The organism is Promicromonospora xylanilytica, assembly GCF_054782895.1.
In genome coordinates, this window is record NZ_BAAGRP010000072.1 from 1 (window position 1) to 57,671 (window position 57,671).

Here is a 57,671-nt window from a genome sequence, read left to right on the forward strand (position 1 = left end):
CGCGCCCGACGAGCCCACTACCAACGACGCGAAGGCAGCATCAGCGCAGCCCACAGACCCGATCTACGGCTGTAGTACTAGCCGTCTTTCCTGTTCCGGCCTACTCGGGCGCTACCGCGTCATTGCTCCAGGAAATTCAGCAGCTCAGCGGTGACGAACTCGGGATTCTCCTCGACGAGCCAGTGGCCGGCGCCCGGTACGTCCGCTGCCCGCACGACATTGGTCAGCCGCCCGGTCGTGCTGGCCCGGACAGGGTCCAGCTGCCCCTGTGCGGTCAGCAGCAGCGTAGGCGTGTCCACGGGGTCGGCCGCCGTGGTGTCCTGCACGTCCTGGTCGAGCGAGCGGTAGAGCTCGAAGCCGGCCGTGAGGGCCTCGGGCCGGCCGTAGGTTCGTGCGTACTCGTCGATCTCGGCCTCGCTGAACGGCGAGCGGTCCGAGGTGCCGCCGAACGCCGCGCCCTCGAACGCGACCTGCGGGTAGAACATCGCGAGGTACTCGCGGACGTCGTCGTCGACCAGCTTCTCCGGAACCTCCGGCTGCGAGTGGAACGCGATGTGCCAGCTCATCGTGCGGTAGGTGGGCGCGTCCAGGGCGGGGCCGGGCAGCGGCAGGTCCAGGTATCCGAGGCCTGCGGTGTCCGCGGGGAACTGGGCGGCGTACTGGTACGCCACCGCAGCGCCCAGGTCGTGCCCGACGACGTGGGCGTCCCGCAGCCCGAGCTGGTCCGCGACGAGGGTGTGCACGTACCGCGCGAGGGTGGCCTTGTCGTACCCGGTGGGGGTGCCGGTGCTGTCACCCAGCCCGGGCAGGTCGACGGCGTAGACGGTGTGCCGTTCGGCGAGCTCCGGCATGATCGACCACCAGCCGAACCATGTCTGGGGCCAGCCGTGGAGCAGGACCACGGGGGAGCCGCTCCCGCCGGTCACGTAGTGCATCCGCACGCCGTCCACCGATGCGAACTCGTGCCGGAACGTCTCCTCGAACTCGGGGTCGTCCCGCGTGGCGGCGGCGTGGGTGGTCCCGGCCGCCGGCGGGGCGTCGGCCTGTCTGCTTTCGGTCGGGCCGCAGGCGGCGAGCCCGGTCACGAGCAGGGTGAGCGCGGTCACCCGGCCTATGCCGGCGGTGGTGCCGGTGACCAGGGTTGTCATGCCGGAAAGAGCAGTGTGCACAGGGGGTCCTCCGAGAGTCGTCGCCCGCAGTGACTTGCGGGCGACGCCCAGCCTGTGACTTCATGTCAACATGAAGTCAATCCCCGCTTCCGGAGAACGGCAGATCTGGACCGTCGGCGACCTCGCCGCGCGGTTCGGCCTGGAGACCCACGTGCTGCGGCACTGGGAGGACATGGGTCTGCTGAGCCCTGCCCGCGACGGAGCGGGCCGCCGCCGGTACGACGCCGACGACGCCTTCCGCGTCGCGACGATCATGCGCAGCAAGGCGGCCGGCATGAGCCTGGAGCAGATCCGGGTGCTGCTCGACGGCGGCGCCTACGACCGGCACGTGATCCTCGAGGCGCACATCGCGGACCTGGAGCGCCGCCTGGCCGAGATGGAGCTGTCCCGCGAGATGACGCGCCATGCTCTCGAGTGCCGCGCCCACGACATCAGTGCGTGCCCGAACTTCCGTTCGCACGTCCAGGACATCGTCGACGGCAAGATCGGTCAGGGTCCGGCCCTGGCGGACGCGCTGCGGCGCGGCCCTCGGCAGCCGTTCTGAGCGCGGGACCCACCGGGTGCGACCCGGCGGGCTCCCCGGCGCTCACCCGGAGATTCGCTCCAGCTCCGTGACGAGGAGGTCGCTCTCCGCGTCCCGTCGCACTGCCGCGCCCAGCACCTCTGCCGCCCGCGCGTAGGCCGGATCCTCCACGACCTTTCGGACGGCGCGCGCGACCGTCGAGGACGGCGCCGTGCGGGGCACGGCGAGGCCCGCGCCCCGCACGGTCACGCGGACGGCGTTGTCAGCCTGGTCACGGCCGTGGTGCAGCACGACGGCAGGGAGACCGGCAGCGAACGCCTTGACCAGGGTGCCGTGCCCGCCGTGGGTGACGACGAGAGCGGCCTGGCGCATCACGTCTCGGTGCGGCGCGGAGGCGACGACGGTCACGTTCGACGGTGCGCGCAGGTCGGCCGGTGAGAGTGCCGGTCCGGTCGTGATCAGCCCGCGGACCGGCAGCGTGCCGAGGGCGTCGGCGATGCGCTGCAGGCACGCGGCCTGGTCCTGGAACGTCGACGAGAGCGCGACGAGGGCCAGGGGGGCGTCGCCGGGCGGCGCGGACCACACGGTGTCGACGGCCCAGGCGGGGTCGTCGAGCACGGGGCCGACGTACCGCGCGTTCGAGGGGAGCTCGGCCGGGAAGTCGAACTCGGGGCTGGTCAGGAGCAGGAGACGCCGTGCCCGGCGCACCTGGTCCCAGGTGTGCTCGACCGGCGCCAGCCCGTGCTCACCGCGCACGGCGTTGAGCCGGGGCAGCACGTACTTGTCGATGAGGCGCGTGCTGGCGCGGTTCATCAGTCCGTCCCGGAGCCTGCCCAGGTGTCCCGCGGCCGGTCGCAGCCCCATGCCCATGGGCGGCATCCCCGGGGCGGGCATGGTGTAGATGTTGGGCAGCAGCACGTCGAACGGGATGCCCTTCGCCTCGGCGGCGACCATCGCGCCCAGTGCGACGAACGACGTGACGACCAGATCGGGCCGCACCCGCTCGACGGTGGCGGCGACGTCGAGCGCCTGGCCCGCCGCGGGGCCGACCAGCATGTGATCGGCCATCCCGCGGGCCTGAGCGAGCGGACCCTTGATCTCCCAGTCCCGGTAGTCCGTGCCTTCCGGGCCTCGGTCGGACCGGTTGGGGGCGGCCCGCCAGGGTGCGAACGTGGCGCCGGTGGCGGCGACCTCCGGGGCCATGGAGTCCTCGCCCAGGACCGTCACGTCGTGTCCCCGCTCGACGAGCCGTCGCGCCGCGCCCAGCTCTGGTGGGACCGTGCCGCCCCCGTCGGTCAGGGCGAAGAGATAGGAGTGTGCCATCGGCCCAGGCTATGGGCATGAGCAGGAGCTGAACGAGCTCTTTCCCAGGAGCGGTCGGGTGTGGCTACGGACCCCCGGGCCGGGCCGGTCAGCGACAACCCCGAGGTCTCCGGCGAGCCCGCTCAGGGGAACCCCTGGCTTGCTCCCTGGAACCGGCCGAGGCCCCTTGGATCGCTGTGCCGGCCGTGAGATAAACCAGGCATGAAGATGCCCAAGCACGTGGTCCCGTCAGCCCTCGTCGCCGTGGCCCTCGTGGCAGGCCCCGTGGCGGCAGCGCCCGGTGCGATGGCCGCAGCCTCCGCCGGCTCGCCGGCCGCCGCGCCGTCGGCCCAGGACACCACTCTCGCCCTGCCCGAGCCGACCGGCCCGTACCCCGTCGGCCTGACACCGCTCCACCTCGTCGACGACGAGCGCGCGGACCCGTGGCGGCCCGAGGAGCAACGCCAGCTCATGGTCTCCGTCTGGTACCCGGCGGTGCCGGGCGGCGAACCCGCGCCGTACACGACGGAGGCCGTCTCCGCCGCGGTCGTCGAGGCCTCGGGAATCCCCGCGGAGCCCGGTCTGCTGGCCACCGTGGAGACGAACTCCTCCGACCGGGCACGCGCACTGCCCGGCAAGCGGCCGCTCGTGGTCCTGTCGCCCGGCGCGAGCATGAGCCGCGAGTCGCTGACGGCGCTCGCCGAGGAGCTCGCGTCGCGTGGCTACGTGGTGGCAGGCGTCGACCACACCTACGAGGCCCGAGGCGTCGAGTTCCCCGACGGCAGGGTCGCCGGGTGCCTGCTCTGCGAGCTGGAGTCGAGCCGGGAGCTCGGCGAGCGGGTCACGCGGGGCCGCGTCCTCGACATCAGCTTCGTGCTCGACGAGCTCACGGACGGCCGGCTCTGGCGGCACGGGCCGAAGATCGACGCGCGCCACATCGCCGTCGCCGGCCACTCGCTCGGCGGCTCGACGGCGGCAGCCGTCATGGTCGACGACCCCCGGGTGGACGCGGGGGTCAACATGGACGGCACGTTCCAGGTGGACTTCCCGGAGTCGGGCGAGGACGACCCGTTCCTCATGCTCGGCAAGGGCAACCACCACCTCGGCGGAGACGAGGGCGACGCCCCGAACTGGGCCGACAACCTCGCCCGGCTCGACGGCCCCAAACTGTGGCTCCAGATGCGCTACGGCAACCACCTGTCGTTCACCGACCAGATGCTGTTCCTGGAGCAGCTCGGCCTGCCGGTCAGCGGCACGGTCGGCGGTGCTCGCGGCGTCGAGATCACGACGGCCTACGTGAGCGCGTTCGTCGACCGCCACCTGCGCGGCCAGGACGCCCCGCTCCTGGACGGCCCGACGGCGGCCTACCCGGAGATGCTGTTCTGGGGCTGAGGCGGCATCCGGCGCCCGTGCCCACCTACGGTCGACACGGCGCTCGCCGCCCCGATGAGGCGAGGTCCGCTTCGAGAATGCGATCTGGCATGGTCCAGAGGCCTGAACCATGCCAGATCGCATTCTCGAAGCGGACCTGCGGCAGCGAACGTCTAGCGGACGCCCGTCGCGGTCGAGCGGACCGACAGCAGCAGGTTCGTCGCCGTCACGTACAGCACGTTCCGCTTGGGCCCGCCGAACGCGAGGTTCGAGCACACCTCGGGCAGCAGCAGCTTGCCGAGCAGGGTGCCGTCCGGGTCGATGCAGTGCAGCCCGTCGCCGGCGGCCGCCCAGATCCGGCCGGCGACGTCGACCCGGACGCCGTCGAACCCGCCGGCGTCGCACGTGGTGAGCACCTCGCCGCCGGACAGGGTCCGGTCGGGTCCCACGGCGAACCGCCGCAGGTGCTTGCGCTCGGTGTCCGTGACGTAGAGGGTCCGCTCGTCCGCGGAGAACGCCAGGCCGTTGGGGCGGCCGAAGTCGTCGGCCACCCGGGTGACCGAACCGTCCGGGTCCCAGCGGTACACGTGGCAGCCGTCGATCTCGGGAACCGCGTGGTGGCCCTCGTAGTCGCTGTCGATGCCGTAGGCCGGGTCCGTGAACCACACGCTGCCGTCGCTGTGCTCGACCAGGTCGTTGGGGCTGTTGAACCGCCGGCCCTGCCAGCGGTCGGCCAGCACGGCGACCGTGCCGTCGGGCTCGGTGCGCGTCACCGACCGGCTGCCGTGCTCGCACTGCAGCATCCGTCCCGCGCGGTCGACGGTGCGGCCGTTGGCGTACCCGCCCGGACTGCGCCAGACGCCGACACCGCCGGTGGCCTCGTCCCAGGCGAGGACCCGGTCGTTCGGGATGTCGCTGAACAGCACGGTGCGCCAGGCGGGGGAGTACGCCGGACCTTCGAGCCAGCTGCCCTCGTCGTAGAGCACCTCGGCGAACGTGTCCCCGCGCACGGGGCCGAACCGCTCGTCCAGCCGCTCCCACTCGGCGCGGATCCTGGTCACTGTCACGTCTGACTCCTTTGTCCGGTTGTGCTCCCGCGGCGCCGGGGCGAGAACATCATCGCCCTCGACGTCCGTCCTGCGTTATCTGCGCAACTAGATGCTTGATTTGCGCAGCAAGGTGGAGCAGACTCGCGTTGTTCGATCACCCACGGCGTCAAGGACGACGCCGTCCCCGGTCCAAGGAAGGACTGTCGTGGATCTCCAACTGTTGCTCGCGCTCCTGCTCGGCATCACCACCATCATCGTCGTGGTGCTGCGCACCCGCCTGGACGCGTTCGTCGCGCTCATCCTCGCCTCCGTCGTCACGGGGGCCGTCGCCGGGCAGCCGCTGCTCGACACCATCACCTCGATCACCACCGGATTCGGCAACACTCTCGCCTCGATCGGCCTGGTCATCGGCCTCGGGGTCGGGATCGGCAAGATCCTCGAGGTCTCCGGCGCCGCCGACAGCCTCGCCCGCGCGTTCCTCCGGGCCTTCGGCAAGGGCCGCGAGGAATGGGCGATGGGCAGCGTCGGTGCGCTCGTGTCCATCCCCGTGTTCTGCGACTCGGGCTACGTCATCATGAACCCGCTCGCCCGTTCCATCGCCCGGGTGAAGCGGGGCGGCTACGTCGCCCTCGCGCTCGCGCTCGGCTGCGGCATGACGCTCACCCACCACATGGTTCCGCCGACGCCGGGGCCGCTCGCCGTCTCGGGCCTGCTCGGCGCCGACCTCGGGCTGGTCATCGTCACCGGTCTGGTGTTCACCGTGATCCTGCTGCCGGTCGTCATCCTGTACGCCCGGTGGGTCGGGCCGCAGCTCGAGGACAAGCTCGTGCCCGCCGTCCGCGAGGCCGTCTACGGCCGCACGGCGGCGCTCGCCGGTGGCCCCGGCGGCGCCGCGGGCTCCGCGGGCGCCGGCGGTTCCGTGCGCCCCGGCGGGGAAGCACCCGATCAGCAGACCGACGACGACCGACCCGAGGGCGACGTCGCCACCTCGTCCGGCGTCGGCGAACCGCCGGCCGGGCAGCCCGCCCACCACGTCGGCGCGTTCCTCGGCTCGCTGCCGCTCCTGGTCCCGCTGCTGCTCATCGTCGCGAACACCGTCACGGCGGCCGTCGACCGCAACCAGCAGGGTGTGCTGAGCGGCGACTACGAGGTGTCGTCGTGGACCGTCCCGTTCGCGTTCATCGGCAACCCCGTGATCGCCCTCGTCATCGGCATCCTGCTCGCGGTCTACGTGCTGCTGCCGCGCTGGACGCCCCGCAACAAGGTGCACACGTGGCTCTCCGAGGCGGCCGCCTCGGCGGGGCTCATCCTGCTCATCACCGGAGCGGGCGGCGGGTTCGGCCTGGTGCTGCGCGACTCGGGCGTCGGCGACGCGCTGGCCGAGGCCATCGCGTCCCTGAGCCTGCCCGCCTTCCTCGTGCCGTTCCTCATCGCCTCGCTGGTGCGCTTCGCCCAGGGGTCGGGCACGGTCGCGATGATCACGGCGGCCTCGGTCACGGCGCCCCTGCTGGAACCGCTCGGCATCGACCCGCTGCTCGCCGCGATGGCCTGCACCGCGGGATCCATGGTGTTCAGCTACTTCAACGACTCCTACTTCTGGGTGGTCACGCGGTTCACGGGCCTCGAGGGCACCGCCGCCCTCAAGGGCTGGTCGGGCATCACCACCGCCGTGTGGCTGGGCTCGATCCCGCTGCTGTTCATCCTGAGCCTGGTCGTGGGCTGACGGATGGCCGACATCCTCGTCGTCGCCGACGACCTGACCGGAGCCAACGCCGCAGCGGCAGGGTTCGCCCGCGCCGGGCGGCGGGCCGTGACGGTCAGCCGGTCCGAGCACTGGGAGGCCGTCGCCGAGTTCCACAGCCGGTTCGACGTGCTCGTCGCGACCACGGACACCCGGCACGCACCCCCGGGCGAGGCGGCCGACGTCGCCGCCCGGGTGGTGCGGGCCGGCTGGCCGGTGCGACTGGTCAGCTCGCGGATCGACACCACCCTGCGCGGCAACGTCGGCCCCGCCACCGAGGCCGTGCTCGCCACGACGCGCGAGCTGTCCGGGCGGCGGGTCGTCGGCCTCTGCCTGCCCGCGCACCCCGCGGCCGGGCGGCACACCGTCGAGGGCAACCAGCTCCTCGACGGCGTGCGGCTGGAGGAGACGGAGCTCGCACGCGACGTCCGCTCACCGGTCCGCTCGTCGTCCGTCGCCGACGCCCTGCGGCGCGGCACCGGCCTGACCACGGCGCTGGTTCCGCTCTCCGTCGTCACCGGCAGCGAGGAGCGGCTCGAGACGGCGGTGCGCGACGCCGCCCGAGCCGACGTCGTCATCGGCGACGCCCTCACCACCGACCACCTGGACCGCGTGGCGCGAGCCGCCGCAGCGGTGGCGGCCACCGACCCCGACCTCCTGTGGGTCGGCGTCGACCCCGGCCCCGGCTCGCTCGCCCTCGCCGGGGCGCTGCTACCCGCCGGCCCGGCCGCCGGGGCTCCGCTGCTCGCCGTCTCCGGCTCCGCCACGGAGCTCACGCGAGCGCAGCTGCAACGCCTGACCGCCGAGCGGAACGTCATCGTCGTACGCCCTGCGGGCGGTCCGGTGCCCGACGTCGACGCCACGGCCCGCCTCCTCGTCGACGCGCTGGAGGGCGCTGGCACCGGGACGACCGTGCTGCTCGCCACGGCGCTCGCCGACCACGACGTCGTGGCGCTCACCCCCGCCGAGTCGGCCGCCCTGGCCGCCGCGCTCGGGCGGATCGCCCGGCGCGCGCTCGAGTCGCGCGCCGTCAACGGGCTGTACACGACCGGTGGAGACATCACCGCGGCGGTGCTCGCTGCCCTCGGCGGCCGCGGGATCGCGGTCGAGGACGAGGTGGTACCGCTGGCCGTGGCCGGCGAGGTGGTCGGCGGCCCGTGGGACGGCCTGCCGATCGCGACCAAGGGTGGGCTCGTCGGCGGCCCCGACGCCGCCGTGCGATGTCTCGACCACCTCGCCCGGGCCGCGGCCCAGCGAGCCCGCTGGGTACGGACCGCAGTCCCGCAGAGCACGATCTGATGAACACGCTAGGAGAGAACGCCATGACACGACCCGTCCTCGCCCTCACCGTCGGTGACCCCGTCGGCATCGGCCCGGAGATCACGCTCGCCACGCTGGCGCAGCACGCCGGTGACCCCGAGCACCACGGCATCGCCGTCGGCGACCTCGGCGCGCTCGAACGGGCGCGGACCGCGCTCGCGCTCGACGTCGAGCTGCGGGCCGTGAGCTCGTGGGACACCGAGCCGGCGGGAGCCGGCGTCGTCGACGTGTTCGACGTCGGCGTGCTCGGCGGCGACCTGCCCGCCTGGGGCGAGGTCGACGCGCGGGCCGGCCGGGCCGCCGTCGTCGCCATCGAGACCGCCACCCAGGCGGCGCTCGACGGCGCGGTCGCCGGCGTGGTCACCGGACCCATCAACAAGGAGGCCATCTGGGCGGCCGGCAGCGAGCACCTCGGGCACACCGAGATGCTGGGCGCGCTCACCGGCGTCACCGAGCAGGACACCATGTTCGTGGTCCGCAACACCCACCAGCCCGGGCACCACCTGCGGATCTTCTTCGCCACGCGGCACCTGTCGCTCCGCAAGGCGCTCGACAAGATCACGCGCGAGACCCAGCTCGGCTCCATCCGGCGGGCCGCGCAGGCACTGGAGATCTTCGGCGTCCCCTCGCCGCGGCTCGCCGTGGCGGCGATCAACCCGCACGGCGGGGAGAACGGCGCCTTCGGCGACGAGGAGATCGTCCACCTCGCGCCCGCCGTGGCGGACGCGCGGGGACTGGGGCTGGACGTGGCCGGACCCATCCCCGCCGACTCCGTGTTCCACCACGGGCTCACCGGCCGGTACGACGGCGTGCTGTCGCAGTACCACGACCAGGGCCACATCGCGGCCAAGACGTTCGACTTCGACGGGACCATCTCCGTCACGGTCGGGCTGCCGATCCTGCGCACCTCCGTGGACCACGGCACCGCCTTCGACATCGCGGGCAAGGGCGTCGCCGACGCCGGGACCATGCGGTCCGCCTACCTCGCGGCGGTCGAGTACGCGCCGTTCGTCGACGGCATCCGAGCCGCCTACCGGCCGGGCACCGCGTGAGCGCAACCGCGGGCGGCGGTCCGACGCCGGGACCGGGGTCCGGCTCGGGGCCGGGCTCGGGCTCGGGGGCGGGGTCGGAGTCGCTGCGGCGCAGCACCAGGGCGCGCCACGACGAGCTGTTGTCGCTCATCCGCGGCGGCACCACCCGGGTCGAGGACCTGGCGGAGGCACTCGCGATCTCCGGGTCGACGGTGCGCCGCGACCTCGCCCGGCTGGGCGCCGAGGGGCTCGTCACGCGGACCTACGGCGGAGCCACCCCCGAGACGAGCTTCCACGAGCGGGCCCTCGCCGAGCGGATGCGGGTGCAGATGCCGGCCAAGGTCGCGATCGGTCGCCGCGCCGCGGAGCTCGTGCCCGACGAGGGGACGATCTTCGTGGACGCCGGGTCCACGACGGGGCAGCTCGCCGAGCACCTCCGCGGCCGGTCCGGGCTGACCGTGCTGACGCGCGGGCTCGAGGTCGCCCTGCTCCTGGCGGGCTCGCCGGGCCTCGACGTGGTCGTGATCGGCGGCAGCGTGACGACCAAGAGCCACGGCCTGGTGGGTCCGTTGACCACGGCAGCCCTCGAACGGTTCATGGTCGACGTCGCCTTTCTCGGCGTCGACGCGCTGGACCCCGCGGACGGCGTCGGGGAGGCCACCGCCCTGGAGGCCCAGGTCAAGGAGGTCGCCGCCCGGCGTGCCCGCCGCACCGTCGTGCTGGCGGACTCCACCAAGCTCGACCGGGGTGCCGTGCCCGCGTGGGCGCCGCTTCCCGCGGGCTGGACCCTGGTCACGGACGAGCAGGACGACGAGGTGCTGGAGCGCTACCGGGACGCGGCGGTGGTGGTGGAGACGGTCGAGGCGCCGCAGGGCCAGCGCGTCGACGGCTCGGTGGATGCGGTGCCGCCGCGAGGGATCGGCGGGTGAAAAGTGGTTGTCACTCTTGTGATGTCATAAAGACGTATTTATCGTGATGATGTCTGGACCATCCTGTGAGACGCGGGACCGGCGCACCGTCGCGCCGGGAACGAACTGCCTGCACCACCGATCTCGGGAGACGCACATGTCGACACGTCGCACCGTCCTGTCATCCATCGCTGTGACCGCACTCGTCGCCGGCCTCGGGCTCACGGCCCTGTCCGCGCCCGCCCAGGCGGTGAACGGGAACGCCCAGTGCCAGAACCTCGAGGACCCGGCTACCTCCGGGTGGACGAGCTACGCAGAGCTCGGCCGGCGCCTCGGCCAGATCGAGGCCACGAGCCAGGGGCGCGTGGACGTCGACGTCTTCGGCCAGAGCCGCTCCGGACGCGACCTCTACGCGGCACGGGTCGGCACCGGCGAGCAGGTCCTGCTCGTCACCAGCCAGATCCACGGCAACGAGAAGGTCGGCACGGAGTCGTTGCTGTCCCTGCTGAAGACGCTCGGCACCAGCGGTTCCCCCGAGGCCCAGGCGATCCTCGAGGGGGTCACACTGGTCGCCGTCCCGATGTTCAACCCGGACGGCGGTGAGCTCAACCAGCGCCAGAACACGTTCACCTGGGACGACGTGCAGGACACCTACCCAGCGCTCGAGGGCACCGAGGCGCCCTACTACTACAGCGAGAACGCCGGTGGTTTCGACATCAACCGGGACTTCAGCGCCGACCTCGACGCCGAGCCCAGCCCGGGTACGTTCCCGACGGACGAGACCGAGCCGGGAATGTTCCTCACGAACGAGTCCCGCGCCCTGCGTGACCTGTACACCGACCTGCGCGACGAGTTCGGCCAGGTGGACGGCTTCGTCGACCTGCACCACATGGGCCCGTGCAACCAGGAGAACGAGACCGGCCAGTACGTCACGGTCTCGCTCGACTACCCGCCGCTCGGCTCCGAGGTCGACGGCAACCCGCGCTACGACGACTGGCCTCTGCTCGACCAGGACGGCTCCCGCAGTCTGGCCCTGGCCGCGGCGAACGCGATGCGTGAGCACGCGGGCGGCGGCAACGCGGAGACCTCGCCGTTCTTCGGCGGCGTGGTGCGGTACACCCACCCGCTCGTGGCCGACGGGTACACCTGGGACAGGGACTACGCGGGGCAGGCGCGCTCGGCGTTCGCACTGAACGGGTCGAAGTCGGTGCTGTTCGAGGTCCGCGGCCAGTCCGACGACTGGGGCCAGAAGCAGCAGGGCATGCTCACCGCGGTGGTCCTGTCCGGGATCACGGGTATCGCCGAGAGCCTGGCCGACGGCTCGGTCGAGGACCTGGACGGGGACGACTTCTTCGACCTGCCCAAGTACTGGTGACCTCGGGTCGTCGCGCGAGCCGTTGAGCGGCGACCTCCTGACCACCATGCGGCTGCCGCCGGACCGACGACGTTCTGGTGGCAGCCGCATGGTTCCTCGCCGGCTGCTGGCCGCCGCCGGGCTCGACCGGGTCGTCGTCAGTCGGCGGCGAGGACCTCGGCGACCGTCGTCACCTCGACCAGCGGCGCGTACAGCCGCATGACGGCCAGCGCCCGCTCGTGGTCCTCCGGCGTCGACCCGGCGCAGGCGTCCGCGACGACGAGGACCCGGCGGCCCGCGTCGGCAGCGGCCAGCGCCGTCGAGATGACGCAGCAGTCGGTCGCCACGCCCGTCAGCACCAGCTCGCCGGCCCCGCGGGTGGCGGCGTCCAGCTCCGGTCCCCACTTGCCGAACGTGGTGCGGGTGACCACGGGCGCGCCGGAGGCGGCGACGTCGCCGAGGTCGGTGATCTCGTAGAGCGGGTCGGTCTCGGGCACGAGCGCGAAGGGCCACCGGTCGAAGTAGGCGCGCCAGGCGCCGTCGGGCACCGCGGGGGCGACGTACCGCGTGAGGACGGTGCGGCCGGCGAAGGCGGGCAGCAGACGCCGCGTCCCGGCGAGAGCCACCGGGTAGCCGGGGGAGGCCCAGGGGCTGGGCGGGCGGGCGAAGACGTCCTGCATGTCGATCACGACCAGGGCGGCGTCCGGCCCGGGCGGCACCACCGCGGAGGCCGGCCCGGTCACCGCTCCTCCTGGCGGCGCACGGCGCGGGAGCTCAGCAGGAGCGTGCCGGCGAAGCCGATGGCCAGGGCGACGAGCACGCCGAGGTTGGCGAAGCCCCAGCTGCCTTCGATCCCGCCGAGCGGACCCAGCAGGTAGCCCTGCCAGGCCAGCCACGGCGCGTAGGTGTTGGTCACCAGACCCCAGCCGACGGCGGTGCCCGCCAGCACCAGGAGCACGGCGGGCCAGTGCACGGACCCGTAGCGGCCGGAGACGGTGTACAGGTCGGTGTCGGTGTAGTCGCGGCGGCGCAGCAGGATGTCGGCGAGCAGCACTCCGCACCAGGCCGCCACGGGTACGCCGAGGGTGATCAGGAAGCCCTGGAAGGGGCCGATGAACGAGTCGGCGACGAACACGACGTAGACCGCGCCGACGATCATGAGCGCGCCGTCGATGGCGGCGGCCACCCAGCGCGGCGCGGGCAGCCCGAGGGACAGCAGGGCGAGGCCGGAGGAGTAGATGTCGAGCGCCGCACCGCCGACCAGCCCGGCGAGGGCCACCACGACGAACGGGATGAGGAACCACGTGGGCAGCAGCGTGGACAGGGCGCCGATGGGGTCCGCGCCGATCGCCTCGTTCAGATCGGGGTCGGAGCCGGCGAGCAGCAGGCCGAAGACGAGCAGGACCACGGGTGCCAGGGACGCACCGAGGGTGGTCCAGCCGACGATGCGGGGTCCGGAGGCGGAGCGGGGCAGGTAGCGCGAGTAGTCGGCGGCCATGTTGACCCAGCCCAGGCCGAACCCGGTCATCATGAAGACGAGCCCGCCGATCACCTGCGGCGCGCCGCCGGCGGGGATCGCGGCGACCGCCGCCCAGTCCACGTGGTCGGCGACGAGCACGATGTACACGACGGTGAGCACCGCCGTGAGCACCGTGATGATCACCTGCAGCCGCATCACCAGGTCGAACCCGAAGACGCCCGCCGCCACCACGACCGCCGCCACCACCACGAGGGCCACGACCTTGGTGACGGTTCCGCCGCCCCAGCCGAGCGTGCCGAGCACCGTCGACGTCGCGAGCGTGGCCAGCGCTACCAGCACGGTCTCCCAGCCGACGGTGAGGATCCACGACAGGAGGGAGGGCAGCGTGTTGCCACGCACCCCGAACGCCGCGCGCGACAGCACCATGGTGGGGGCCGACCCGCGCTTGCCGGCCAGCGAGATGAACCCGCAGAACAGGAACGACACCACGATGCCGATCGCCCCGACCACGGTCGCCTGCCAGAACGAGACACCGAACCCGAGCAGGTAGGAGCCGTAGCCGAGTCCCAGTACCGACACGTTGGCCCCGAACCACGGCCAGAAGAGGCTGCGTGGCGACCCGCGCCGCTCGGACTCGTCGATGGTGTTCAGGGCGTTGCTCTCGACCGCCGTGGGGACGCTCATGGCGGTGATCATGCCACTCGGCCCCGGAACGCACGAGGGCCCGCACCGTGTGGTGCGGGCCCTCGTGGACGTGTCGGCCGAGCTGCGCGCCCGGCCGAGCCGTGCGTCAGCCGACGCGGATGAAGACCGGGTTGTCCTGCCAGATCTGCGACTCGTGCACCGTCTGGCCGGGGACCGGCGCCTCGATCTGCATGTCGCCGCCCGCGTAGATGGCGATGTGGCCGGGGCTCCAGATGAGGTCGCCCGGCTGTGCCTCGGCGGCCGAGACCTCGGTGCCCGCGTAGCGCTGCGCGGACGAGGAGTGCGGCAGCGTGACGCCGATCTGGGCGTAGACGTACGCCGTGAAGCCGGAGCAGTCGAACCCCGCGGGCGTCGAACCGGCCCAGACGTACGGCACGCCGATGTACTGGCGGGCGATCGAGACGATGTCGTTGGCGGCGGCCGGGACGGCCTCCTCGACGACTTCCTCGACCGGCTCGGGGGCCGGCTCCTCGACGGGCTCGGCGGCCTCGACCGCCTCCTCGACGACCGGCTCGGGCTCGGGCTCGGGTACGGGCTCCGGCTCGGGGGCCGGGGTCACCTTGATGGTCCCGGTCTCCAGGGCGAACTTGCTGTCCGCCGCGACCTGGACGGCCGGTGCGGTGGCTGCGGCCGACACGGTCACGGCCTCGGCGGCCCCGGCCTGCAGCGTCTCGGTCTGTGCGGCCGCGGTCGTCAGGGTGTCCTGCTCGGCCGTGGACGTGCCGTGGTCGGCCACCGGTGCGGCGTCGGCGGGGACGCTCAGGAGGGTGACGACCAGGCCGGATCCGGCTGCGACGACCGCGCCACGACGGGCGACGGTGGAGATGCCCCGCGCGGCGGCGCGGGAGATCGGGGTCAGCGGAGTGATGGGTCTGCGGGCAGCACGATGGCGCCCGGGCATGCGAGAGGTCACGATCGGTTCTCCGGACGCCTGCGAGGTGAGCTGTCGGATTCGGATCGGAGAATGACCCGGCCGCGTGCTGCTGGTGCGGCTTCACCCCAAGGGCACCGGGTGGTGCCCGCCTACCTGGTTCCCCCGTCCCTGTCATTCGGTCGGTACAGCCTCGAGGCGGTGACAGGGCTCGGCGTCCGCCTCGAGTGCTCGTGGCGTTCCACGAACCGGGCGACGTTAACCCCAGGCGACCCGAAAGTCACAATCGCATCACGGTCGACGAGTGGACGAATGTCCTACTTGACCCGGTTAGCCAACGTGCGATAAGTCACTTCGCACGCTGGCCGATGCCATCTCACCTGGGGTTACGCCGTGACCCTTGTCTACTGCGGCCGGACGTTGTGGTTGTGGGCAAACAGGTTCTTCGGGTCGTACTGCCGCTTGATCGCCGCCAGCCGCGCGTACGTGGGCGCGGGATAGACCGCCGCCACGTCGTCCTCGCTGGTCGAGAGCAGAAAGTTGGCGTACGCGCCGCTGAGGTGCGGGGCCAGCTTGTCCCACATCGCGGCCAGTCCGGGGCGTGCGGCCTCGACGACCGGCGCCGGACCGCCGGCGATCGTGGCGACCAGCAGCTCCGCCTGTCGGTGCGCGTACGCGGTGGCGTCGTCGGCGACCCGGGAGACCGCACCGCCCAGGCTCCGGACGGCGATCGACGGCGAGCCGGGCGACGTGCCGACCTCGGCGAGGACCTGCAGCACGTCCGGCACCGACGCCCGGTTCACGAACCCGTCGTGGGCGAGCAGCTGGATGCCGGGCGGCAGCGCGGCGCCCTCCACGAGCACGTCCGCGTAGGCGACCAGCGCGACGTCGTCCTCGAGGACCGTGCCGAGCCGGCGGATCGGGTCGAGCACGCGGGCCGCGAGCTCCGGGTCGTCCCCGTCGACCACGACGTGGATCTCGACCGGGGCCTCGTGACCGCCGGCGAACGGGTTGGCCAGGTTCGCGACGGAGGTGAGCTCCTCCGGTGCCGTGCGGGCGTGCTCGGCCCAGCCCTGGAGCACCCCGACGGCCTCGGCGGCCGGGAACGTGATCTTGCCGGAGAAGACCTCCGTGGTCGGGTGCGCCACGAACTCGAAGGCGGTCACGATCCCGAGGTTGCCGCCGCCACCGCGGATCGCCCAGAACAGCTCGGGGTTCTCCTTGTCGCCGGCGCGCACCACGGACCCGTCGGCAGTGACCACCTCTGCGCCGACCACGTTGTCCATCGCCAGGCCGTACTTGCGGACCTTCCACCCGATGCCGCCGCTGAGCGTCAGCCCGCCGACGCCGACGCTCCTGGTGTCGCCCGAGGAGATCGCCAGGCCGTGCGGGGCCAGGGCGGTGGCGACCTGGCCCCACGTCGCGCCGCCGCCGATCCGGACGAGGTGCCGGTCGGCGTCGACGAGCTCGACCTCCGCGAGCTCGCCGAGGTCGATCACGACACCGCCGTCGTTGGTGCCGAGCCCGGGGAAGCTGTGTCCCCCGCCCCGCACGGAGAGTGCGAGGCCCGAGCCGGCCGCGAACCCGACGGCCGCCCGTACGTCTGCGACGGTCCGGGGGCGCAGCACGTAGGCAGGGCTGCCGGCGGCCAGCTTGGTGCGGCCGGCCGCCTCGTACCCGGCGCCGCCAGGTTCGATGATGTCGCCGCCGAAGTCGCGGCGGAGGGTCTCGAGAGCTGAGGTCATGATGATTCCTTCACGGGAGTCACGGGGAGTGGTGACGTGCGGTGTGCCGCACGAAGGCTCGACTCCCGAGCCTCGAGCCGTGTGACCGGACCCCGATGTGACCTGGGTCACAGAGGGCCCGCCCCGCCTACGCAGGCCGCCCAGGGGCGGAACGGGCGACGCCGCTGACGACGTCGCGGATCGGGACCAGGTCCCGCTCGCCGAGCGCGCCGCCGGCGACAGCCAGGACCACGTCGCCCGCCTCCGGGGTGTGCAGCCGGACCACCCGGGCACCGTCGATCGTCGCGGCACGGCCGGGCTCCGCAGGTGACCCGGCCCGCCGCGGGTTAGAACTGAGGGGACGGCGAGCGCTGTCGGCCACGGCGGCGAGGGGAGAACAGCATGGCGACGGGGAGCAGGTTCGAGGGCAGGACGGCGATCGTCACGGGCGGCGGCAGCGGCATCGGTGCCGAGATCTCGCGGCAGCTCGCCGCGGAGGGCGCCTCCGTGGTGGTCACCGACATCAAGCTCGACAGCGCGCAGCAGGTGGTCGACGAGATCACGGCCGCGGGTGGCACGGCGGTGCCGTTGGAGCAGAACACGGCACGGGCAGACGACTCACGCGCCGCGGTGGACCTCGCGGTCGAGCGGTACGGGGCGCTGCACCTCGCCGTGAACAACGCGGGCATCGGCGCGCCGCCCGCCAAGATCGGCGACTACGACATCGAGGCGTGGGACCGGGTCCGCGCGGTCGACCTGGACGGCGTCTTCTACGGCCTGCGCTATCAGCTCCCGGCCATGGTGGCGGCAGGCGGCGGCGCCGTCGTGAACATGGCCTCCGTGCTCGGCTCGGTGGGCATCGCGGAGAACGCGGCCTACGTGACCAGCAAGCACGCGCTGGTCGGGCTGACCAAGGTGGCCGCGCTCGAGTACACCGAGCAGGGCGTGCGGACCAACGCCGTGGGTCCGGGCTTCATCGACACCCCGCTCGTGCGGTCGTCGCTGAGCGAGGAGGCGCTGGCCGCGCTCGAGAGCGAGCACGCGACCAAGCGGCTCGGGACCGACAAGGAGGTCGCCGCGCTGACGCTCTTCCTCCTCAGCGACGAGGCGTCCTTCATCTCCGGCAGCTACCACCTGGTCGACGGCGGCTACTCGGCGCACTGAGCACGCACGCTCCTCCGCGAGGTGAGTGTGCCTCCGCCAAAGGTCGGAGGTGAAGTGCGTGCTCGCGGGCGATGTGGCTCGGCGGGCATCCCGACAGGCTGGGGTCGTCCGGAAGAAAGGCTCCGGACCAGCCCGAACACCTGCCGAGCGCGAGGAGCGCCACGATGTCCCCGTTCCTGGACCACACCCCTGCCGAGCGCCCCGAGCGCCGGCCGAGCCACCTGAGGCAGCACGGCCGACGAGGCCTCGCGGCGCTCGCGACGCTGGGCATGCTCGCCGTGACCCTCGCGGCGGGGGCCCCGAGCGCCGCCGCGGCGCCGAGCACCGCGTCGGCCGCGGCCGCCGTCGAGCCGACGCCGCCCCCGCCGATCTCCGCCCCTGCCGGTGAGCACACCCTCGAGCAGGCCGACGTCGACGCCTGGCTGGACGGTCTGCTGCCCGCCGCGCTGGAGAGCGCGGGCATCGCGGGCGGCGTCGTCACGGTGGTCGACGACGGCAAGGTGGTCACCACGCGCGGCTACGGCCACGCGGACACCGGCACGGCGGGCAACGAGGCCGTCCCGATCGACGCGGAGAACACGCTGTTCCGGCCGGGCTCCGTGTCGAAGCTGTTCACCGCCACCGCCGCGATGCAGCTCGTCGAGAGCGGCGACGTCGACCTGGACACCGACATCAGCGAATATCTCGACATCGAGGTGCCCCGCACGTTCGACGAGCCCATCACGCTCCGGCACCTGCTCACCCACACCGCGGGCTTCGAGGAGCGCATCGCGGGCCTGATCGGCTCGGGCGACATCTCGCCGGTGCTCCGCGACGTGCTCGCCACCGACCCGCCGGAGCAGGTCTACGAGCCGGGTACCGTGCCCGGTTACTCCAACTACGGCAACGCGCTGGTCGGCTACATCGTCGAGCACGTCAGCGGCGTGCCGTTCGAGGAGTACGTCGAGCGCAACATCTTCGAGCCCGCCGGGATGACGTCGTCGACGTTCGCCCAGCCGCTGCCGGACGAGCTGAGCGACCGGATCTCCCAGGGCTACGACACGGCGGGTGGGGCCCCCGGGCCGTTCGAGATCGTCGGCACGGCGCCCGCCGGCTCGCTCACCTCGTCGGCACCCGACATGGCGCGCTTCATGCTGGCCCAGCTCGGTGAGCCCGGCGCGGGCACGCTGCTGGAGCCCGAGACGCTCGACCTCATGCACGCCCCGGCGCTCGACGAGAGCTCCCTGGGCGACCTCGCGGCGGCGCCGCGGATGGCGCTCGGGTTCTTCGACGAGAGCCGCAACGGACGCCGGATCCTCGGCCACGGCGGCGACACCAACTACTTCCACTCGCACCTGCAGATCTACCCCGAGGAGCGCACGGGCATCTTCGTCTCCCTCAACAGCACCGGGAACACCGGCTACGCGACGCTCGCGCTGCGTGAGTCCGTCCTGCAGGGCTTCACCGACCGCTACTTCCCGGCGGGCTCCGCGCCGGCGCCCAGCACCGTCGACCAGGCGACCACCACGCAGCACGCCGCTGCCGCCGAGGGCTCCTACGTCTCCTCCCGCGGTATGCAGAGCACGTTCCTCGCGGCCCTCGACGCCTTCAGCGCCACGCAGGTCACCGCCCGCGAGGACGGCCGCCTGCTGTTCACGCCGGGCCCCGGCAGCGCGGCCCCCGCCCTGTACGAGGAGGTGGAGCCCTGGGTGTGGCGCGAGGTCGACGGCCAGCGCACCCTCGCGATGCGCGTCGCCGACGGCGAGGTCGAGGCGATCGGCTTCGAGGGCGCCTTCGCCCTCCTGCCCGCCCAGCCCGAGCGGGCGCAGGCCGTGGTGCTCCCCGTGCTCGGGGCGTCCGCGCTGATCCTGCTCGTCGCCGCGATCGCGTGGCCCGTCGGAGCGATCGTCCGCCGGGTGCGGCACCGGTCCCTCCCCGCGGGTACGGGACGCGTGACCAGGATCCTCGCGAACGTCGGCGTGGTCTCCGCCGTGCTGGCGCTCGCCGGCTGGACGATCACCGTCATGACGGTGATGAGCCTCGAGGACGTCTCCGAGTTCTCGCTGCGGCAGCTCCAGGTGGTCCAGGGTCTCGGTGTGCTGGCGATCGTCCCCGCGGTGCTGCAGCTCGTCGGCGCCGTGCGGCACCGGCACGGCTGGCGCCGGGTGCTCGGCCTGGCGCTCGTGGTGCTCGCCCTGGTGGGCGTCGCCTGGTTCTCCTTCGAGTTCCGTCTGCTCGCGCCGTCGGTATCGTACTGACGATGCCCACGACGGACGGCCCCACGGTGCCGCACGACCTGCCCATCGCGCCACGCACGAGCCGGCTCGACACGCTGCTCGCCCGGCTGGGCGTGACCACCCCGCTGGCGCAGGACGTGGTCTTCGCGGGCGTCGTGACCCTCGTGACGGCCGGCCTGGTAGCCGTGCTGTTCCTCGAGGTGCTCCCCGTCATGGACATGTCCACGGGAGTCGCGCAGACTGCCGCGCTGGTCAGCGGCTCGTGCCTCCAGGCGATGGTGCTCGCCCTGCGCAGGGTGCGGCCGCTCCTCTGTCTCGGACTGGTCGTGGCCTGCCAGGTGGTCGTCATCGCCGGGACGCCGCCCAACCTGTCGATCGGCGGCATACCCCAGTTCATCATCGCCTTCACCATCGGCACGCTGATGCCGCCCCGCCGCGCCCTGCTGGTCACGGGCGCGGCGGTCCCGGTCGGCGTGCTGGCCGCTGTCGTGCGCAGCCTGGTCGCCGGCGACGACGTGCTGGTCGCGGCCGGGTACCACCTGATGGAGGGCGCGCTTGTCTACCTGTCCGGTGCGCTGGTCGGCGGCGCGGTGGCGACGCGCCGTCGCTACGTCGAGCTGGTCCGGCTCCGGGCGGTCGAGCTGATCCGGGCGCAGGAGGCGACCACGGAGGCCGCCATCGTCGCGGAACGGTCCCGGATGGCCAGGGAGCTGCACGACGTCGCGGCGCACCACCTGTCCGGCCTGGTCGTGCAGGCGGCGGCCGTCGAGCGGCAGATCGACAGCGACCCGGTCGCCGCCAAGAAGGGCACCGCGTGGATCCGGGGCCAGGGCAAGGAGACGCTCGACAGCCTCCGCCTGATCGTCGGCGTGCTCAGGGAGCCACAGGGCTCGGTGGGGAACGAGGACGCGCACGACGCCCCGCCGCCGGGCCTCGGCGCGCTCGACGGGCTGGTCCGGACGGCGCAGGCCCTCGGCACCACCGTCGAGCTGGTCCGTGAGGGCACGCCGCGCGACCTCGCGCCGATCGCGGACGCCGCGTTCTACCGGGTGGCCCAGGAGTCGCTCTCCAACGCCCGCCAGCACGCCCCCGGCGCCGCGGTGCGGATCGCCGTGCGTTTCGCGGACCGAGCGGTCTCGCTGGACGTGGTCAACGAGCCCGTCGCCGGCGGCACCTCGACCAACTCGGCGCGGCGGGGCATGGGGCTGGTCGGCATGGGGGAGCGGGCGCACCTGGTCGGCGCGACCCTCGCCACCGGTGCCACGCCGTCCGGCGGATGGCGGGTCCTGCTGACCATGCCGCTCCACCACGAACCCGCGAGTACGGTGTCGCAGGGTTCCGCGGGCACGTCAGCGCTCACCGAAGGGGGACAGGGATGATCAGGGTCATGCTCGTCGACGACCAGGCGGTGGTCCGGGCGGGCTTCCGGTTCCTCCTGGAGCAGGCCGACGACATCGAGGTGGTCGCGGAGGCGTCGAACGGTCCGGCCGCGGTCGAGCTCGCCCGCCGGCACGGCCCCGACGTCGTCTGCATGGACGTGCGCATGCCGGGTGGCGACGGGCTGGCCGCGACGCGTGAGATCGTGGCGGGCGGTCCGGGCGGTCCGGGCGGTCCGGGCGGTCCGGGTGGTCCGGGTGGTCCGGGTGGTCCGGGCGCGCAGGGCTCGACGCCCGCCGTGCTGGTCGTGACCACGTTCGACCTCGACGAGTACGTGTTCGGCGCGCTGGAGGCCGGGGCCGGCGGGTTCATCCTCAAGGACTGTGAGCCCGAGGAGCTGATCGACGCCGTGCGGCGACTCGCCGACGGGCACGGCCTCATCGACCAGGCGGTGACGCACCGGGTGATCACAGAGTTCGCCCGCCGCAAGGCGCCGCCGGCCCCGGCCGTCGACGCCGCGGCTCAGCTCACGGCGCGCGAGGCCGAGATCGTGCGACAGCTCGCCCGCGGGCTGTCGAACGCGGAGATCGCGAAGGAGCTCGTCGTCGAGACGAGCACCGTGAAGTCCCACCTCGGCCGCGCGATGGCCAAGGTGGGTACGCGCGACCGGCTGCAGACGGTGGTGTGGGCCTACCAGAACGGTCTGGCGCCGCGCTGAGGGCACTCACGGGCTTGGTGCGCGTGGTCGGCAAAAGGTCAGGTGATCGGCAACCCGGGTTGCCGATCACCTGACCTTTTGCCGACCACCCGAATCTGCCTCGCAGCCGGCGAACGGGGCCGGGTCGAAGCTGCCGAACAGCTCGCGGTACTCCGCGGCCCGGCCCGGCCACAGCAGCGTGAGCCGCCCCGAACGCTCGTCCAGGTACCAGCTGCGGCACCCGCCGCGCAGCCACACCGTGCCGGCGGCCCGCCGGTCGATCTCTCGCGTGTACGCGGCCTCCGCCGCCGCGGACACCTCCAACGGCCCGCCGGTACGGTCCAGGTGGTCGAGCGCGCCGAGCACGTAGTCGATCTGTGCCTCGATCACCTCGATCGCCGAGTGGTGCCCGAGCCCCGCGTTCGGGCCGTCCAGCACGAACAGGTTCGGGAACCCGTGCACCACCGTCGAGGCGTGGCTGGTCATGCCGTCGGACCAGTGCTCGGCCAGTGTCCGGCCGTCGCGCCCCGTCACCAGGTGCGCGAACGGTGGCCGCGTCGTCTCGAACCCCGTGGCCAGCACCAGCACGTCCACCTCGTACCGGACGCCGGACGCCGCCACGAGCACCGAGCCCTCGACCGAGACCGGCCCGCTCGGCTCCAGCGTGACGTGCGGCCGCTGCAGGGTGGGGTACCAGTCGTCGCTGAACAGCGCGCGCTTGCAGCCCACCGCGTAGTCCGGCGTGAGCACCGCGCGCAGCGCCGGGTCGGGCACCTGGGCCCGCAGGTGCGCCAGCGCCCGCTCCCGCAGCTCCGCCTCCGCCGCGCTGCCGGCCAGGCGTGCGGCGAACAGCCGGTCCGCCTCGTCCGCGAGCGCGGCCCGGTCCGGCCGGGGCTCCCCGGGAGCGTACGCCCGGTCCTCGCGCGGCAGCACCCAGGGCGGCGTGCGCTGCAGCACGACGACGGACGCGGCCGTGCGCGCCAGCTCGGGCACGAGCTGGACGGCGCTGGCGCCCGTACCGATCACACCGACCCGCAGCCCGGCGGGCAGGGCCCGGTCCCACCGGGCGGAGTGGAACACGCGTCCCGGGAACGTGCCGAGCCCCGGCAGGGCGGGGACCCGCGGCTCCCCGAGCCGGCCGACCGCCGTGACCAGCGTCCGGGCGGTCAGCGGGCCGCGAGACGTCGTGAGGTGCCACGCCGCCTCGTCGTCGCGCCAGCGCGCGCCCGTGAGCGTGGTGCCCAGGCGCAGGTGCGGGGCAAGTCCCTCCGTGCGCGCGACGTCCCGCACGTACTGGTGGATCTCCGCGCCCGGTGCGAACACGCGCGACCACGCAGGCTGGGGCAGGAAGGAGTAGGAGTACAGAGCGCTCGGGATGTCGCACGCGACCCCGGGATACACGTTGTCGCGCCAGGTGCCGCCGACGTCGTCGGCGCGCTCCAGGAGCGTGAACCCGGTGCGGCCGGCGCGCCGGAGCCGCACCCCGAGGCCGACGCCGGCGAGCCCCGCGCCCACGACGGCGACGTCCGTGTCCGTCGCCGCGCCCGTCACCCGGTGCGTACCCGTCACCCCACCCGCTCGTACGTGGTCGTGCGCTGGCGCACCGGCCGGCCCAGCTCGGCGGCGAGCCTGGTCACGTCGGCGACGGTCAGCTCCCGGCCCTGCTCGGGTCCGGCGCCGGGGTCGAGCTCGCCGTCGAGCAGCACGCCGCCCAGGTCGTCGGCGCCACCGGCGAGCACGAGCTGCGCGCCGCGCATGCCGAGCTTGGTCCATGCCGCCTGCACGTGGTCGATCCGCCCGGCGAGCATTAGGCGTGCCACGGCATGCAGGGCACGGCTCTCGCGCAGGGTGGCGACGCGGGCACCGGGGACGGGGACCGGCGACTCCGTGGGCAGCCACGGCATGGGGATGAGCTCGGTGAACCCGCCGGTCGCGTCCTGGACCTGTGCCAGGGTGCGCAGGTGCCGCACCTGGTCGCGCGCGGACTCCACGTGCCCGTACACGATCGTCGCGGTGGACCGCAGGCCGGCTCTGTGGGCGGCGGTGACGAGCTCGACCCAGCGTTCGGCCGGGATGTCCGTTCCGCCTGTCAGCAGTGCTCTGACCTGGTCGTCCAGGATGCGGGCGCCCGTGCCCGGCACCGTGTCGACACCCGCCTCGCGCAGCGCCGTCAACCAGTCGGCCAGGGACAGGCCGGCGCGGGCGGCGCCGTCGGCGAGCTCGGCCGGCCGGAAGGCGTGCAGGTGCAGGCCGGGCCCGCCCCGCTTGATCGCCCGCGCCAGGTCGAGGTAGCCCTCGGCCCCGGACGCGGCGGGCGGCGCGCCCTGCGCGCACACCTCGGTGGCGCCCAGCGCGACGGCCTCGGCGGCCAGCTCGGCGACCCGCTCCGGCGGGAGGCCCAGCGAGGCGTCGATGTTGCGGTTCACCGCGTAGGTGACGGCGTCGCCGACCCGTTCGCGGCGCACCTGGTCGGCGAGGGCCGTGAGCTCGTCGAGGTCGGCACCGTCGGCGCCGAGCAGCTCCACCCACCCGTCGTCGTCGACCCCGGCGGGATCGCTCTGGACCCTCTCGATCACCCGCCCCAGCCGACCCACCCGACCCACCCGACCCACCCCGCCCACATCGTTGAGTGCTGGATGTTCGCCCGTTTCTGGGCTCGAGACGGGCGAAGATCCAGCACTCAACGGAGCTGGGACGAGGGCCAGGCCGTCGGCGTCCGCCAGGGGCAGGACCCGGCTCAGCAGGCGGTCGTCCAGCCAGTCCGCGCCGTCCCGGGCCTCGCGCAGGTAGTGCGGGTGCGCGGTGAGGCGCTCACGCAGCGCGTACCCGCCCTCGGCGGTCAGGCGCGCCAGCTCCTCGATCTGCGGCCAGGGTCGCTCGGGGTTCACGTGGTCGGGGGTGAGCGGGCTGACGCCGCCCCAGTCGTCGATGCCGGCACGCACCAGGAGCTGGAGCTCGGCCGCGTCGGTCAGGTTGGGCGGCGCCTGCACGCGCATCCCCGGGCCGAGCAGCACCTTCGTGACGGCGACGGCGGCGGCGTACTCCTGGGTCTCCAGGTCCGCCGTGCCCCGCATGGCTGTGGACGGCTTGGCCCGGAAGTTCTGCACGATCACCTCCTGCACGTGGCCGTGCCGGGCGTGCGCGTCGCGCAGGGCCAGTACCGAGTCCACGCGCTCGGCGTAGGTCTCGCCGATGCCGAGCAGGATGCCGGTGGTGAACGGGATGCGGGAGCGGCCGGCATCCTCGATGACCCGTAGCCGCAGGGCCGGGTCCTTGTCGGGGGAGCCGTAGTGCGCCTGCCCCTTCTCCGTCCACAGCCGGGAGGACGTGGTCTCCAGCATCATGCCCATCGAGGGGCCGACCGGCTTGAGCCGCTGCAGCTCCGCCCAGGACATGACGCCGGGGTTGAGGTGGGGGAGCAGCCCGGTCTCGTCGAGGATCAGGCGGGCCATGTGGCCCACGTAGTCGAGGGTCGAGGCATAACCGTGGTCGTCGAGCCACTGCCGGGCCACGGGCCAGCGGTTCTCCGGCCGGTCGCCGAGCGTGAGCAGCGCCTCCTTGCAGCCCAGCTCCGCGCCCTGGCGAGCGACCTCCAGGACGGCTTCGGTCTCCATGTACGGCGAGATGCCCGCGCGGGCGAGGCTCCCGGGGGACTGGACGAAGATGCAGTAGTGGCAGCGGTCCTGGCACAGGTGCGTCAGCGGGACGAACACCTTGCGGGAGTACGTGATGACCCCTGGCCGCCCGGCGTCCGCCAGACCGGCGTCGCGCATCGCGCCGGCAACCGCGAGGAGCCGGTCCAGGTCCGCGCCGCGGGCGTGCAGCAGCACCTCGGCGTCCGCACGGTCGGGCACGCTGCCGCCGGCGTCCTCCAGCCGGTCGAGGGCCGCTTCCAGGACCGGGCGGTCCGGCGCGGGCGGCTGGTCGGCGCCGCCGGAAGGCGTGCGCAGGGTGAGAGGAACAGTCATGGGCCCACCTCGAGTGCGGTAACCGGATCCGGAGGTCCGGAGCGGACGGGCCGACACTATGTCATCCGGCGTCACCGCCCTCGGTGCGGTGTGGGAATCCCCGATGCGGCCCCGTCACGCACCTTGCTAGCGTCCATGCGACCAAGCAGGGGGGCGATGCCGCCACGACCTGCCACGGCTCCTTGAGCGAACTGAGGTGGTCCACCATGGTCCTGCGTCGTGCACCGATCGTCGTCGCCCTCGTCACGGCCGCGATGCTGGCGTTGGGCACCGCCCTCGTCCCGATCCTGCCCGCCACGGCCGTCGCCGCCGTGTGCTCGGCACCCGCCTGGGCCGAAGGCACGAGCTACCAGGCGGGCGACCAGGTGACCTACGAGGGGAGCGGTTACACCGCGACCATGGCGCACACCGCGCACCCGGGCGCCGGGTGGGACCCCGCGTCGACGCCCACGCTCTGGACGCACGACGGGACGTGCGACGGCGGGCCGGACCCCGACCCCACGCCCGACCCCGAGCCGGAGGCGGGCACCCCCGTCGCGGCCAACGGTCAGCTCAGCGTCTGCGGCGTCAACCTGTGCAACGAGCACGGCAGCCAGATCCAGCTGCGCGGGATGAGCACGCACGGCACCCAGTGGTACTCCCAGTGCGTCACCGACGCCTCGCTCGACACCCTCGCGTACGACTGGAACGCGGACGTCATGCGCATCTCCACCTACGTGCAGGAGGGCGGCTACGAGACCGACCCGGCGCGGTTCACCGCCCTGGTGAACGACTACATCGACATGCTCTCGGCACGCGGCATGTACGCGATCGTCGACTGGCACATGCTCGACCCGGGCGACCCGAACTTCAACCTGGAGCGCGCCAAGACCTTCTTCACGGCGATCGCCGAGCGGAACGACGGCAAGAACAACATCATCTACGAGGTCGCGAACGAGCCCAACGGGGTCTCGTGGCAGACCATCAAGAGCTACCACGAGCAGATCGTCCCGGTGATCCGCGCACAGGACCCCGACGCCGTCGTGCTGCTGGGTACCCGCGCGTGGTCCTCGCTCGGCGAGTCGGAGGGCTCGGACGAGTCGGAGGTGGTGAACGACCCGGTCGACGCGACGAACGTGATGTACACCTTCCACTTCTACGCCGCGACGCACGACCAGGAGTACCTGGACACGCTGTCCCGGGCCGCGGACCAGATTCCCATGTTCATCACGGAGTTCGGGTCGCAGAACAGTGCAGGTGAGGGCGCCAACGACTTCGCGATGACCCAGCGGTACCTCGACCTGGCGGAGTCCAAGAAGATCAGCTGGGTGAACTGGAACTTCTCCGACGACCACCGGTCAGGGGCGGTCTTCACGGAGGGGACCTGCTCCGGGGGCTCGTTCGGGACCGACCGGCTGAAGGAGGCCGGGGCGTGGATCCGGGACCGGATCCGGACGCCCGATGCGTTTTAGGCGCGACGAGTTCTGGGGACGAGTTCTGGGTGTGACGAGTTCGGTGTGATGTCTGGGGAGGTTGCCTGGCCGTGCTCCGGGGTTGCGGTTCGCGTGGGTTGCGGTTCGCGTGCCGAACCGCAACCTGTGCGTGGTGGGGGCCTCCGTGGGCCGCCGAACCGCGACCTGTGTGTCCTCGTGGGTGCCCAGCCGAAGGTTATGAGTCCTTACCCGGTCCGGTGCACGTGTTCCTTGCGGTTCGGCGGCGTCGGCGACTCGTAACGTGCGGTTCGGCGGCGTCGGCGACTCGTAACGTGCGGTTCGGCGGCGTCGGCGACTCGTAACGTGCGGCTCGGCCCCGTGCATGGCACACGAGACGCAGAAGGTGCGGCTCGGCACCGTCCGGCCATGCGCCTGCGCGGGTCCGGGCTACGGCGTGTGATCGGTCGGCAGGCGGGGTGTGGCCGGAAGGCCAGGTGGACCGGACAGGTGGGTTCCGGAGGCCTGATTCTCGTTCACCCGGGTCCCGTCTGATTCACTTTCGGCAGGGACGGCGTCGGCACGGGCTTCTTGCCGCAGGTGCTCGGCGCCGGGCGTACCACGGTGCACATCGCCCGGATCCTGACGGGCGGGGTGCTCGGAGAACGGCCCGTCGCCGCACTGACCTGCCCGGCCGCTACGCTCCCTCCATGTCTCCCACCGTGTACGTGATCGGCGCAGGACCGGCCGGCCTGGCCGCGGCGGCCGCCCTCCAGGTCAGGGGCGCGGACGTCACCGTCCTGGAGAAGTCGGAGCACGTCGGCAACGCGTGGCGGCACCACTACGACCGCCTGCACCTGCACACCACGCGGGGCCTGTCGAAGCTGCCCGGCCTGCCGATCCCGCGCGAGTTCGGTCGCTGGGTCGCCCGGGCCGACGTCGTCAGCTACCTCGAGGCGTACGCCGCCCACCACCGGCTGCGGATCGAGCACGGCGTCGAGGTCACGCGCCTCGACCGGGCGAACGGCACCTGGACGGTCACGACCACGGAGGACGGCGCTCCCGGCGCGCCGCGCACCGCGGACGCCGTCGTCGTCGCGACCGGGTACAACCACACGCCCCACGTGCCGGACTGGCCCGGCGCGGACGGATTCACGGGGCAGATCCTGCACGCCGGCCGGTATCGCAACCCGGCCCCGTACGCGGGCCAGGACGTGCTGGTCGTCGGCGTGGGCAACACGGGCGCGGAGATCGCGCAGGACCTCGCAGAGAACGGCGCCGCGAGCGTCCACCTCGCGGTCCGGACGCCGCCGCACATCGTGCCGCGCAACCAGGGACCGTGGGCCGCGCAGTACACCGGCCTGCTGGTGCGGCACCTGCCCACGGCCCTGGTCGACGCCCTCGGCGTCCCGGTCCGCAGGGCGAACTTCCCTGACCTGGCCCACCTCGGGCTGCCGATCCCCGAGGTCGGCCTGGCCACGCGCGTCGCCCAGGGCGCCATCCCCGTCCAGGACATCGGCCTGGTCGCGGCCGTCCGGTCCGGGGCGATCCGGGTGGTCGCGGCCATCGAGCGGTTCGACGGCGCTGAGGTGGTCCTGTCCGACGGCGCCCGGCTCACCCCCGACGTCGTCCTCGCCGCCACCGGGTACCGCCGTGCGCTGGAACCGATGGTCGGCCACCTGGGCGTGCTCGGCGACCGCGGCAGGCCGATCGCCACGAACGGCCGCCCGGCCGCGCCACGCCTGTACTTCACGGGCTTCACCAACCCGATCAGCGGCATGTTCCTGGAGATGGCGGCCGACGCCCGGCGGATCGCACGGCGCCTGACCGCGGCACGCTGAGGCCCGCCCCGGTCAGCCGGCCCCGGTCAGCCCGCCCCGGTCAGCCCGTGCCGAGGTAGGCCCGCACCACGTCGTCGTCGGCCAGGAGCTCCGCCGCGGGACCCGACCGGACCACCTCACCCGTGCGCAGCACGTAGCCGTGGTCGGCGGTGCGCAGCGCACGGCGGGCGTTCTGCTCCACGAGCACCACGGTGGTGCCGGCCGCCCGGATCTGTGCGACGACGTCGAACACCTCGTTGACGACGAGAGGGGCCAGGCCCATGGAGGGCTCGTCGAGGAGCAGCAGCACGGGCTCGGCGACCAGCGCCCGGGCGATGGCGAGCATCTGCTGCTCCCCGCCGGAGAGCGTGCCCGCGGGCAGGTCGCGCCGTTCCGCCAGGACCCCGAACCGCTGGTACATCTCGTCGATGGTCGCCGCGGCGGCGCGGCCACGGTGCCACCCACCCATCGCCAGGTTCTCGGCCACGGTCAGCGAGGCGAGCACCTGCCGGCCCTCGGGCACCTGGACCAGCCCGCGCGCCACGAGCCGGTGGGCGGGCGCCCGGGTGATGTCGGACCCGCGGAACCGGACCCGGCCACCGTGCGGGCGCACGATGCCGGACACCGCGTTGATGATCGTCGACTTGCCGGCGCCGTTCGCCCCGACGAGCGTGACCAGCGCCCCCTCCGGCACGGTGAACGACACGTCGCGCACCGCCTCGACGCGGCCGTACCGCACGGAGAGGTGCTCGACCTCGAGCACGGGTTCGGTCATGTCAGGCCTCCGTCCCGAGATACGCCTCGACGACCCGCGGGTCGGCCGCCACCTGCGCCGGTGCGCCGGTCGCGATGATCTCGCCGAAGTCGAGCACCACCACGCGGTCGCAGACCTGTCGCACCAGGCCGACGTTGTGCTCGATGAGCAGCACCGCCAGGCCGTCGTCGGCCAGTGAGCGGATGAGGTGGGCGAGCTCGCCGGCCTCGACCTGGTTCATGCCCGCCGCCGGCTCGTCCAGGATGAGCAGGCTCGGGTCGGCGGCGAGCGCCCGCGCGATCTCGAGCCGCCGCTGGTCGCCGTACGAGAGGGCGCCGGCGCGGGTGGTGGCGGCGTCCAGCATGCCGACCCGGCGCAGGCACCGGGCGGCGTGGACGAGCGCAGCCCGCTCGTCGCGTCGTGCGGACGGCAGCCAGAGCAGCCGGCGCACGAGCGTCGGCCGCGTCACGAGGTGCCCGCCGACCAGCACGTTCTCCAGCGCGGAGAGCCGGTCGAAGAGCTTGGAGTGCTGGAACGTGCGGCTCACGCCGGCGGCGGCCACGCGGTGCACGGGGGTGCGTCCGGCGGTCACGCCCAGCACGCTCGCCTCGCCCGCCGACGGCGGGACGAGGCCGCTGAGCATGTTCACGAGGGTGGTCTTGCCCGCGCCGTTGGGGCCGATCAGCCCGAGCAGCTCGCCGCTGCGGACCTCGAGGTCGACGCCGCGCACCGCGTGCACGCCGCCGTAGTCCTTGCTCAGCCCGGTCAGCCGGGCCACGACGTCGCCGCGCGGGGCGTGCTCGCGGGTTCGCAGGTCCCCGCCGTCGGCCTCGTGCGTGTCGAGGTCGGGCACCCGGACGCGGCGCGGGATGCGCCCGGCGAGCCCGCCGGGCAGGAAGAGGATGACGACGAGCAGCAGCAGGCCGGCGACGAACGGCCGGATCCAGCCGGCCTCGACGCCCAGCGCCCGCTGGATCTCCGGGATGACGGTGAGGAACGCACTGCCCACCACGGGGCCGGCGAACATCGTCGTACCGCCCACCATGGCGGTGACCAGCCCGTCGATGGCGGCGGTGAACCCGAAGTCGGCCGGCGCGACCAGGCGCACGGTGTACGCCCAGAGCACGCCGTAGAGCCCGGCCACGGCGCCGGCCGTCGCGAACGCCCCGAGGCGGTGCCTGCCGACGTCGATGCCCATGGCGCCCGCCGCGAGCTCGTCCTCGCGGATGGCCTCGAGTGCCCGGCCGTACCGGGTGGGTCCGGACCGCCAGAACCAGTAGGCGACCACGGCGAGCACGACCCAGGCGATGGCCGGCGTGACGATCTTGGGCACGGACAGCCCTTGCGCGCCGCCCGTCCACTCGGCGTTGAGCAGAAAGATGCGCACCGCCTCGGCGAACCCGAGGGTGGCGATGGCGAGGAACACGCCGCGCAGGTGCATGGTCGGCAGCCCCAGCACGACGGCGGACACCGTGCCCGCGGCCATGCCGATCGACAGCGCGACCAGGAGGGCGGCGACGTCGCCGACGACGTCGGGGTCCGGTGCGAGGAGCGCGGACGCGTACGCGGCGACCGACGCGAAGCCCGCCTGGCCGAGGCTGAGCTGGCCGGCGTTCAGCACCGCGTAGAAGGAGAAGGCGAAGATCGCGCCGAGCGCGATGAAGGTGACCGTCGACTCGGTGAGCATCAGACCTGCCGCACCCGTCGTCCGCCGAACAGCCCTTGCGGCCGCAGCAGCAGGATCCCGAACAGCAGCGCGAAGGCGATCAGGTCGCGCCACGCCGAGCCCAGGTACTGCACGGCGAACACCTCGGCCACCCCGAGCAGGATCCCGCCGACGAGCGCGCCGGGCAGCGAGCCCATGCCGCCCACCACGATGACCGCGAGCCCCTTGAGCTCGATCGCGGAGCCCATGCCGAGCTGGGCCGAGTTCACGTTCATCGCGAACAGCGCGCCCGCGACGGCGCCCAGCGCCGCCGAGATCGCGAACGTCGTCGCGGTGACCCGGTCCACGTTCACGCCGAGCACGCGGGCCGCCGTCGGGTTCTCGGCGACGGCGCGCATGCCCCTGCCGAGCCGGCTGCGGGCGACCAGCCACGTCAGCCCCACCACGAGGGTGAGGCAGATGGCGACGATGACCACCTGCAGCAGCGTGACCTGGGCACCGAGCACGTCGAACCGCGTGGCGGGGAACGCGTCGGCGGGGAAGCGGCGGGTCTCTGCCCCGTACCGCCACTGCAGCAGCGCGATCAGCATGCCGGCCACCGCGATCGACGAGATGAGGCCGGCGAAGTGGGCGTCGGCCCGGCCCTTGAGCGGCCGGAACGCCACCCGCTCGACGATCAGCCCCAGGAGCGCGCCCACCACGGCCACGGCGGGCAGGGCGGCCCAGAACGGCAGCCCGCCCACGGTGACGAGCTCGATACCGATGAACGCCGAGGCGGCGAACACCGCGGGGTGAGCCAGGTTGAGGCGGTCGAGGATGCCGAACACGAGCGCGAACCCGACGGCGAAGAGCGCGTAGATCGAGCCGATGAAGAGCCCGTTGAGCAGCTGTTGCATCGCGGTGCGCTCAGTCGAGCACGGCGAACGTGCCGTCTTCGACGATCTGCACCACGGCCTCGTGCTCGGCGTCCCGTGACTCGTTGATGGTCAGCTCGCCCAGCACCGACGGCACGCCGTCGATGGTGCCGAGGCCTTCCTTGATCGCGTCCCGCTCGCCCGAGCACGACGACCGCACCGCGGTGTCGATCAGCATGAGTCCCGCGAAGGCCTGGGCCGCGAACTGGTCGGGCGGCGTCCCGTACTTCTCCTCGAAGTCGGCGAGGAACGCCGTGTTCTCCGGGTTGTCGGACGCCGAGTTCCAGGCGGCGCCCACGACGACCCCCTCGGCGGCGTCGCCCGCGTCGGCCATGAGCTGGGGGTTGTTGAAGCCGTTGCCACCCACGATCGGCACGTCGATGCCGAGCTCCCGTGCCTGCGTGACCAGCGGGATCGCCGCCTCGATGAGGGCGGAGACCACCAGCAGGTCCGCGTCGGCGGCCTTGGCCTCGGTGAGCAGGGCGCGGAAGTCGGTGTCGGCCGTGGAGAACTCCAGCGTCTCGGCGACCTCGACGCCCTCGGCGTCCAGAGCCTCGGCGAACACCTCGTACCCGGCCTCGGTGAAGGCGTCGTCGTTGCTGTACATCACGACCGCGCTCTCGGCGTCGTACGCCTCCTTGACCTTGGCGACGGTCTGCGGGATCACCTGGGCCTCGGTCAGGGAGTCCCGGAAGATGTAGTCGCCCTGCTCGGTGATGCCGTCGGCGGTGTTCGAGATCGCGAGCACCGGGACGCCCTCCTCCTGGGCGATCGGCTGCGCCTGGAACCCGCCGTTGGAGAGGGTGGGGCCGATGATCACGCTCGCGCCGCCGTCGGCGGTGAGCTGCTCGAAGACGGCGATGCCCTGGCGCGGGTCCGTCTGGTCGTCCTCCACCGTCAGCTCGTACTCGACCCCGCCCTGCGCGGCGAGCTGCTCGGCGGCCAGCTCGAGCCCCTTCTGCTGGGACTCGCCGTAGCTGGCGGCGGCACCCGTGAGGCTGAGCGCCGCACCCACCGGGACCGGGGACCCGATGGTGCAGTCGGCGCCGGTGCCCTCACCGACAAGGCTGCCGCCCCCGTCGGCGGCGCCCCCCGAGGAACAGGCGGCGAGCGTGACGGTCACGGCGGTGGCGGCGAGAAGGGCGCGAGCACGGTGCGACATGCAGATCTCCAAGGGTTTGACGTCGTCGTCAAGGCAGAGGAAGAGATGGTCGAGCAAGCCGGTAGCGGGGGAAATTCTGGCACGGATATGCCTCCGATCACACCCATATACCAATGCGGGACACGACATTGCGATTCAGTGCAAATGCTTGACACCCTGCCCGGGGCGAGGCAGCGTCCAGCGCATGAACCGCCGAAAGACCCTCGCAGGAGTCACCGCAGCCCTCGCGACACTGACGCTCGCGGCCTGTGCGCCCTCGTCGGACAGCCCGGAGCCCGGCGCGGCGGCGGGGGAGGGGTGCGACGGCGAGGCGGTCGGCCTCGACGTCTGGTCCTGGCGCACCGAGGACGTGAAGACCTACGAGCGGATCTTCGACGTCTTCGAGGAGGCCAACCCGTGCATCACGGTGACCTTCCAGGCCCACCTCAACACCGAGTACGACCAGATCCTGCGCACCGGCCTGACCGGCTCGGACGGCCCCGACGTCGCCCAGGTACGGTCGTACGGCCTGCTGCAGCCGCTCGTCGAGGGCGGCAACCTGGAGCCGCTGGAGGACCTCGTCCCAGCGCTCGGCGACTTCGACGAGGCCACCCTGGACGGGTCCCGCGGCCGTGAGGACGGCGCCGTCTACGGCGTGCCGCTGGCCACCCAGACCATCCAGGTCTACTACAACACGGCGATCTTCGAGGAGCACGGCATCGAGGAGCCCGAGACCTGGGACGACTTCGTCGCCCTGTCGGACATGCTCCTGGAGCACGACGTCACGCCGCTCGCCGTCGGCGCGCGCGACGGGTGGTTCGTGCCGACCGTGCACGACGCCCTGACGGCCGCCCAGTACGGCGGCGCGGACTTCCAGCAGGCCCTGCGCGACGGCGACACCGACTTCACGGACCCGACGTACGTCGACTCGATCCAGACGCTCAAGGACCTGCAGAAGTACATGCCCGACGACGTCACGGGCGTGGCGTACACGGACGCGCAGGTGCTGTTCACCTCCGAGCAGGCGGCGATGTTCGCGGGCGGCTCGTACGAGCAGGCCTTCTTCCAGGAGGCCAACCCGGACCTCGACCTCGGCGTGTTCCAGGTGCCCCCGCCGCCCGGGTCCGCCCTCGACCACCCCGTCTCGGCCGGGTACGCCGACGGCAGCTGGGGCCTCTCCGCCACCACCGAGCACCCCGAGGAGGCGCAGACGCTCCTGAACTGGCTGGCCACGCCCGAGTTCGGGCAGCTGGTGGCCGACGAGCTCAAGCAGTTCTCGCCGATCCCCGGCGTCGAGTTCTCCGACCCGCTCCAGCAGGAGATGTGGGACCTGTACCAGGAGAACCCCGCGCCGTACCTGCTCCTCGTGGACTACCGGTACGGCGACCCCGTCGGCACCGACCTGATGGGCGAGGCAGGGCAGAAGCTGTTCCTCGGCGACACCTCCGCTGAGGGTGCGGCGAAGATCATCCAGGACGGCCTGTCGGCCTGGTGGACGCCGGGCGAGTGACCCGCCGTCGTACCGCGGCGCTGCCCACACCCGTCGCGCTGCTCTTCCTGCTGCCCGCGGCCGCGCTGTTCGCGGTCTTCGTGCTCTACCCGATGGCGACGGCGCTGACCTACTCGCTGTTCTCCTGGCGCGGCACCGCGCAGGAGGCGTTCGTGGGGCTGGACAACTTCGTCACGCTGCTGACCACGGAGCCGTACCGCAGCCAGCTGCCGCGCGCGTTCGCGCACAACGGGCTGCTGTTCGCCGGCGCGATGGTCGTGCAGAACTCGGTGGGCCTGCTGCTCGCGTACGCGCTGCACAAGCGGGAGCGGCTCCGGCGCCTGTTCCAGGTGCTGTACACGATGCCGTACCTGGTCTCGCCGCTGGTCGTGGGCTACCTGTGGTCGCTGCTGCTGTCGCCGCTGTTCGGCCCGGTGAACGCACTGCTGCGCGCCGTCGGACTGGAGTCCGCGGCCCAGCCCTGGCTGGGCGACCCCGACACCGCCCTGTGGGTGGTCGTGCTGGTCACGGCCTGGCAGTGGGTGGGGTTCCCGCTGCTGATCTACGGGGCCGCCCTCGGGTCGCTCGACCCGACCATGGAAGAGGCCGCGATGCTCGACGGCGCGAGCTCCCGCCAGCGGTTCTGGCACGTCACCCTGCCCATGCTGATGCCGGTGATCGGCACCGTGAGCGTGCTGACCTTCATCTTCTCCATGGAGGCGTTCCCGATCCCGTACGCCCTGGGCGGGTCGAACGGCAGCCCGGCGGGCGCCACCGACGTCATGTCGCTGCTCTTCTACCGCACGGCGTTCAACTCCGGGGCCTCCAACGCGATCGGCATCTCGTCGGCGGTCGCGATCGCACTGTTCGTCGTGATCGTCGGCGTCTCCGTGGTCTTCACACGGTGGTTCCGCCGGGTCGAGCGGGGACTCACGTGAGGCGCGCGGGGGCTCACGCGAGGCGCGCGGGGGCTCACGCGAGGCGCGCGGGGGCGGACGTGCGGCGCGCGAGGGCCGGCGTGCGCGCGGGCGGTGGCACGGCGCGCCGCGTGGCGGTGAACGCCGTGCTCTGGGGCTACGCCGCCGTGGCCCTGGTGCCGCTGCTGATCATGGTCTGGAACTCGTTCCGGACCGATCAGGAGCTCGTGGCCGAACCCCTCGGGCTGCCGGTCAGCCCGTCGTTCGACGCGTACCGCGAGGCCTGGGTCGAGGCGTCGTTCTCGACCTACTTCCTCAACTCGGTGCTGGTCACCACGGCCTCGGTGGTCCTGTCGACGGTGGTCTCGCTGCTCGCGGCCTACGCGCTGGCGCGCTCCCGGTCACGGCTCATGGCCGTGATCGAGCAGGTCTTCGTCTCGGGCCTGATGATGCCCGTGTTCCTCATGATCGTGCCGATCTTCTACCTGCTGGACACGATCGGGCTGGCGTCGACCCGGACCGGCCTGATCCTGGTCTACGCGGCGGTGTCCATCCCGTTCTCGGTGTTCGTGCTGGCCACGTTCCTGCGCCAGCTCCCGGACGAGCTGGAGGACGCCGCCCGGATCGACGGCGCCGGGCCGCTGCGCACGTTCTGGTCGGTGCTCCTGCCGTTGGTGCGGCCCGCCATAGCCACCGTCGTGGTGTTCCGGTTCGTGCCCATCTGGAACGACTTCTTCTACCCGCTGATCCTGGTGCGCGACCGCGACCTGTACACCTTGCCCGTCGGCCTGACCACGTTCTTCGGGGAGTACCAGACCTCGTGGTCCACGCTGTTCGCCGGCCTGGTCATCGCCACGCTGCCGCTGGTGCTCCTGTTCCTCGTCGCGACCCGGCAGATCGTCGCGGGGCTGACCGCGGGGATGGGGCGCTGACGGCTGACGCCCAGGGCGAACACGGACGGCGGACGGCGCCGGGCGTGGGAGGCTGGGTGTGTGCGGCACACCACGGGCTTGCATTCGGCGCCTGTGGCAGTGGGGCGTACCATTGACGGGTTGCCCGTGCGCCTGTCGTACATGGCTGTCAGCGAGCAGCCGCAACGTGAGTTGAGCATCCCCGCGCCACCCCGGGACGCAGTACGCCGGCGTGCGCGCACCCCCGACATTCTGGAGACCATCGAAGTGAAGAGCGCCGTCGAGACCTTGGAGCCCACCAAGGTCAAGCTGACCGTCGAGGTGGACTACGACGAGCTCAAGCCGAGCATCGATCACGCCTACGAGCACATCGCGGAGCAGGTGAACATTCCCGGCTTCCGCAAGGGCAAGGTGCCCCCGCGCATCATCGACCAGCGGGTCGGCTGGGGCGCCGTGATCGAGCACGCCGTGAACGACGGCCTCTCCGGTTTCTACCGTGACGCGCTCGGCGAGACCGAGCTGCGTCCGCTCGCCCAGCCCGAGATCGACGTCACCGACGTCCCGGCCAAGGCCGGCGAGGGCCAGCTGAAGTTCACGGCCGAGGTCGAGGTGCGGCCGGAGATCGAGCTGCCCGAGCTGACCGACGTCGAGCTGACCGTTGAGTCGACCGAGGTCACCTCCGATGACATCACGGAGCGCATGGACGCCCTGCGGGAGCGCTTCGGCACCCTGGTGGGCGTGGACCGCCCGGCCGTCGAGGGCGACTACATCGTCATCGACCTCAAGGCGCTCATCGGCGACGAGGAGGTCGACTCCGTGTCGGGCGTCTCGTACCAGATCGGCTCCGGCAACATGCTCGAGGGCCTGGACGAGGCCCTCACCGGCCTGTCCGCCGGCGAGACCACCACGTTCAAGGCGCCGCTGGCCGGCGGCGACCACGAGGGCAAGGAGGCGGACGTGACCGTCACCGCCACCTCGGTCAAGCAGCGTGACCTCCCCGAGGTGGACGACGACTTCGCCCAGCTCGCCTCCGAGTTCGACACGCTGGAGGAGCTGAAGGACGACCTGCGGACCCAGGTCGCCGGCATCAAGACCTCCAACCAGGCCGTCACGGCGCGTGACGCCCTCATGGAGAAGCTCCTGGAGACCGTCGAGGTCCCCGTGCCGACCGGCGTGGTCCAGGCCGAGGTGCACCGTCACCTCGAGTCCGAGAGCCGCCTGGAGGACGACGAGCACCGCGCGGAGGTCACCGAGGACGCCACCAAGGCGATCAAGAACCAGATCCTGCTCGACACCCTCGCCGAGAAGCTCAAGGTGCAGGTGAGCCAGGGCGAGCTGGTCGAGTACCTGGTGAGCGCCTCGCAGCAGTACGGCATGGAGCCGAGCGAGTTCATCCAGACCCTCGAGCAGGGTGGCCAGATCCCCGCGATGGTCGGCGAGGTCGCGCGCTCGAAGGCGCTGGCGGTCGCGCTGCGCCAGATCGAGGTCAAGGACTCCGACGGCAACGTCGTCGACCTGAGCGAGTTCATCGGTTCGGACGAGGCCGACGACGCCCAGGCCGCCCTCAACGAGGCCATGGCGCAGGCCCAGGAGGCCGCCGACACCGAGGCGACCACCGAGTCCGCCGAGGACGCCGAGGGCTCCGCACCGGAGTCGCCGGAGCCCGCGAAGGCCTGACGTACTCCAGGGCCCGAGAGGGCTGAAGCATGACGCCGGACGGCGGTCCGCGCCCTCGCGCAGAGGGGGCGGACCGCCGTCCGCGTTCCTCCCGACTTCGCTCTGGGCAGCGCCGATGCGCTGTAGGCGAAAACGGCTCCGAATCAGGAGTTCCGGCGGGCAGGGGCACGTTAGGGTCGAGCGACACTACGTCGTAGGACGTGGTCCACAGACGAGAGTCAGAACCGAGGAGATGGACGTGAACGATCTGCTGCGGATGGATGCTGGGCCGGTAGCGCGGACGGAGGGTGCTGGCTTCGGGCTCAACGACTCCATCTACAACCGGCTGCTGAAGGAACGCATCATCTGGCTGGGGTCGGAGGTGCGCGACGAGAACGCGAACGCGATCAGCGCGCAGATGATGCTTCTCGCGGCCGAGGACCCCGACAAGGACATCTGGCTGTACATCAACTCGCCCGGCGGCTCCATCACGGCCGGCATGGCGATCTACGACACCATGCAGTTCATCAAGCCGGACGTGGCGACCGTCGCGATGGGGATGGCCGCCTCCATGGGGCAGTTCCTGCTGTCCTCGGGCACCAAGGGCAAGCGGTACATCACGCCGCACGCCCGCGTGCTGATGCACCAGCCGTCGGGCGGCGTCGGCGGTACCGCCACCGACGTGCGGATCGGCGCGCAGCTCATCATGCACATGAAGAAGGTGCTCGCCGAGCTGACGTCCGAGCAGACCGGGCAGCCGATCGAGAAGATCATCAAGGACAACGACCGCGACAACTGGTTCACGGCCTCTGAGGCGCTGGAGTACGGCTTCGTCGACCATGTCGTCGATACCGCGGCGCTGGCCGGCGGCGGCGGCATGGCCAGCTGACCGCCCGGAAACTCATCAAGACCTGATCGACGAGGAGACCATCGTGAGTCCTGAAGCCCAGTTCGTCGCAGCCGCAGAGCGCCTTGCCGGCGCACGCGCCCGTTCGGGCGCGGGGCTGCCTTTCGCCACCGCCGGCGCCACGCCGTCGGCCCGCTACGTGCTTCCCCAGTTCGAGGAGCGCACCCCGTACGGCTTCAAGCGCCAGGACCCGTACACCAAGCTGTTCGAGGACCGCATCATCTTCCTGGGTGTCCAGGTCGACGACGCGTCCGCCGACGACGTCATGGCGCAGCTGCTGGTCCTGGAGACCCAGGACCCCGACCGTGACGTGATGATGTACATCAACTCGCCCGGCGGCTCGTTCACGGCCATGACGGCGCTGTACGACACCATGCAGTTCATCAAGCCGCAGATCCAGACCGTGTGCCTGGGTCAGGCGGCGTCGGCCGCCGCGGTGCTGCTCGCCGCCGGCCAGCCGGGCAAGCGTCTCGCGCTGCCGAACTCCCGCGTGCTGATCCACCAGCCCGCGATGGAGGGTGGCGGCTACGCGCAGGCCTCGGACATCGAGATCCACGCGAACGAGCTCATCCGCATGCGCGAGTGGCTCGAGCTGACGCTCGCGACGCACTCCGGCAAGTCGCAGGAGCAGGTGCGCGACGACATCGAGCGCGACAAGATCCTCACCGCCGCGCAGGCCAAGGACTACGGCCTGATCGACGAGGTGCTCGAGTCGCGCAAGCCCGTCGCGGTCGTGACCAACTGACCTCACCGGCCCGTTCGGTCACAACATCATCCCGACGCCGGGGCCGCCACCAATACCGGTGGACGACGAGCCCCGGCGTCGGGCATGGTGGGACACGCTACGTAGAACATGACAAAATTGTCATGAACTGGTGAAAGTCGGTCGTGCGACCCGCCGGGCCGCCCGGCTGACAACAGGCCACCTGTGGTGTGGAATGGATCTTAAGACCGCTCGACGTTGCGGATCTGCTGGGTCAACCGGCCTGTGCGGGACTCCGTGAGGGTGCACAAGGCGAGGAGACAGGTAGTGGTGCGAATCGGTGACGGCGCGGAACTGCTGAAGTGCAACTTCTGCGGCAAGTCGCAGAAGCAGGTAAAGAAGCTGATCGCCGGGCCGGGCGTGTACATCTGCGACGAGTGCATCGAGCTGTGCAACGAGATCATCGAGGAAGAGCTCGGTGAGGCCGCGGAGCTGGGCCTGACGGAGCTGCCCAAGCCACGCGAGATCTTCGACTTCCTCGAGCAGTACATCATCGGCCAGGACCCCGCCAAGCGCGCCCTGGCCGTCGCTGTCTACAACCACTACAAGCGCATCCAGGCGGGCGAGGCCGGCCGGTCCATCGGCACGGACGACCAGGACCCGGTGGAGATCGCCAAGTCCAACATCCTGCTCATCGGCCCGACGGGTACGGGCAAGACCTATCTGGCGCAGACGCTCGCGAAGATGCTCAACGTGCCCTTCGCCATCGCCGACGCGACCGCCCTCACCGAGGCCGGTTACGTGGGTGAGGACGTCGAGAACATCCTGCTCAAGCTCATCCAGGCCGCCGACTACGACGTCAAGAAGGCCGAGACGGGCATCATCTACATCGACGAGGTCGACAAGGTGGCCCGCAAGGCCGAGAACCCGTCGATCACGCGCGACGTGTCCGGCGAGGGCGTGCAGCAGGCGCTCCTGAAGATCATCGAGGGCACCACGGCCTCGGTGCCGCCGCAGGGCGGGCGCAAGCACCCGCACCAGGAGTTCATCCAGATCGACACCACGAACGTCCTGTTCATCGTGGCCGGCGCGTTCGCGGGCCTGGACGACATCGTGGCCGCCAGGTCCCGCAAGCGGGGCATCGGGTTCAGTGCCCCCATGGAGTCCATCGCCGGCGACGAGGACCTGTTCGCCGAGGTGCGGCCGGAGGACCTCCAGAAGTACGGGCTGATCCCGGAGTTCATCGGCCGGCTGCCCGTCATCGCGTCCGTCTCGCCGCTGGACCGCGACGCGCTGGTCCGGATCCTCACGGAGCCCAAGAACGCGCTCGTCAAGCAGTACAAGCGCATGTTCGAGATCGACGGCGTGGAGCTCGAGTTCGACGAGCCCGCCGTCGGCGCCATCGCGGAGCAGGCACTGCTGCGCGGTACGGGAGCCCGCGGGCTGCGAGCCATCCTCGAGGAGGTGCTCCAGCAGGTCATGTTCGACGTGCCGAGCCGCGACGACGTCGAGCGGGTGGTCATCACGCGCGACGTGGTGCTCGACAACGTGAACCCGACGGTCGTGCCGCGCAAGAGCGCGGTCCGCGGCCGCCAGCCGCGGGAGAAGAGCGCGTAGCCAGCTGGTCCGGCGTGGCCGGCTGTGTGTGGTCGGTAAAAGGTCAGGTGGTCGGCTCCCCGGGGAGCCGACCACCTGACCTTTTACCGACCATCTCGGGCCCTGCGGCCCCCGGGTAGCTCGGCCTCAGGCGGTGTGGGCCGGGACCCGGGCGTACATCGCGTCGACGACGTCGGCGAAGTCCTCGATCACCTTCGAGCGCTTCACCTTGATCGACGGCGTGAGGTAGCCGTTCGCCTCGGTGAAGTCGATGTCGAGCACCACGATCTTCCGGATCGACTCGGCCTTCGAGACCGCCTCGTTCGCGTGGGCCACCGCCTTGTCGAGCTCGGCGAGGACCCGCTCGTGCACGCGTGCCTCGTCCACCGACAGCCGGGGCAGGCCGTTCGCGGCGCACCAGCCCGGCAGCATCTCGGCGTCGAGCGTGACGATGGCGCCGATGAACGGACGCTGGTCGCCGACCGCCACGACCTGGCTCACGATGGGGTGGGCGCGCATGCGGTCCTCGAGCACCGCCGGGGCCACGTTCTTGCCGCCCGCGGTCACGATGATCTCCTTCTTGCGCCCCGTGATGTGCAGGTGGCCGTCCTCGTCGAGCTGCCCGAGGTCGCCGGTGCGGAACCAGCCGCCGGTGAAGGCCTCCCGGGTCAGCTCGGGCTGGTTGCGGTAGCCGCGGAAGATGTGCGGTCCGCGCAGCAGCACCTCACCGTCGTCGGCGATGCGGATGTCCGTGCCGAAGAACGCCGGGCCCACCGAGCCGATCACGGTCCGGCCCGGGAGGTTGACCGACGTCGGCGCCGTGGTCTCCGTGAGGCCGTACCCCTCCAGGATGGTGACGCACGCGCCACGGAAGAAGTGGCCGAGACGCTCGCCGAGCGGTGCCCCGCCCGAGACCGCCCACGTGAGCTGGCCGCCCATGGTGGCCTTGAGCTTGCTGAAGACGAGCTTGTCGGCGATCGCATGCCGCACCCGGAGCGACCTGCCGGGGCCGTCAGGCACGTCCATGGCCCGCGAGTACTCCTCGGCGACCCGGGCCGACCAGCCGAAGATCTTGGCCTTGAGGCCCGACGACGCCTTCTGCTCCGCGCTGTTGTAGACCTTCTCGAACACGCGCGGCACGGCCAGGAGGTAGGTCGGCCGGAACGTGCCGAGGTCGCCCACGAGGTTCTTGATGTCGGGCGCGTGGCCCAGCACCGCGTGGCCGGCGATGGTCGCGACCTCGACGAAGCGCGCGAACACGTGCGCGAGCGGCAGGAACAGGAGCGTGCGGGCGTTCTCGGCCTGCAGCAGCTCCGGGATGCCGACGGCGGCGTTCATCGTCAGGTGCGCGAAGTTGCCGTGCGTGAGCTCGACGCCCTTGGGCCTGCCGGTGGAGCCCGACGTGTAGATGATGGTCGCCAGGTCGTCGCGCCGGACGGCTTCACGGCGCTCGGTGACGATGCCCGCGGAGAGGTTGGTGCCCGCCTTGCGCAGGTCGAGGATGGCCGCTTCGTCGATCAGCAGGATGTTCTCGAGCCGGGGCAGGCTGGGACGCACGCTGGTGACGGTGTCGGCGTGGGCCCGGGACTCGACGACGACGAGGCGGACGTCGGCGTCGGACAGGATCCACTGGACCTGCTCGGCCGACGAGGTCTCGTAGACGGGCACGGCGACGGCACCGGCCGCCCAGATGGCGAAGTCGAGGAGCGTCCACTCGTACCGGGTGCGCGACATGATCGCCACGCGGTCGCCGGCCTCGATGCCGCGGGCCACGAGGCCGCGGGCCACCGCGAGGACCTCGTCCTCGAACTGGCTGGCCGTCACCGCCGTCCACGGCCCGTCAGGGGTGTCACGCCGCTCGATGAGTGCCTCGTCCCCGGAGCGGGCCACGCGGTCCGCAAGGATCGTGTTGATGCTGGTGCCCTCAGGCACCTCCACCAAGGCCGGCGACGTGGCGAGTGTCATCTTCTGCTCTCCGTTGAAGTCTTGAAGAGGTGAAGCCATAGTTCCGGGTCTTCACCAAGTTGCGTGCCTGCTCGGCAGACTGTAGCCGATCTACGCTGCGGGCCGGAACAGTCGGCGGTGGAGCCCTTCGTCGCCGGTGCCCTCGGGCGGTTAGCCTTTTACCGTGTCTGACAACGAACCGACCAGCGCTCCGGTGCCGTCCGAGATCATCCAGCTCCGCGGGAGCATCGACAACATCGACGCGGCACTCGTGCACCTGCTCGCCGAGCGGTTCAAGATGACCCGACGGGTCGGGGAGCTCAAGGCCGTGGGCGGCATGCCTCCGGCGGACCCCACGCGCGACCAGCAGCAGATCGCCCGGCTCACGGCGATCGCGGAGGAGTCGGGCCTCGACCCCGAGTTCGCGGTGCAGTTCCGCCAGTTCATCGTGAGCGAGGTGATCCGCCACCACGAGCTGATCGCCGCTCTCCACAAGGGCGACAACCTGCCTGAGGTGGACACCTACGCTTGAAGGTGACCACCGCTTGACGCGACTTTGCCTTGCTTGGGGCGACGGTCGACTTCAGGTCGCGCGTATTTGGTGTGGAGGTCACAGGTAATTCCGGCGTGGGGGTGGCGCCCGCACGCGATCCGTCGTTTCCTGGAGGGAACGCCGGGGCGACGTCGTGCGGTAGGGCATCGCGTCGACCTCGGCGGGAGACGCGGAGGTTCGAATGAAGATCGACTGGCTCAAACCCCTCCTCGGCCACCAGGGTCCTTTTGCGACCCTGCACCTGGACGCGACGCCGTCCGAGCAGGCCGCCGAACGCGACGTCGAAGGCCGCTGGAACGCGGCGCGCAAGGACCTTGCGCAGCAAGGAGCGCCGGCCGGCGTGCTGGCCGCCCTCGAGGAGGTGGTGCTGCGGCCCACGAGGGTCCCTGGGCCGCACGGCCGGGTCGTCATCGCCGACGACACGGGCGTGCTGGTGGACCGCGTGGTGAACAACCCGCCGACCACCTCGACGGGCTCGTGGGCGCAGGTGCCCGCACTGTTGCAGGCGGCGCTGGCCGCCGACGAGTCGGTGGAGCTGCTCAAGGTGGCCGTGGACCGGCAGGGCGCGGACTTTCACCGGGCGGGACAGGCCGGCAAGGAGCACAGCACCTACCAGGCACCGCACGACGAGATCGAGAAGTCCGGTTCCAACGAGGTCAAGCGCGCACGTATCGAGTCGCGGGCGGAGGACTCGTGGGAGCGCAACGCGGCCGCGGTCGCCGCCGAGATCGACCGGCGGGTGGCCGAGACGAGGCCCGAGCTGGTGCTGCTGACCGGGGACAAGCGAGCGGTGTCGCTCGCTCGCGCGGCGCTGACCCCGCCCACGGCGGAGAAGGTGGTCGAGGTGCCCGGCGGCGGGCGCAGCGGCGGAGGCGTGCACGAGGGCGCGTTCGCCGAACGGGTCGGTGAGGCGCTGGACTCGTACCGCGAGCGGCGCAGGGAGCGCGTGCTGGCGGAGCTGCGCCAGGAGCTCGGGCGTGAGTCGAACGCCGTGACCTCGGTGGACGACGTCGTGGCCGTGCTCGCCCGCGGGCAGGTCAAGGAGCTGGTCCTGGCCGAGGAGTACGGGACGGGCAACTCGCCCATGAACGGCCGCAAGCTCTGGATCGGACCGGACCCCATGCACATCGCGGGATCCCGCTCCGATCTCGAGGACCTCGGTGTCACCGAGCGGCTGGAGGAGCTGCCCGCGTCGGTGGCGCTCGTGCGCGCCGCGGTGGGTCAGGACGCTGGTCTGACGTTCGCGCCGGAGGGTTCGGTCGAGCTCATGGACGGCGTCGCCGCGACGCTGCGCTGGCGGGACGACGGCACCCCGACGGAAGCCCTGGCGAGCATGTCCGGGGACGACCGGCGGCGCCCCTGAGACCCGTGGGTGATTTCGCGCGTGAATTCGCTGTGAACTCTCGGTCAGTTCTGGTGGACTAAAGCCCTCAGAACGGGCAACCGTCCGTATGGAATTTCCGATTTACCGTGTATGGGAAAATGTTGCATCGGAATGTGTCCGTTTTGCCCATACACACGGAAACGCATTATCGGTACGGTCACGGGCCATGGGGATGATTCATTGTGAGTACGCGCGGCTTGCCGCCGACGACTTCGACAAGGCACGGACAGATCCCACCTGGGCGCTGGAGCACATCGACGAGCTCGCCGGTGAATGGGTGCAGATGGATCTTCCGGCAAAGGAGGCCAGGTACTTCAGCATCGGAACCGTCTGGGGCCCGCTGCACACCGTGCTTCGGGTGCACGGTGAGATGCCGGTCGACCCGGTGCAGGGCGGTGCCGAGCTCGGCCCTGCCGCCGGCATCACGCCGGTGCGCTACCTGGGGCCGGAGGACGTCGAGCGGGCAGCGGCGTTCCTGGTGGGCACGTCGTTCGACACGCTGGCGCCGCTCGCCAGCGCCGCGCACGTGTGCGACGAGGACGTGTGCCCCGACCCGGACGAGCACGCCGTCGAGACGGACGCCGAGCGGCTCGGCCAGGCCTACGGCGAGCTGGCCGCGTTCTACGGCGCGGCCGCCGAGGCGGGCGACGCAGTGGTCCTGATGCTCAACTGACCCACCAACCCCGCCGAGGTAGTCACCTGCCGAGGTAGTCGTCTGGCGAGGTAGTCGTTTGGCGAGGTAGTCATCTGGCGAGGTAGTCACCCAGCGTGTGCTGAGTGACTACCTCGCCAGACGACTACCTCGGCAGGGGCGGGGGTGGGTCAGGGCTTGTTGCGGGGCGGGGCCTCGCCCAGCTCGCTCGACGTCACGACCATGCCGCCCTGGACCGCCTGGTCACCCTGACCCTCGGCGGTCTGCACCAGGTCGAGCACGCCGGTGACGCGGCCGGCAGCCTTGACGTCCTCGACGGCGGCCTCGACGGCCGCGAGCGACGCGGCAGGCACGGCGAGCGACGCGGCCACGATGGGCGTGCGCATCGACGCCTTGGCCTCGGACTTCACCTTGCGCAGCGCGGCGAGTGCGTGCCCGGCCGCCCCGAGGTCGGCCGGGTCGGCCGCACCGGCCGCCGCACGCAGCGGCTCCGCGACGGGCCAGGCCGCGCGGTGCACCGAGCCCTCGCGCCACCACGACCAGACCTCTTCCGTGGCGAACGGGACGTACGGCGCCAGGAGCCGCAGCATGGTGTCGAGCGCGATCGCCAGGCTGGTGCGAGCCGACGTCGTCTCGGGGGAGAGGTCCGCCGAGTCGGCGCCCGCGCCGTAGGCGCGGTCCTTGACGAGCTCGAGGTAGTCGTCGCAGAACGCCCAGAAGAACGTCTCGGTCAGCTCGAGCGCGCGCGTGTGGTCGTAGGCCTCGAGCGCCGCGGTGGCCTGCTCGACGACGTCCGCCAGGCCCGCCAGCATGGACTGGTCCAGCGAGACCGTCACGGCCGCCGGGTCGAGCGCGATCTCGCTGCCCGCGCCACCGCCGAACGACAGCGCGAACTTGGAGGCGTTGAGGACCTTGATCGCCAGGCGGCGACCGATCTTCATCTGCCCCACCTCGAACGCCGCGTCCGTGCCCAGACGAGCCGACGCCGCCCAGTACCGCACCGCGTCCGAACCGTGCTCGACGAGCAGGTCCATGGGCGTGACCACGTTGCCCTTGGACTTGGACATCTTCTTGCGGTCCGGGTCCAGGATCCAGCCGCTGATCGTCGCGTTCTTCCACGGCAGCACCTTGTTCTCCAGGTGCGAGCGCACCACGGTGGAGAACAGCCAGGTGCGGATGATGTCCTGGCCTTGGGGGCGCAGGTCCATCGGGTACACGCGCTCGAAGAGGTCCTGGTCCCGCTCCCAGCCGCCGACGATCTGCGGGGTCAGGGAGGACGTGGCCCAGGTGTCCATGACGTCGGCGTCGCCGACGAACCCGCCGGCCTGGCCGCGCTGGTCCTCCGTGTAGCCGGCGGGCGCCTGTGAGGTCGGGTCGACCGGCAGGGTCTCCTCCGCGGGCACGATCGGGTGGTCGTAGTCGACCTCGCCGTCCGCGTCGACCGGGTACCACAGCGGGATCGCGACGCCGAAGAAGCGCTGACGGCTCACCAGCCAGTCGCCGTTGAGGCCGCCCACCCAGTTCTCGTACCGCACCCGCATGAAGTCCGGGTGGAAGTCGAGCTCCTTGCCGCGGCCCAGCAGCTCCTCACGCAGCGAGTCGTCCCGGCCGCCGTTGCGGATGTACCACTGGCGCGAGGTCACGATCTCGAGGGGCTTGTCGCCCTTCTCGAAGAAGTTGGCCTTGCGCTGCGTGGGCACGGGCTCGGTCGGCATGTCGCCGGACGCGACCAGCGCGTCGACGATCGCCTTGCGGGCACTGAAGGTCGTCTTGCCCGCGACCTCGGCCTCGAACAGCTCGGCGCCCGGGCCGGCGGCGAGCCACTCCGGCACCTCGCGCGTGATGCGGCCGTCGCGGTTGATGATCGAGCGGGTCGGCAGCTGCAGCTCGCGCCACCACTGCACGTCGGTGAGGTCACCGAAGGTGCAGCACATCGCGATACCCGCGCCCTTGTCCGGCTCGGCCAGGTGGTGGGCGAGCACCGGGACCTCGACACCGAACAGCGGCGACGTCACGGTGGTGCCGAACAGGTGCTGGTAGCGCTCGTCGTCCGGGTGCGCGATGAGCGCGACGACGGCAGGGATCAGCTCCGGGCGGGTGGTCTCGATGAAGACGGGCTCGCCGCCGGCCTGGTGGAAGGCGACCTTGTGGAAGTGGCCGGGGTAGTCCCGGGCCTCCAGCTCGGCCTGGGCGACGGCGGTCTGGAACGTGACGTCCCACAGGCCCGGCGCCTCGGCCTGATAGGCCTCGCCGCGCTGCAGGTTGCGCACGAACGCACGCTGCGCCGTGGCGCGCGAGCTGTCACCGATCGTCTGGTACGTCTGTGCCCAGTCCACCGAGATGCCGAGGCGGCGCCACAGCTCCTCGAACTGCTTCTCGTCCTCGGCCGTCAGGCGCTCGCACAGCTCGACGAAGTTACGGCGGCTGACCGGGACCTGGTCCGCGGCCTTGACGCTCTTGCCGGTGCCCTCGAACGGGGGAGTGAAGTCCGGGTCGTAGGGCAGCGACAGGTCGACGCGCACGCCGTAGTAGTTCTGGACGCGGCGTTCGGTGGGCAGGCCGTTGTCGTCCCAGCCCATGGGGTAGAAGACCTCGAGGCCGCGCATGCGCTTGAAGCGCGCCACGATGTCGGTGTGCGTGTAGCTGAACACGTGGCCCACGTGCAGCGAGCCCGAGGCCGTGGGCGGCGGCGTGTCGATCGAGTAGATCTCGTCGCGGGTCTTGGTGCGGTCGAACGCGAAGGTCTTCTCGGCGGTCCAGCGCTCGTCGAACTTGGTCTCGAGGCCGTCCGTGCTGACCTTGTCCGGTACCTCCTTGACCACCGCGCGTACGACGTCGGCGCCGGCTACCGAGGCGGCCGGGATGTCGAGGGCTGGTGTGGTCGTGGCCGGGTCCGTCGGCCCGGTGGAGGCAGGAGTGCTCATGGGCACCAGTGTCCCAGATTCGAGCAAGCCGAAGCGCATGTTTTCCACAGGTGGCCGCACGCGTCCTCGTGCCGGCCCCGCGCTCGGGGCGCGGCGAGGCCGGACGAGACGTGGACCACAGATTGACTGAAATGGTCTATGAGTCCCAGAGGTATGGACTATGGTTCTGCCGGGCCCGATCGAGGCCCGCCGTCGGAGTCCAGGAGCTGAGCCGTGCGCATGTCGTGTTGTCGGTGCTCGTCGCATCGTCCTTCCGCCATGTCCCGCCGTTCCTAGGAGTCCCATGTCGCTCGACCGCTCCGACGAGCTGGTCGCTCCGACCCCGCCCGGTACCTCGCTCGCCGTCGGCCGTGCGCCCCTGTGGCGCCGCCTGGCCAGGGACCGGTTCGCCCTGGCCGGTGCCGCCGTCGTCGTCGCCTATGCCGTCGTCGCGCTGGCCGCACCGCTGATCACCCGGGCGCTCGGCGTGGACCCGTACACCTACGACCTCGACGCGCTCGGCCCGACCGGCGCACCCGCGGGGCCGGCGGGCGGCGTCAGCGGCGAACACTGGTTCGGCGTGGAGCCGCTGACCGGCCGGGACCTGTTCGCGATCGTCGTCATGGGCTCACGCACCTCGCTCCTGGTCGGTATCGGCGCGACCGCGGTCTCGATGGTCGTCGGCACGGTGCTCGGCCTGGTCGCCGGCTACTTCGGCGGCTGGGTGGACTGGGTGGTGGCCCGCCTGATCGACGTCCTGGTCGGGCTCCCCGCTCTGGTCTTCATGATCGCGATCGGCGCGGTCGCGCCCGCCTGGTTCCCGCGCCTCCTGCTGCTGGTGCTGGTGATCGGGCTGTTCGGCTGGTCCTCGATCGCCCGGGTCGTGCGCGGGCAGACGATGGCACTGCGCGCGTCCGGGTTCGTGCGCGCCTCCCGGGCGCTCGGCGCCTCGCACGCGCACGTGCTGTTCCGTCAGGTGCTGCCCAACCTCGCATCGACGGTCGTCGTCTTCGCGACCATCTCCATCCCCGGCGCGATCGGCGCTGAGGCGGCGCTGTCGTTCCTCGGCGTGGGCGTGCCCCCGCCCACGCCGTCGTGGGGCCGGTCGATCGGCGACGCCGTCACCTGGTTCTCGGTGGACCCGGTGTACCTGCTGTTCCCCGGCCTCGCGCTGTTCGGCGTGACCCTCGCGTTCAACGCGTTCGGCGACGGGCTGCGGGACGCGCTGGACCCGCGGGGCGGCGGCCACCGGCGGCGTCGGCGGCGAGGGGGTGCCCGATGAGGTTCGCCAGGTTTCTCGCCTCCCGGTTCGCGACGCTCGCGTTCGTGCTGCTCACCGTCTCCTTTCTCACCTACGCGCTGTTCGTGCTGCTGCCCGCCGACCCGGCCCAGCTCGCGTGCGGCAAGCCCTGCACGCCCGAGCGCCTGGAGACCGCCCGCGCGTTCATGGGGCTGGACCGGTCGGTGGTCGAGCAGTGGTGGGAGTTCGTCCGCGGTGTCTTCACCGGACGCAGCTACGGCTCCGCCGGCGCGACGATCGACTGCCCGCGCCCGTGCCTCGGCTACTCGTTCGCGCGCAGCACTCCGGTCACGGAGCTGATCGTGGGCAGGCTCGGCGTGACGGCGTCCCTCGCGGTCGGCGCCGCCGTGCTCTGGCTCGTGGCCGGTGTCGGTGCGGGTGCGGTGGCGGCGGTCCGCCGGGGAACGGCCCTGGACCGCGGCTTGATGGCCGCAGCCGTCACCGGCGTCTCGGCTCCGAGCTACCTGGTGGGCCTGCTCGGCATCCTCCTGTTCGGCTTCACGCTCGACATGGTTCCCGTGTCCGGCTACGTGCGGTTCGCGGACAGCCCGGTCGACTGGGCGTGGCACCTGGTGCTGCCGTGGGCCGTGCTCGCCCTGCTCTCCGCGGCGGTCTACACGCGGCTGACCCGGTCCCAGATGCTGGAGGAGCTCGGCGCGCCCTACGTCCGTACGGCCCGTGCCAAGGGGCTCACGGAGCGCCGGGTGGTGACGCGGCACGCCCTGCGCAACGCCGCGATCCCCGTGGTCACGCTGTTCGCGCTGGACCTCGGCGCGCTGCTCGGCGGCGCGGTCATCACCGAGCGCGTCTTCTCGATGCCCGGGCTCGGTGCCCTGCTCATGGAAGCGGTGGGCGGAACCGACGTCCCGCTGCTGGTGGGCGTCACGGTCTTCACGGCGGCCTTCGTCGTGGTCGCGAACCTGGCGGTCGACGTCGTCCACGGCGCCCTCGACCCCCGGGTGCGGCGCGGAGGGAGAACCCCATGACCCGCCGATGTCGTCGGTGACGCCCGACCCCGAACCCCATCCCTTACCAGTCATCGAGAAGGACCCCATGAACATCGCACCACGCACCCGACGGCGGCCCGCCCGCCGCACCGCGGTGGCCGGCCTCGCCGTCGCCACCCTGCTCGCGCTGACGGCCTGCAACGCGAACTCCCAGCCGGCCACGGAGTCCACGTCAGTCGAGACCGGCGGCACGCTCCACATCCTGACGTCGTCACCCGCGGTCAGCTGGGACCCGGCCAGCAGCCAGAACCTGGCGATCACCACGCTCGGCCTGGTCGAGCGCCGGCTCACGTCATGGAGGACCGACGCCGACGGCAGCACCGAGGTGGTCCCCGACCTCGCCACGGACACCGGCACGCCGTCCGACGACGGGGCCACCTGGACCTACACGCTCAAGGACGGGCTGCGGTTCGAGGACGGCACGCCCATCACGTCGGCGGACGTCAAGTACTCGGTCGAGCGGTCGTTCGCCCCGGAGCTGTCGGGCGGGCTGAGCTACCACAAGGGCCTGCTGGAGGGCGCCGACGAGTACGACGGCCCGTTCCAGGGCAAGGGACTCGACTCGATCGAGACTCCCGACGACAAGACGATCGTGTTCCACCTGGACAGCGCCTACGGCGACTGGCCGTGGATCGTGTCCATGCCGGCGTTCGGCGCGGTGCCCGAGGGCGAGGGCGACGTCGAGACCTACGCGACCGAGCCGGTCGCCACCGGCCCGTACCGGGTGGCAGAGACGGTCGAGGGCACGTCGGTGACACTGGAGCGCAACCCGGAGTGGGACCAGGCCACCGACGAGGCCCGGACGGCGGGTCCCGACTCCATCGTGTTCGAGCTGGGCCAGGACGAGACGGTCGTCGCGCAGCGACTCATCGCCGACTCGGGTGACGACGCCTCGGCGTTCGGTGCCACGTTCGTGCCGCCGGCGCAGCTCGCCCAGGTGCAGCAGGGACCGGCCAAGGAGCGCCTGGTCACCTCGGGCCCCGGGGCGCTGGCGTACCTGGCGATCAACACCGAGGCCGAGGGGCTGGACGACGTCGACGTCCGCAGGGCGATCAGTCTGGCCGTCGACAAGAACGCCTATCGTGTCGCGTCCGGCGGCGAGATCGCCGGCGAGTTCGCCACGACGCTCGTCACGCCGGGCATCCCGGGGCGCGAGGAGTACTCGAACGGCGTCAACGACGTGGCTCCCGAGGGCGACGTCGAGCGGGCCGAGGCACTGCTGGACGACGCCGGCTGGTCGGGCCGCGAGCTGCGGCTCGTGGTGGAGGACGACGCCCCGACGCTCGCGCGGGCCCAGGCGATCCAGCAGGGGCTGGAGCGCGCGGGGCTGAAGGTCAGGATCGTGCCGCAGGCCGAGGACGTCTGGACCGAGACGACCACCCAGGGTGACGGCTCCGGGTACGACCTCACGCTGTCCTCGTGGCAGCCCGACTTCCCGAGCGCGAACGGCAACATCCAGCCGCTGTTCCACTCCTCGCAGGTGGGCGACGGCGGGTACAACCTGGCCCGGTACGCCGACCCGGAGGCGGACGACCTGATCGAGCGCGCCACCGAGCAGACGGACCTGGACGCGGCCGCGGCGCTGTGGGTCGAGGCCGACCAGCGCATCCTCGGGGACGCCCCGGTGGTCCCGCTGATCTACACGAAGAACTCGTTCCTGCACGGTTCGAAGGTCGAGAACTTCCGGATCCCGGACTTCCCGGCCTACCCGAACTACATGCAGGTCTCGCTGGCCCAGTGAGCACCGCACGGTGAGCACCATGACGAACGACGTGCAGCCCCTCCTCGCGGTGGAGGGGCTGTCCGTCGTGTTCGACGGTGCCCCTGCCGCCGCCGTGGCCGACGTGTCCTGGGCGCTGCGCCCCGGACGGATCACCGCCTTGGTGGGGGAGTCCGGCTCCGGCAAGACGGTGTCCGCGATGGCCGTGCTCGGCCTGCTGCCGGACGCCGCGGAGGTCAGCGGGTCCATCCGTCTCGCCGGGGGCGGCGGGGTCGGGTCCGGCGGCGGGCGCAGCGGCGCCGGGTCCGGCGGCTCGGCCGACGAGCTGGTCGGCGCGACGGCCGAGACGTTCCGGGACGTGCGGGGCACGGTGCTCGCGCTCGTCTCGCAGGAGCCCATGAGCGCCTGGAACCCCGTGCTGAGCGTCGGGGACCAGGTCGCCGAAGCCGTGCGGGCGCACCAGCACGGCCGGGCACGGCTGTCCCGGCGGGCCGCGCACGAGCGCGTGATCGAGCTGCTGGCCGAGGTCGGCCTGCGCGATCCGGAACGGGTCGCCGCCGCCTACCCGCACGAGCTGTCCGGCGGGCAGCTCCAGCGCGCGCTCATCGCCATGGGCCTGTCGCAGGACCCGGTCGCGATCATCGCGGACGAGCCGACGACGGCGCTCGACGTGACGGTCCAGGCCGGGATCCTCGACCTGCTGCGGCGGCTGCGGGACGAACGGGGGACGGCCGTCCTGCTGATCACGCACGACATGGGCGTGGTCGCCGACCTCGCGGACGACGTGGTCGTCATGCGCTCAGGGCGGGTGGTGGAGGCAGCTCCGGTACGCGAGCTCTTCGCCGCGCCGCGCGAGGAGTACACGAGGACGCTGCTGGCCGCGGTGCCGCGGCTGGGCGGGTCCGGGCTTGTGGCCCGGGCCGGCTCGGCGGGTGGCGGTGCGGCGGGAGGTGGTTCCGGAGCCGGCGCCGTGCTTCTCGACGACGTCACCGTCACCTATGGCGGTCGTCGTTCCGTGGTCGCGGCGGACGGTGTCACGCTCGGGATCGGGCGGGGCGAGGTGCTCGGCCTGGTGGGGGAGTCCGGGTCGGGCAAGTCGACCCTCGGCCAGGTGGTCGCGGGGCTGCTGCGACCGACGTCGGGCCGGGTGCTGGTGGACGGCGTCGACCTGGCGCGGGCGACACGTGCCGAGCGCGCGGAACGCCGCCGGGCCACGGGTGTCGTGTTCCAGGACCCGGCCTCGACGCTGAACCCGCGGTGGACCGTCGGCCAGTCGGTCGACGAGCCGCTGCGCCTGCACTCGGGTCTGGACCGTGCGGCGCGGGACGCGCGCGTGCGTGAGCTGCTGGAGCTGGTCCGGCTGGGACCGGAGTACGGCCGGCGCTACCCGCACGAGCTGTCCGGCGGGCAGCGGCAGCGGGTGGCGATCGCCCGGGCCGTCGCGCTCGAGCCGGCCGTCCTCGTGGCCGACGAGCCGACGTCAGCGCTCGACGTCTCCGTGCAGGCGCACGTGCTGGAGACGTTCCGTGACCTGCAGGCGGAGCTCGGGTTCGCGTGCCTGTTCGTGTCGCACGACCTCGCGGTCGTGGAACAGGTCGCCGACCGGGTGGCCGTGATGCGGTCGGGACGCATCGTCGAGACGGGCACGACGGCGCAGGTGCTGGGTGCCCCTGTCGCTCCCTACACGCGGGGGCTCGTGGCGGCCGCACCCCTCGCCGACCCGGACGCGCAGGCGGAACGCCGGGCGGCGCGCGTCTGACCAGCGGCGAGCCGGTCGGTCAGCCGGCCAGGTGCGACCAGTCCGGCGCCAGGTCGCGCCATGCCCCGACGGCGACCATGCGCCCGCCGTCGAGCACCACCACCCGGTCGGCGGCCGCGAGGGTGGCCGCGCGCGAGGTGGTGCCGACAACGGTGGTGCCGGCAGCCCGCAGCCCTGACCACACCTCGGCCTCGGTGACGGCGTCGAGGGCCGAGGACACGTCGTCCACCAGGAGCAGGTCGGAGCCCGTGGCGAGCGCTCGCGCCAGACCGAGCCGCTGGACCTGACCGCCCGAGAGACGCAGGCCGCGGTGCCCCACCAGGGTGTCGGTGCCGCCCGCCTCCGCGACATCGCGATCCAGCCCCGCCGCCGCGACCGGGCCCGCCAGGGGGCGGTCGTGGTCGAGGCGCACGTTGTCCGAGAGCGTCCCCGACACGACGTGGGGTACCTGGGCGACGTGGGCGACGCGCGGCGGGCGCAGGAACTTCTCCGGGTCGGTGATCTCGGTGCCGTTCCAGGTCAGGCGGCCGCGGGCGTCGACGAGACCGGACAGCGCGCCGAGCAGGGACGACTTGCCGGACCCGACCTGCCCGACCACCAGCACCAGCTCGCCGCGCCGCACCGTGAGGTCGACGCCCGCCACGCCGACGGTGCCGTCGTCGTGGGTGGCGCTGAGGCCGTCCAGGCGCAGCTCGCGCAGACCGTCCTCCGTGCCGGTGGCGGGCTGCGCCTCGCCGGGCGGCCGCGCCACGCGGGCCGGTCGCGCCTCGCCCGTGAACAGGTCGACGTCGCCGGGCACGTCGGCGAGGCGTTCCGTGCCGGCGTACCGCGACGTGACCTCGACCCAGCGCCGCGCGGACGCGCCGCTGGTGACGAGGTAACCCAGCCCGTACCCGATCCAGCTGAAGGTGCCGATCGATGTGCTGACCAGGAGCGTCGTGGCCAGGGACCATGTGCCGTTCAGGTGCAGCGCCCACGCGAGGACGGTCGCCACGCGGCTGAGCACGGAGGGTGCGAGCCCGACGAGGAAGTTGGTCCGCTCCTCGTGGAGCGAGGCCTGCACGCGGCGTCCGTCCACGCGGGCGACCTGTGCGAGGACGCCGCTGGTCGAGGCAGCGAGCTTGACGGTGCGCACGGCGTCGAGCGCCGAGCCGAGCAGGCGGCCCAGCTCCGCGGCGGCGTCGCCCGCCTGCCGCGCGGCGGAGGCGACGGAGCGGCTGCCGAGCACCTGCGCCGCGCACATCACGGCCGCCATGGCCAGACCGATCGCGCCGGCCAGCAGACTGTCGCTCAGCACCACCAGCAGTGTGAGCGTGACCGGCGCCGTGACGAGCTCGCGCCAGGCCTGGGTGTGGCCAGTGAGCCGGTACTCCTCCTGCGCCCGCGCGGCGATCTCGCCGGGGGCGTCGCGGACGGTGCGCCGTTGCGCGGTCTGCCCGCGCAGGACGGCGAGCCGTAGCCGCAGGCGAGAGTCCGCCCACCAGCGTGCGCTCGACAGCCGGACCGTGAGCGGCAGCAGGGTGTTGGCCACCACGGCCGCGAGGATGGCGCACGCCAGCAACCAGGGCGCGGAGCCGCCCTCGAGGTCCACGACGAGGGACGCCCACAGCCAGCCGACGACGAGCCCGGTCGACGTGAGGTAGTCGGCCAGTTCCCACACGACCGCCGGGAGCACCAGGCCGAGGGGCCGGGCACGCAGGGTGCTCCACACGGCGCGCACCATCGACGGGCGTAGGGGTGCTGCCGCCCCGTCGGCCCGGCCGGCCGCAGAGGCGGCGTCGCCACCGGCCGTGCGGGCGGCCACGGCGGAGGAATCCGGCGTGGGTCGACCGGCCTCGCTGCCGCCCGCCTCGCTGCTGCCCGCCTCGCTGCTGCCGGGCTCGGTGTGGCCGGGCTCGGTGTGGCCGGAGCCGCCGGAGCCGCCGGAGCCGGTTCCCGCCGGCCGGTCGGCCTCCGCCTCCTCGAGCCCCGCGGCGGCGACCAGTCGCGAGAAGTGCCCGTCCGACGCCGCGAGCCGGTCCCACGGCCCGTGCTCGACGAGGCGGCCGCCGTCGAGCACCGCGACCGTGTCGGCGTGCCGGGCGGTCGGGAGCCGGTGAGCGACGACCACCGCCGTCCGCCCCGCCAGGAGAGCGCGCGTGGCCAGGGTGACCCGCTCCGCCGTGGCCGGATCCATCCGTGCGGTCGCCTCGTCGAGCACGACCACGTCGACGTCGCGCACCAGGAGCCGTGCGAAGGCGACCAGCTGCTCCTCCCCGGCCGACAGGGTCACGCCGTCCGACCCGAGGCGCGTGTCCAGCCCCTGCGGTAGCGACGCCACCCAGGTGCCCAGGCCGAGCGCGTCCACCGCCTGCCGGACCCGGTCCGCCGGCACGGGCGCCCAGAGCGTGATGTTGTCGGCCAGGGACGCGGCCAGGATCTCGGTACGCTGCCCGACGACGCCCACCCGCGTGCGCAGCCCGTGCACGTCCAGGCTCGTGACGTCCTGACCGCCCACGAGCACACTGCCCGCGGGTGGCTCGACCGCGCGCGACAGCATCTTGGTCAGTGTGGTCTTGCCCGATCCCGTGCGGCCCACCAGCGCACACGTGGTGCC

General features: G+C 72.2%; 44 protein-coding genes and 1 riboswitch (1 of these 45 running past the window's edge). Of the genes, 27 read left to right on the top strand and 17 right to left on the bottom strand.

Annotated elements, in window-relative coordinates; genetic code table 11:
- Window positions 1–119: 119 nt before the first annotated feature.
- A complete protein-coding gene (locus ACYVK7_RS21465; protein WP_460889752.1) occupies window positions 120–1,148 on the bottom strand; it encodes an alpha/beta fold hydrolase in 1,029 nt (342 codons plus the stop codon).
- A 91-nt stretch (window positions 1,149–1,239) separates the two neighbouring features.
- On the opposite strand from ACYVK7_RS21465, the gene ACYVK7_RS21470 reads away from it, so the two are divergent.
- Window positions 1,240–1,713: a MerR family transcriptional regulator gene (locus ACYVK7_RS21470; RefSeq protein WP_460889753.1), complete on the top strand. Its 474-nt coding sequence runs from the start codon at window positions 1,240–1,242 to the stop codon at window positions 1,711–1,713.
- A gap of 42 nt (window positions 1,714–1,755) precedes the next feature.
- Here the strand turns inward: ACYVK7_RS21470 and ACYVK7_RS21475 are convergent, their stop codons facing one another.
- On the bottom strand, window positions 1,756–3,015 hold the full coding sequence (locus tag ACYVK7_RS21475; RefSeq protein WP_460889754.1) for a glycosyltransferase: 1,260 nt from the start codon (window positions 3,013–3,015) through the stop codon (window positions 1,756–1,758).
- Between the two features lie 201 nt (window positions 3,016–3,216).
- On the opposite strand from ACYVK7_RS21475, the gene ACYVK7_RS21480 reads away from it, so the two are divergent.
- The gene (locus ACYVK7_RS21480; RefSeq protein WP_460889755.1) at window positions 3,217–4,386 is read left to right on the top strand and encodes an alpha/beta hydrolase family protein; all 1,170 of its coding nucleotides are present in this window, start codon (window positions 3,217–3,219) and stop codon (window positions 4,384–4,386) included.
- A gap of 152 nt (window positions 4,387–4,538) precedes the next feature.
- On the opposite strand, the gene ACYVK7_RS21485 is transcribed toward ACYVK7_RS21480, so the two are convergent.
- Window positions 4,539–5,432 (bottom strand): SMP-30/gluconolactonase/LRE family protein, encoded by an 894-nt coding sequence (locus ACYVK7_RS21485; RefSeq protein ID WP_460889756.1) that lies wholly within the window; start codon window positions 5,430–5,432, stop codon window positions 4,539–4,541.
- 187 nt (window positions 5,433–5,619) lie between these two features.
- On the opposite strand from ACYVK7_RS21485, the gene ACYVK7_RS21490 reads away from it, so the two are divergent.
- From ACYVK7_RS21490 to ACYVK7_RS21510, 5 genes are all read left to right on the top strand, one after another.
- Window positions 5,620–7,137, top strand: a complete 1,518-nt coding sequence (locus ACYVK7_RS21490; protein ID WP_460889757.1) for a GntP family permease — start codon at window positions 5,620–5,622, stop codon at window positions 7,135–7,137.
- A 3-nt stretch (window positions 7,138–7,140) separates the two neighbouring features.
- Window positions 7,141–8,454, top strand: a complete 1,314-nt coding sequence (locus ACYVK7_RS21495; protein ID WP_460889758.1) for a four-carbon acid sugar kinase family protein — start codon at window positions 7,141–7,143, stop codon at window positions 8,452–8,454.
- A gap of 23 nt (window positions 8,455–8,477) precedes the next feature.
- Window positions 8,478–9,527 carry a 4-hydroxythreonine-4-phosphate dehydrogenase PdxA gene (pdxA, locus tag ACYVK7_RS21500; protein WP_460889759.1) on the top strand — a complete coding sequence of 350 codons (1,050 nt, stop codon included), beginning with the start codon at window positions 8,478–8,480 and terminating at the stop codon, window positions 9,525–9,527.
- On the top strand, window positions 9,524–10,435 hold the full coding sequence (locus tag ACYVK7_RS21505; RefSeq protein ID WP_460889760.1) for a DeoR/GlpR family DNA-binding transcription regulator: 912 nt from the start codon (window positions 9,524–9,526) through the stop codon (window positions 10,433–10,435). Before pdxA ends, ACYVK7_RS21505 begins: the two co-directional genes overlap by 4 nt.
- A gap of 136 nt (window positions 10,436–10,571) precedes the next feature.
- Complete coding sequence (locus tag ACYVK7_RS21510) at window positions 10,572–11,789, top strand: M14 family zinc carboxypeptidase (protein WP_460889761.1); 1,218 nt, start codon at window positions 10,572–10,574, stop codon at window positions 11,787–11,789.
- A 137-nt stretch (window positions 11,790–11,926) separates the two neighbouring features.
- On the opposite strand, the gene ACYVK7_RS21515 is transcribed toward ACYVK7_RS21510, so the two are convergent.
- From ACYVK7_RS21515 to ACYVK7_RS21535, 5 genes are all read right to left on the bottom strand, one after another.
- Window positions 11,927–12,511, bottom strand: a complete 585-nt coding sequence (locus ACYVK7_RS21515; protein ID WP_460889762.1) for a cysteine hydrolase family protein — start codon at window positions 12,509–12,511, stop codon at window positions 11,927–11,929.
- A complete protein-coding gene (locus tag ACYVK7_RS21520) occupies window positions 12,508–13,932 on the bottom strand; it encodes a purine-cytosine permease family protein (RefSeq protein WP_460889763.1) in 1,425 nt (474 codons plus the stop codon). Before ACYVK7_RS21520 ends, ACYVK7_RS21515 begins: the two co-directional genes overlap by 4 nt.
- A 106-nt stretch (window positions 13,933–14,038) precedes the next feature.
- A complete protein-coding gene (locus tag ACYVK7_RS21525) occupies window positions 14,039–14,866 on the bottom strand; it encodes a C40 family peptidase (protein ID WP_460889764.1) in 828 nt (275 codons plus the stop codon).
- Between the two features lies 1 nt (window position 14,867).
- Window positions 14,868–15,022, bottom strand: a riboswitch (cyclic di-AMP (ydaO/yuaA leader).
- Between the two features lie 206 nt (window positions 15,023–15,228).
- Window positions 15,229–16,569, bottom strand: coding sequence for an FAD-binding oxidoreductase (locus ACYVK7_RS21530; RefSeq protein ID WP_460889765.1), 1,341 nt, complete (start codon window positions 16,567–16,569; stop codon window positions 15,229–15,231).
- Between the two features lie 127 nt (window positions 16,570–16,696).
- Complete coding sequence (locus ACYVK7_RS21535; protein WP_460889766.1) at window positions 16,697–16,834, bottom strand: hypothetical protein; 138 nt, start codon at window positions 16,832–16,834, stop codon at window positions 16,697–16,699.
- Window positions 16,835–16,950: 116 nt separating this feature from the next.
- Between ACYVK7_RS21535 and ACYVK7_RS21540 the strand changes: the two genes are divergently transcribed.
- From ACYVK7_RS21540 to ACYVK7_RS21555, 4 genes are all read left to right on the top strand, one after another.
- Window positions 16,951–17,712: an SDR family NAD(P)-dependent oxidoreductase gene (locus tag ACYVK7_RS21540; protein ID WP_460889767.1), complete on the top strand. Its 762-nt coding sequence runs from the start codon at window positions 16,951–16,953 to the stop codon at window positions 17,710–17,712.
- Window positions 17,713–17,876: 164 nt separating this feature from the next.
- Window positions 17,877–19,949, top strand: coding sequence for a serine hydrolase domain-containing protein (locus ACYVK7_RS21545; protein ID WP_460889768.1), 2,073 nt, complete (start codon window positions 17,877–17,879; stop codon window positions 19,947–19,949).
- A gap of 2 nt (window positions 19,950–19,951) precedes the next feature.
- Window positions 19,952–21,307 carry a sensor histidine kinase gene (locus ACYVK7_RS21550; protein ID WP_460889769.1) on the top strand — a complete coding sequence of 452 codons (1,356 nt, stop codon included), beginning with the start codon at window positions 19,952–19,954 and terminating at the stop codon, window positions 21,305–21,307.
- Window positions 21,304–22,023 (top strand): response regulator, encoded by a 720-nt coding sequence (locus ACYVK7_RS21555; protein ID WP_460889770.1) that lies wholly within the window; start codon window positions 21,304–21,306, stop codon window positions 22,021–22,023. The genes ACYVK7_RS21550 and ACYVK7_RS21555 overlap by 4 nt, the downstream gene beginning before the upstream one ends.
- A gap of 66 nt (window positions 22,024–22,089) precedes the next feature.
- Here the strand turns inward: ACYVK7_RS21555 and ACYVK7_RS21560 are convergent, their stop codons facing one another.
- Both ACYVK7_RS21560 and cofG read right to left on the bottom strand, forming a co-directional pair.
- Window positions 22,090–23,571: a flavin-containing monooxygenase gene (locus ACYVK7_RS21560; RefSeq protein WP_460889771.1), complete on the bottom strand. Its 1,482-nt coding sequence runs from the start codon at window positions 23,569–23,571 to the stop codon at window positions 22,090–22,092.
- Window positions 23,568–25,970, bottom strand: coding sequence for a 7,8-didemethyl-8-hydroxy-5-deazariboflavin synthase CofG (cofG, locus tag ACYVK7_RS21565; protein ID WP_460889772.1), 2,403 nt, complete (start codon window positions 25,968–25,970; stop codon window positions 23,568–23,570). The genes ACYVK7_RS21560 and cofG overlap by 4 nt, the downstream gene beginning before the upstream one ends.
- A gap of 206 nt (window positions 25,971–26,176) precedes the next feature.
- Between cofG and ACYVK7_RS21570 the strand changes: the two genes are divergently transcribed.
- Window positions 26,177–27,421 carry a cellulase family glycosylhydrolase gene (locus ACYVK7_RS21570; protein WP_460889773.1) on the top strand — a complete coding sequence of 415 codons (1,245 nt, stop codon included), beginning with the start codon at window positions 26,177–26,179 and terminating at the stop codon, window positions 27,419–27,421.
- 668 nt (window positions 27,422–28,089) lie between these two features.
- Window positions 28,090–29,220, top strand: a complete 1,131-nt coding sequence (locus tag ACYVK7_RS21575; RefSeq protein WP_460889774.1) for a flavin-containing monooxygenase — start codon at window positions 28,090–28,092, stop codon at window positions 29,218–29,220.
- A gap of 40 nt (window positions 29,221–29,260) precedes the next feature.
- Here ACYVK7_RS21575 and ACYVK7_RS21580 read toward each other — a convergent pair whose 3' ends face one another.
- Genes ACYVK7_RS21580 through ACYVK7_RS21595 form a run of 4 tightly spaced genes read right to left on the bottom strand, consistent with a single transcriptional unit; the run spans window position 29,261 to window position 33,695 of the window.
- Window positions 29,261–29,974, bottom strand: coding sequence for an ABC transporter ATP-binding protein (locus ACYVK7_RS21580; protein WP_460889775.1), 714 nt, complete (start codon window positions 29,972–29,974; stop codon window positions 29,261–29,263).
- A 1-nt stretch (window position 29,975) separates the two neighbouring features.
- On the bottom strand, window positions 29,976–31,640 hold the full coding sequence (locus ACYVK7_RS21585; protein WP_460889776.1) for a branched-chain amino acid ABC transporter ATP-binding protein/permease: 1,665 nt from the start codon (window positions 31,638–31,640) through the stop codon (window positions 29,976–29,978).
- Window positions 31,640–32,515, bottom strand: a complete 876-nt coding sequence (locus tag ACYVK7_RS21590; protein WP_460889777.1) for a branched-chain amino acid ABC transporter permease — start codon at window positions 32,513–32,515, stop codon at window positions 31,640–31,642. Before ACYVK7_RS21590 ends, ACYVK7_RS21585 begins: the two co-directional genes overlap by 1 nt.
- 10 nt (window positions 32,516–32,525) lie before the next feature.
- Window positions 32,526–33,695 (bottom strand): ABC transporter substrate-binding protein, encoded by a 1,170-nt coding sequence (locus ACYVK7_RS21595; protein ID WP_460889778.1) that lies wholly within the window; start codon window positions 33,693–33,695, stop codon window positions 32,526–32,528.
- A gap of 184 nt (window positions 33,696–33,879) precedes the next feature.
- Here ACYVK7_RS21595 and ACYVK7_RS21600 point away from each other — a divergent pair, with 184 nt between their 5' ends.
- The 7 genes from ACYVK7_RS21600 to clpX all read left to right on the top strand — a co-directional run bounded on the left by ACYVK7_RS21600 (window position 33,880) and on the right by clpX (window position 41,874).
- A complete protein-coding gene (locus ACYVK7_RS21600) occupies window positions 33,880–35,184 on the top strand; it encodes an ABC transporter substrate-binding protein (RefSeq protein ID WP_460889779.1) in 1,305 nt (434 codons plus the stop codon).
- A complete protein-coding gene (locus ACYVK7_RS21605; RefSeq protein ID WP_460889780.1) occupies window positions 35,181–36,101 on the top strand; it encodes a carbohydrate ABC transporter permease in 921 nt (306 codons plus the stop codon). The genes ACYVK7_RS21600 and ACYVK7_RS21605 overlap by 4 nt, the downstream gene beginning before the upstream one ends.
- A gap of 59 nt (window positions 36,102–36,160) precedes the next feature.
- Window positions 36,161–37,012, top strand: coding sequence for a carbohydrate ABC transporter permease (locus ACYVK7_RS21610; RefSeq protein WP_460889781.1), 852 nt, complete (start codon window positions 36,161–36,163; stop codon window positions 37,010–37,012).
- A 246-nt stretch (window positions 37,013–37,258) separates the two neighbouring features.
- The gene (gene tig, locus ACYVK7_RS21615; RefSeq protein WP_460889782.1) at window positions 37,259–38,668 is read left to right on the top strand and encodes a trigger factor; all 1,410 of its coding nucleotides are present in this window, start codon (window positions 37,259–37,261) and stop codon (window positions 38,666–38,668) included.
- Window positions 38,669–38,900: 232 nt separating this feature from the next.
- Entirely contained in the window at window positions 38,901–39,536 is a 636-nt protein-coding gene (locus ACYVK7_RS21620) for an ATP-dependent Clp protease proteolytic subunit (protein ID WP_460889783.1), read from the top strand.
- A gap of 43 nt (window positions 39,537–39,579) precedes the next feature.
- A complete protein-coding gene (locus ACYVK7_RS21625) occupies window positions 39,580–40,299 on the top strand; it encodes an ATP-dependent Clp protease proteolytic subunit (protein WP_460889784.1) in 720 nt (239 codons plus the stop codon).
- Window positions 40,300–40,584: 285 nt separating this feature from the next.
- The gene (gene clpX, locus ACYVK7_RS21630; RefSeq protein WP_460889785.1) at window positions 40,585–41,874 is read left to right on the top strand and encodes an ATP-dependent Clp protease ATP-binding subunit ClpX; all 1,290 of its coding nucleotides are present in this window, start codon (window positions 40,585–40,587) and stop codon (window positions 41,872–41,874) included.
- A gap of 126 nt (window positions 41,875–42,000) precedes the next feature.
- On the opposite strand, the gene ACYVK7_RS21635 is transcribed toward clpX, so the two are convergent.
- Window positions 42,001–43,818 carry an AMP-dependent synthetase/ligase gene (locus tag ACYVK7_RS21635; protein WP_460889786.1) on the bottom strand — a complete coding sequence of 606 codons (1,818 nt, stop codon included), beginning with the start codon at window positions 43,816–43,818 and terminating at the stop codon, window positions 42,001–42,003.
- A gap of 163 nt (window positions 43,819–43,981) precedes the next feature.
- Between ACYVK7_RS21635 and ACYVK7_RS21640 the strand changes: the two genes are divergently transcribed.
- The 3 genes from ACYVK7_RS21640 to ACYVK7_RS21650 all read left to right on the top strand — a co-directional run bounded on the left by ACYVK7_RS21640 (window position 43,982) and on the right by ACYVK7_RS21650 (window position 46,407).
- The gene (locus tag ACYVK7_RS21640) at window positions 43,982–44,329 is read left to right on the top strand and encodes a chorismate mutase (RefSeq protein WP_460889787.1); all 348 of its coding nucleotides are present in this window, start codon (window positions 43,982–43,984) and stop codon (window positions 44,327–44,329) included.
- Between the two features lie 202 nt (window positions 44,330–44,531).
- Entirely contained in the window at window positions 44,532–45,713 is a 1,182-nt protein-coding gene (locus ACYVK7_RS21645) for a baeRF2 domain-containing protein (protein WP_460889788.1), read from the top strand.
- Window positions 45,714–45,900: 187 nt separating this feature from the next.
- The gene (locus ACYVK7_RS21650) at window positions 45,901–46,407 is read left to right on the top strand and encodes a DUF1877 family protein (RefSeq protein ID WP_460889789.1); all 507 of its coding nucleotides are present in this window, start codon (window positions 45,901–45,903) and stop codon (window positions 46,405–46,407) included.
- 149 nt (window positions 46,408–46,556) lie between these two features.
- Here the strand turns inward: ACYVK7_RS21650 and valS are convergent, their stop codons facing one another.
- Window positions 46,557–49,310, bottom strand: coding sequence for a valine--tRNA ligase (gene valS / locus ACYVK7_RS21655; RefSeq protein ID WP_460889790.1), 2,754 nt, complete (start codon window positions 49,308–49,310; stop codon window positions 46,557–46,559).
- A gap of 283 nt (window positions 49,311–49,593) precedes the next feature.
- On the opposite strand from valS, the gene ACYVK7_RS21660 reads away from it, so the two are divergent.
- From ACYVK7_RS21660 to ACYVK7_RS21675, 4 genes are all read left to right on the top strand, one after another.
- Window positions 49,594–50,571, top strand: coding sequence for an ABC transporter permease (locus ACYVK7_RS21660; RefSeq protein ID WP_460889791.1), 978 nt, complete (start codon window positions 49,594–49,596; stop codon window positions 50,569–50,571).
- Window positions 50,568–51,575: an ABC transporter permease gene (locus tag ACYVK7_RS21665; protein WP_460889792.1), complete on the top strand. Its 1,008-nt coding sequence runs from the start codon at window positions 50,568–50,570 to the stop codon at window positions 51,573–51,575. Before ACYVK7_RS21660 ends, ACYVK7_RS21665 begins: the two co-directional genes overlap by 4 nt.
- A 67-nt stretch (window positions 51,576–51,642) precedes the next feature.
- Complete coding sequence (locus tag ACYVK7_RS21670) at window positions 51,643–53,337, top strand: ABC transporter substrate-binding protein (protein ID WP_460889793.1); 1,695 nt, start codon at window positions 51,643–51,645, stop codon at window positions 53,335–53,337.
- Window positions 53,338–53,356: 19 nt separating this feature from the next.
- Window positions 53,357–55,075, top strand: coding sequence for a dipeptide ABC transporter ATP-binding protein (locus ACYVK7_RS21675; RefSeq protein ID WP_460889794.1), 1,719 nt, complete (start codon window positions 53,357–53,359; stop codon window positions 55,073–55,075).
- 19 nt (window positions 55,076–55,094) lie between these two features.
- On the opposite strand, the gene ACYVK7_RS21680 is transcribed toward ACYVK7_RS21675, so the two are convergent.
- Window positions 55,095–57,671, bottom strand: partial view of an ATP-binding cassette domain-containing protein gene (locus ACYVK7_RS21680; protein ID WP_460889795.1) — the 3' portion only. The gene runs 1,086 nt beyond the window's last position; 2,577 of the gene's 3,663 nt are visible here — the last part of the coding sequence; its start codon lies beyond the right edge, outside the window; the stop codon is at window positions 55,095–55,097.

Excerpts from the sequence above, each read along its gene's own strand:
- ACYVK7_RS21465 (WP_460889752.1), bottom strand. The coding sequence starts at position 1,148 with ATGACAACCCTGGTCACCGGCACCACCGCCGGCATAGGCCGGGTGACC.
- ACYVK7_RS21470 (WP_460889753.1), top strand. The coding sequence starts at position 1,240 with ATGAAGTCAATCCCCGCTTCCGGAGAACGGCAGATCTGGACCGTCGGC.
- ACYVK7_RS21475 (WP_460889754.1), bottom strand. The coding sequence starts at position 3,015 with ATGGCACACTCCTATCTCTTCGCCCTGACCGACGGGGGCGGCACGGTC.
- ACYVK7_RS21480 (WP_460889755.1), top strand. The coding sequence starts at position 3,217 with ATGAAGATGCCCAAGCACGTGGTCCCGTCAGCCCTCGTCGCCGTGGCC.
- ACYVK7_RS21495 (WP_460889758.1), top strand. The coding sequence starts at position 7,141 with ATGGCCGACATCCTCGTCGTCGCCGACGACCTGACCGGAGCCAACGCC.
- pdxA (WP_460889759.1), top strand. The coding sequence starts at position 8,478 with ATGACACGACCCGTCCTCGCCCTCACCGTCGGTGACCCCGTCGGCATC.
- ACYVK7_RS21510 (WP_460889761.1), top strand. The coding sequence starts at position 10,572 with ATGTCGACACGTCGCACCGTCCTGTCATCCATCGCTGTGACCGCACTC.
- ACYVK7_RS21520 (WP_460889763.1), bottom strand. The coding sequence starts at position 13,932 with ATGAGCGTCCCCACGGCGGTCGAGAGCAACGCCCTGAACACCATCGAC.
- ACYVK7_RS21530 (WP_460889765.1), bottom strand. The coding sequence starts at position 16,569 with ATGACCTCAGCTCTCGAGACCCTCCGCCGCGACTTCGGCGGCGACATC.
- ACYVK7_RS21540 (WP_460889767.1), top strand. The coding sequence starts at position 16,951 with ATGGCGACGGGGAGCAGGTTCGAGGGCAGGACGGCGATCGTCACGGGC.
- ACYVK7_RS21545 (WP_460889768.1), top strand. The coding sequence starts at position 17,877 with ATGTCCCCGTTCCTGGACCACACCCCTGCCGAGCGCCCCGAGCGCCGG.
- ACYVK7_RS21550 (WP_460889769.1), top strand. The coding sequence starts at position 19,952 with ATGCCCACGACGGACGGCCCCACGGTGCCGCACGACCTGCCCATCGCG.
- ACYVK7_RS21555 (WP_460889770.1), top strand. The coding sequence starts at position 21,304 with ATGATCAGGGTCATGCTCGTCGACGACCAGGCGGTGGTCCGGGCGGGC.
- cofG (WP_460889772.1), bottom strand. The coding sequence starts at position 25,970 with ATGACTGTTCCTCTCACCCTGCGCACGCCTTCCGGCGGCGCCGACCAG.
- ACYVK7_RS21570 (WP_460889773.1), top strand. The coding sequence starts at position 26,177 with ATGGTCCTGCGTCGTGCACCGATCGTCGTCGCCCTCGTCACGGCCGCG.
- ACYVK7_RS21575 (WP_460889774.1), top strand. The coding sequence starts at position 28,090 with ATGTCTCCCACCGTGTACGTGATCGGCGCAGGACCGGCCGGCCTGGCC.
- ACYVK7_RS21580 (WP_460889775.1), bottom strand. The coding sequence starts at position 29,974 with ATGACCGAACCCGTGCTCGAGGTCGAGCACCTCTCCGTGCGGTACGGC.
- ACYVK7_RS21585 (WP_460889776.1), bottom strand. The coding sequence starts at position 31,640 with ATGCTCACCGAGTCGACGGTCACCTTCATCGCGCTCGGCGCGATCTTC.
- ACYVK7_RS21590 (WP_460889777.1), bottom strand. The coding sequence starts at position 32,515 with ATGCAACAGCTGCTCAACGGGCTCTTCATCGGCTCGATCTACGCGCTC.
- ACYVK7_RS21595 (WP_460889778.1), bottom strand. The coding sequence starts at position 33,695 with ATGTCGCACCGTGCTCGCGCCCTTCTCGCCGCCACCGCCGTGACCGTC.
- ACYVK7_RS21600 (WP_460889779.1), top strand. The coding sequence starts at position 33,880 with ATGAACCGCCGAAAGACCCTCGCAGGAGTCACCGCAGCCCTCGCGACA.
- ACYVK7_RS21620 (WP_460889783.1), top strand. The coding sequence starts at position 38,901 with ATGGACGTGAACGATCTGCTGCGGATGGATGCTGGGCCGGTAGCGCGG.
- ACYVK7_RS21635 (WP_460889786.1), bottom strand. The coding sequence starts at position 43,818 with ATGACACTCGCCACGTCGCCGGCCTTGGTGGAGGTGCCTGAGGGCACC.
- ACYVK7_RS21645 (WP_460889788.1), top strand. The coding sequence starts at position 44,532 with ATGAAGATCGACTGGCTCAAACCCCTCCTCGGCCACCAGGGTCCTTTT.
- ACYVK7_RS21650 (WP_460889789.1), top strand. The coding sequence starts at position 45,901 with ATGGGGATGATTCATTGTGAGTACGCGCGGCTTGCCGCCGACGACTTC.
- valS (WP_460889790.1), bottom strand. The coding sequence starts at position 49,310 with ATGAGCACTCCTGCCTCCACCGGGCCGACGGACCCGGCCACGACCACA.
- ACYVK7_RS21660 (WP_460889791.1), top strand. The coding sequence starts at position 49,594 with ATGTCGCTCGACCGCTCCGACGAGCTGGTCGCTCCGACCCCGCCCGGT.
- ACYVK7_RS21665 (WP_460889792.1), top strand. The coding sequence starts at position 50,568 with ATGAGGTTCGCCAGGTTTCTCGCCTCCCGGTTCGCGACGCTCGCGTTC.
- ACYVK7_RS21670 (WP_460889793.1), top strand. The coding sequence starts at position 51,643 with ATGAACATCGCACCACGCACCCGACGGCGGCCCGCCCGCCGCACCGCG.
- ACYVK7_RS21675 (WP_460889794.1), top strand. The coding sequence starts at position 53,357 with ATGACGAACGACGTGCAGCCCCTCCTCGCGGTGGAGGGGCTGTCCGTC.